This window comes from Pseudomonas sp. 3A(2025), from assembly GCF_054589175.1.
The window spans coordinates 54,711-111,396 of record NZ_BAAILM010000018.1; the positions used below are offsets into that span (position 1 = coordinate 54,711).

Sequence of the window (56,686 nt, forward strand, 5' to 3'; positions counted from 1 at the left end):
TGTACCGACTGAGAATGCCTTTTTGTGGCCATGGTGTAAGCGAGGCGCTTAAAGAGGCCAACATGATTCCCTCTTACCTTCTGAGGCTTATCACCAACGGCAAGAATGAGATCCTTGCAACACGGCAAGAGTTTCGGCGTCACCGCACCACTATAAAAACCTACCAGGACGCAATGAAACTTGCCTTGGTCAAGTGGCATATCAAAAATAAAAATATCGAATCAGCCAGTATCAACGCTTTCAAACTGTACGAATCGACAAAGCGTTTCTCATCGATACAGCTTTTTTGTGAGGTCGCCGAAAAGCTGGGAACCCCGCAGCGTGCTGCGTCCAGGTGGTTTTTCGCCTTAGCGAATTTTGGCAAGGAGATTCCACCCCTTGCCTATGTCCGGGCTGTTATGTACTCACGCATGAGTGGACACCACGCCATCGCGCATGAAACATGCTTAGCCGCCCTGAGCAAGCATCCAAATGATTTCGGACTCATGAGGGAATACATAGACATCCTCATCCACGAATCAAAATTCGAGGAAGCTAAAGCGATAGCCGGAGCGATGAAAAAAGTTCACGGCGCTAAAGCAGATGGCGTAATAAGAAATCGACAGTCTGTCTTTCGACTTGATGTATAAGCACGCCTCCAGTGGCGCACAGCACCTCTGTGGCGATCCGATCTGACTGGGGTGGAGTCTGGCAGTGCTGCGCACTGCCAGAAAACTGATGGGTACCCTCACCACTCAGTGGTTATAAGCCCGCTCATTATGCTCCGCCAGATCCAGCCCCATCTCCTCCACTGAATCATGCGCACGCAAGCCCACCAGCGCATTGACCAGCTTGAGAATCACCCAGCTCACCACAAAGCAATACACGATGGTCAGCGCCACGCCTTTGAACTGCGCGATCACTTGATCGAGCATGTTCACATCCGGCACCAGACCGCCCAGTGACGGCACGCAGAACACGCCGGTCAGCAGCGCGCCAACGATACCGCCCACGCCGTGCAGGCCGAACACGTCGAGGCTGTCGTCGTAACCCAAGCGTTGTTTGAGTACGGTGACGCTCAGGTAACAGCACACGCCGCACAGCAGACCGATGACCAGTGCACCGCCGACACCGACATAGGCGCACGCCGGGGTGATGCCGACCAGGCCCGCCAATGCGCCGCAGGCCAGACCTTGAGCGCTGGGTTTGCCGACCTTGAACCATTCGACGAACATCCAGCCCAGAATGCCGGCGCAGGCACCGACCTGGGTGTTGATCATGACCATACCGCTCAAGCCGCTGAGGCCCCCGCCGGAGCCGATATTGAAGCCGAACCAGCCAACCCAGAGCATCGCAGCACCCGCCATGGTCAGGCTGAGGTTATGCGCCGGCATCGGTGTGTTCTGATAACCCTTGCGCTTGCCCAGCACCATGCACGCCGCCAGTGCAGCTACGCCTGCGTTGATGTGCACGGCGGTGCCGCCAGCAAAGTCCAGCACGCCCCAGTTATGCATCAAGGCCCCTGCCCCGCCCCAGACCATGTGCGCCACCGGCGCATAGACCAGGGTGAACCAGATGGCCATGAACAGCAGCGCCGCCGAGAACTTCATGCGCTCGGCAAATGCGCCGGCAATCAACGCCGGGGTGATGATGGCGAAGGTCATCTGGAAGGTGACGAACACCCCTTCCGGAATCTCGCCGACCAGGCTGTCGGGGGTCATGCCGGCGAGAAAGGCCCGGCTCAGGCCGCCGACGAAGCTGTTGAAGGTGACTTCGCCTTCGACCATGTTGCTGCTGTCGAGCACCAGGCTATAGCCGTACACCACCCACAAGATCCCCACCACACCGGCGATGCCGAAGCATTGGGTAAACAGCGACAGCATGTTCTTGGCGCGCACCAGGCCGCCATAAAACAGCGCCAGCCCCGGCAGGCACATGAACAGCACCAGCACAGCGGCGGTGACCATCCAGGCAGTGCTGCCGGTGTTGAGTGTCGGGGTTTCGGCCGCGTGGGCCAGAGGAATGAAGGCGCTGAGCGCCAGTAAAGCCAGAAGGGATTTGCCAGGTAGACGGTTAACCATATTCGAAGCTCCTGCTGTGAATGGTAAATGTCTGGCAGAGAAGCAATGTTGTTGTAAAGACGGGCCATGCCTGGCCTCTCGGAAATAAAAAACAGGGCGCGGTGTCAACGACACCGCGCCAGATATTACCCAGTCAAATCAGTACTGCGAACCCGGAATCCAGTTGGTACCCGCCAGCGGCACACGTGCCATCGCGGCCGATTCCACGGTCAGTGCCACCAGGTCCTCGGGGTCGAGGTTGTGCAGGTGCGACTTGCCGCAGGCGCGGGCCATGGTCTGGGCTTCCAGCACCAGTACACGCAAATAGTTTGCCAAGCGGCGGCCGCCTTCGACCGGGTCGAGACGTTTCGACAGTTCCGGGTCCTGGGTGGTGATGCCCGCAGGGTCCCGGCCATTCTGCCAATCGTCATAGAAACCGGCCGCGGAGCCGATCTTTTTCAGCTCTTCGTCCAGGCGCGGGTGGTTGTCGCCCAGCGCGATCAGGGCCGCTGTACCGATGGCCACCGCGTCGGCGCCCAGGGCCATGGCCTTGGCCACGTCTGCACCATTACGGATCCCGCCGGAGACGATCAACTGCACTTTGCGGTGCATGCCCATCTCTTGCAGCGCCTGAACCGCTTGTGGAATAGCTGGCAGAATCGGGATGCCGACGTGTTCGATGAACACTTCCTGAGTGGCGGCGGTGCCGCCCTGCATACCGTCGAGCACGATCACATCGGCACCGGCTTTGACCGCCAGTTTCACATCGTAGTAAGGACGGCTGGCGCCGATCTTCACGTAGATGGGTTTTTCCCAGTCGGTGATCTCACGGATCTCGGCAATCTTGATCGCCAGGTCGTCGGGACCGGTCCAGTCCGGGTGACGGCAAGCCGAACGCTGGTCGACGCCGATCGGCAAGGTGCGCATGCCAGCCACACGCTCGGTGACTTTCATACCCAGCAGCATGCCGCCGCCGCCCGGCTTGGCGCCCTGGCCCAGAACGATTTCGATGGCATCGGCCTTGCGCAGGTCGTCCGGGTTCATGCCGTAGCGCGACGGCAGGTATTGATAAACCAGGTGCTGCGACTGGCCGCGCTCTTCAGGGGTCATGCCGCCGTCGCCGGTGGTGGTGCTGGTGCCGGCGATGCTGGCACCACGGCCAAGGGCCTCTTTGGCATTGGCCGACAGCGCGCCGAAGCTCATGCCGGCAATGGTGACCGGAATTTTCAGGTACAGCGGTTTTTTCGCGAAGCGGTTGCCGAGCACCACGTCGGTGCCGCATTTCTCGCGATAGCCTTCAAGTGGATAACGCGACACGCTGGCGCCCAGCAGCAGCAAGTCGTCGAAGTGCGGCAGCTTGCGCTTGGTGCCGCCACCACGGATGTCATAGATACCGGTTTCGGCAGCGCGCTGGATTTCCTGGATGGTCAGGCGATCGAAGGTGGCCGATTCGCGCAGCACGGGAGGTTGCTTGTCTGTCATGGTCTTGCTCCTGAATCAGTACGCGCTGGCGTTATCGACTTTGAAGTTGTACAGCTGACGGGCCGAGCCGTAGCGTTTGAAATCGGCGGCGTTCTCTTTGAAGCCGGCGCGATTGAGCAACTCCTGCAACTCTTCAAGGTGTTCGGCGCGCATCTCTTTTTCGATGCAGTCCGACCCCAGCGACTCGACGCTGCCTTTGACGAAGATTTTGGTTTCGTACAGCGAGTCGCCCAACGCATCGCCGGCATCGCCACACACCACCAGGCGCCCGGCCTGGCCCATGAAGCAGCTCATGTGGCCGATGCTGCCACCGACGACGATGTCGATGCCTTTCATCGAGATGCCGCAGCGGGCGCCGGCATCGCCTTCGATGACCAGCAGGCCACCGTGAGCGGTCGCGCCGGCCGCCTGAGAGGCGCTGCCCTTGACGCGTACATAGCCGCTCATCATGTTTTCGGCGCAGCCCACGCCGACGTTGCCGTGTACGGTGATCGAGGCTTTCTGGTTCATGCCGGCGCAGTAGTAGCCCGCATGCCCCTGAATGTCGATGGACACCGCTTCGTTGACGCCGACAGCCAGGTTATGCGCGCCATTGGCATGGGTGACCACCCACTCGCGGTCCTGCACATTGTTGACCTGGTCGTGCAGCGCCTGGTTGAGGTCACGCACGGTTGCTACGGATAGATCGATGGTTTTCATGCTGCGTGCTCCTTAGGCCGACTCGCGTTCCCAGATGTACATGGTGGCGGGAACGGGTTCCCAGACTTTGGCCTTCTCGATGCCCGGCAGGCTCGACAGCGCTTGATACTCCGAAGCCATGGCGACGTAGTCGTCGGTTTCGGCGAGGATCGCAGGCTTGCAGGCAATCGGGTCGCGGATCACCGCAAAGCCGTTGCGGGTGCCGATGGCGAAGGTAAAGAAGCCGTCCAGTGCTTCCAGCGAGTTATCCAGGGCCTGCTTGAGGGAATCGCCCTGCTGCAGGCGCCAGGCCAGGTAACCGGCGGCGACTTCAGTATCGTTTTCGGTCTCGAAGTTGATGCCTTCGCGGCGCAGTTCCTGACGCAGGCGGAAGTGGTTCGACAGCGAGCCGTTGTGCACCAGGCACAGGTCGGCGCCGGTGGAGAACGGGTGGCTGCCTTCCATGGTCACCGCGCTTTCAGTGGCCATGCGGGTGTGGCCAATGATGTGACTGCCCTTCATCGAGGCCAGGCCGAAACGTTCAGAGATTTCCTTGGGCAAGCCCATGCCCTTGAGGATTTCGATGCTCTGGCCGGCACTCATGATGCGCACGGTCGGTGCCAGTTCAGTGAGAGCGGCACGTACCGGGGCTTCTTCGGCCTTGATTTTCAGCACGATGGCACTGGCGTTCTGGAACCAGTCCAGCTCGGCATCGAGCTTGCCTTGCAGTGCGCCGATCAGCGCCTTGAAGTCATAGCCTTCAGTGGTGGCTTGCAGGGTCAGCTTGACCCAGCCATCGGCCACTTCATCACCATAAATGGCAAAGCCTGCGCTGTCCGGACCACGGTCGGTCATGGCTTCGAGCATCGGCTCGAACAGCTTGCCCAGCTGAGACTCCAGCGCCGGGTTCTTAAGGTACAAACCAACAATCCCACACATAACGGCAGTCCTCACTTTGTTCGGGAGCGGCAAGCTGCAAGTTGCAAGCTGACCGAGTTGATACGAAGATTTTTGCAACGCCACGAACCGCATTTACTTGCCGCTTGTGGCTTGAAACTTGAAGCTGCCGCCCAGCAGCCTCAGAAGAATTCGGTGTAGCGCTTCACTTCCCAGTCACTCACATGGCGGCTGTATTCCACCCATTCCATGCGCTTGAGCTTGATGAATTCGCCGACGATTTCCTGGCCCAGCACTTCGCTGAACAGCGGGTCGGCTTCCAGTGCGTCGCAGGCTTCCTTGAGCGATTGCGGCAGGGTCTTGATGCCGCGTGCGGCGATTTCTTCCAGGCTCAGCTTGTAGAGGTTCTCGTTGCAGACCTGGTCGATTTCCAGCTTGCGGTCGATGCCGTCAAGGCCGGCAGCGATGATCGCGGCGCTGACCAGGTACGGGTTGCAACCGGCGTCCGGCAGGCGGAATTCCAGGCGGCCGTACGGCACGCGGACCATCGCCGAGCGGTTATTGGCGCCGAAGGCAATAAAGGCCGGGGCCCAAGTAGCGCCGGACAACGAGTTGCCGACCACCAGGCGCTTGTAAGAGTTGACGGTCGGTGCGGCGAAGGCGCACAGCGCAGGACCATGGGCCAGGAGGCCTGCGGCGAAGTGGTAGGCCATTTTCGACAAGCCCATGCCGCTCGGGTCGCTGGCGTCATGGAACAGGTTCTTGTTGGTCGCGCTGGCGATCGACAAGTGAAAGTGCATGCCGTTGCCGGCGCGCTTGGGATCGGGCTTGGGCATGAACGAGCAGATCATGCCCATGTCGTTGGCGATCTCGCCGGCGGCCATGCGGAAGAAAGTGAAGCGGTCGGCCGATTCCATGGCGTCGCTGTAGGTGTAGTTGATCTCGAACTGGCCGTTGGCGTCTTCGTGGTCGATCTGGTAAATGTCGAAACCGACCGGTTGCAGGGCTTCGGTCAGACGCTCGAGAAATTCACGAGACCGCGACAAGCCTTTGTAGTCGTAGCACGGCTTGTCCAGATCATCGCTGGCGTCGACCAGTTGCAGCTTGCCGGCGCTGTCGCGCTTGAACAGGCTGAACTCCGGCTCCAGGCCGGTATTGAGGGTCCAGCCACGATCGCTCAGGCGTTCGACCTGCTTTTGCAACACATAACGGCTGTCGTATGGCCAGGGCTTGCCATCGACATGACCGATGCACACCACCCGGCCATACCCTGGCTGCCACGGCACCGGTGTCAGCGACGACAGGTCGCCCTTGGCCATGAAGTCCGGGCCATGCGGCTCCATGCCCATGCCGCAGATGGCGAAACCGGCAAAACCGGCGCCCGCTTCGGCAACCATTTCCAGGCCGTTGACCGGCACCGATTTGGTCTTGGACGAGCCGTGGATATCCACGAACTGAGCCAGCACATACTTGATGCCGTGCTCCTGGATCAGACGCTGCGTTTCGGGTGGCAACATGAGGCGGGACTCCTGGGTCGAAAGCAAAAGTGGAGAGTGGAAAACTGTCGTTTCACTGCCTGGACCCCATCTTATTCCATTCAGGAAACTTACTTTCACTACAGGAATGCAAGGCGCTTGCCAGTTTTGCCAGAGCGGCGCGAAATTCGCTTGAACGAGGTTTTTCGTCTGTATATATGGGAAACTCTTTTTCCCACTGCGAATAATCCATTCGGTGCTGACCAAAACGAATGAATAAATGCACTTTCCCAGTGCGAAATAAAAATTATTGAACGGAAACCGTGCAAACCTTATGAGCCATGAAGACCCTCCCAAGCTCAAGCTTGAGCAATACCTGGGCATCCAGATCAAGCGCCAGCGCCAGGCGCAGGAACTCAAGCTCGCCGACGTGGCGCGCATTGCCGGTATCAGCCAGGGGATGTTGAGCAAGATCGAAAACGCCCAGGTGTCGACCAGCCTGGACAACCTCAGCCGTCTTTGCGACGTGCTGGGCATGCCGATGTCCAAGCTGTTCAGCCAGTACGACCAGCAAGGCAGCAGCGCGCTGCTGGTCAAGGCCGATGAAGGGCTGGAGGTGGTACGCCGCGGTACCGAGAAGGGCCACACCTATCACCTGCTCAACCACACCCGTGGGCCGAAGAAGAGTTTCGAGGCCTACATGGTGAGCATGGACGACGCCAGCGAGGAGTTTCCGACCTTCTCGCACCCCGGCACCGAGTTCCTGCATTTGCTTGAAGGCGAGCTGATCTACCGCCACGGCAACCAGCTGTACCGCATGCAGGCCGGCGACAGCCTGACCTTCGACGGCGATATCCCGCATGGGCCGGAGCAACTGGTGCAGGTGCCGATTCGCCTGTTGTCGATCATGAACTACGGCGAATCCTGAAACCCCGCGATCAGCCTTTGCGTTGCAGGGTGTGATAACCCAAAGCTTCGCGGGCTTGCTTCAGGGTTTTACCTTCGCTGATCAGCGCACGGATATCAGCTTCGACCGCTTCGATCTGCCGTGCGGTTTCGGCCACTTCACGGGCGCGCCCGCGCGGCACCACGACCACGCCGTTGGCGTCGGCAATCACGATGTCGCGCGGGCACACCCGCGCCTCACCGATCGACACCGGCTGGTTGACCGCCTCCACCTGCACACGGTCCTTGCCGGTGCGCATGAAACGTCCCTTGGTGAACAGCGGGTAGCCATCGCCCAGCGCCTTGTTGACGTCGCGGCAGACGCCGTCGATCACCGTGGCGGCAATGTTCCGGGCCCCTGCGTACTGGGTCATGATGTCGCCCCACACCGTGCAATCGGTGCGGCCGTCATTGTCGATGACCACCACATCGCCTTCGGCGACGTCTTCGATAAAGTCACCGACGGTGCCTGGTGGCGTACTGGCGCTGACGTAACGCACGGTGAACGCAGGGCCGACGATAACCTGCTTGTAGTTGTCCAGCGGCATCACCCCGAAGCAGTGACCCGGCAGGCCGAGTTTATCCATGGCGTCGGAAACCCCCGGCGTATCGAGCCCGGCAAACAGGGCGGTGAGTTCTTGGTCTTCGGGATGCATATCAGGCTCCTGCAACGGCAGTGGTTTTCTGGGGAATGGGTTCGGCAATGGTCAGCAGCAACACGAAGCTGATGAACGAGCCGATGGCCAGGTAGGAGAACACGTAGTTCCAGCCATAGCTGTCCAGCAACAGGCCGGTCAGGAAAGGCGTTGCCGCCGCGCCCAACTGGCCGATCATGTTGACGATGGCATTGGCCACCGGAAAGGTCGCCTTGCTGGCCAGCGCCATCGGGTAAGTCATGTAGGAAGAAAAGCCCAGGCTCAGGACGATGCCGGTGAGCATCAGCAGCAGCCCGTACGACAACGGGTCAGCCGGCGAATTGATCAGCAGGTACATCATCAACGAGGTGCCGAGGGCCGACAGCAGCATGCCCGGCTTGCGCCGCCCGCCCAACAGACGGTCCGAGCAATAGCCGCCGAACAGGTTACCCAGCACGGCGCCGACCCAGGGCGCAGCCGACACCAGGCCCATGTTCATCACCGAGAAGCCCTTGACGGTCATCAGGTAGGTCGGAATCCATGCCAGCAACACGCTCGATACTCCCAGCTGGAAACAGTAGCTGGTGGCGCAGCCCCAGATATTCCACGAACGGAACACCTGACGTTTGCTTTCAAGCGGCGTTTCTTCACGGCGGCGAATGAACACGTCGAGTTTTTTCAACCATGTGCCGGCAGGTTTTGTAGCCGGTGCCACGTCTGCCTGACCGGCGATTTCAGCCGGGGTTTTATCGGCGATATAGTCCAGCTCTGCCTGATTGACGAAGCGGCTCTTGGACGGATGATCAGCGACCAGAAAATACCAGACGATCGACAGCAAAATGCCGGGAATCGCAAAGAAGTAGAACACCTCGCGCCAGCCCCACACCGAGATGATCACCGCACACAACGGCGGCACGATCACCGGCCCGAACTTGACCGCCGACAGAAAAATGCCCGAGGCGATGCCCTTCTCGCGGGTCGGAAACCAGTTGTTGATCGTGGTGGTCATGCTGATCGGCAGTGGCCCTTCCGCCAGGCCCAGGCCAAAGCGGTAAATCTTCAGTGCCAGCAACGAGCCCGCCGTGCCGACCAGCCCGGTCAGCACCGAGGTCATGATCATCGCGGTCGGCAGGATCTTGCTCACGCCCAGGCGGCCGAACGCCAGGCCTGCAGGAATTTGCGCAAGGGCATATGCCAGCAGGAACAGACTCATCAAACCGCCGGCTTCGGCGTTGGTCATCTCGAACTCTTTGCGGATGAAGGGCAGCGCGACACCCAGATTGGCCCGGTCGGCGGCGGCGATGGTGTAAATCGAGAAGATCAGCCCGGCCACGACCCAGCGATAAGAACTTCGCAAAGAGACACTTCGTGGAGAGACACTGCGTGTTCTGGCTACTGCAGAGGCCTTGGCCTGTTCAACGGTTGGCATGTCGATACCCTTATTTTTGTAATTCGCCGGGTAATCTAGGGCCAACAAAGCCTCAAAAAAAGCGACAAATACTCACCCCGTATCATCACTTTTAGTGAACAATCCCGCCTTTAAACTCAACATCGATCAGCCAGCGCGTTGAACGCACGGGGTATGCAGTGATTACGTTGAAGCAACTTGAGGCCATCTACTGGATCGTTGAGCTGGGCAGTTTCGAGGCCGCCTCGGCCAAGCTGAACATGTCGCAGTCGGCCATTTCCAAACGTGTGCAGGAGCTTGAAGAAGCCTTCGGCGTGTCGATTTTCGACCGCTCCAGGCGCAGTGCGCGCCTGACCCACAAAGGCTGCGAACTCTACGAGTGCGCCGTCGAGATGCTGCGTCAGCGTGATGATCTGCTGGAGCGCATCAGTTCGAAAGAAACCTTGGTCAGGCGCTTTCGGCTCGGGGTAACCGAGCTGACGGCCCTGACCTGGCTGCCAGCGCTGGTCGAACAGATTCACCAGACCTACCCCAAAGTCACGCTGGAGCCCTCCATCGAACTGAGCACCGACCTGTTTCGCAAGCTGGAGAACGACCAACTCGACCTGATCATCGTGCCGGATATCTTCCGCGACAGCCGTTTCGTCACCACGCCACTCAAGGACGTCGAGAATGCATGGATGTGCGCGCCGTCACTGCATCAAAGCGATGAGCCCATCGACCTGCAGCGGCTGGCCTCGTTCACCGTACTCACTCAGGGCGGCAGCTCGGGCACCGGGCTGATCTACGAGCGCTGGCTGGCGGAACACGATGTGCGCTTGAACACGACCCTGACCAGCCACTACCTGGTCGCCCAGGTGGGGCTGACCATTGCTGGCGTGGGCATCAGCTATTTGCCCAGGCAATGCCTGAGCCCGGTGATAGATCAGGGCCGGCTAAAGGTGCTGAACACGCAAATGCCGTTGCCACGCATCGGCTATGCCGCCGTGCATCGAGTTGACCGCTTGCAAGGCCTGAGCGTTGAAGTATCGCGCCTGGCGCAACAGTGCTGCGATTTCAGCCGGCTGATTCTGCAATGCTGAGGCACAGCACTGCCAACAGAAAAATTACTTAAATCGATGATTAATCATCCATAAATATCGCTAAAAGTAGCGGCGCTACTTGCCTACCATCGATGCCCATCCCCACGGGGTTCACATCATTCTGGAGGTTGTCATGCCGTTACCCGGGTCTCGTATTTTTCCATCCCCTGCCCTTGCGCCGGCACATTTGATCGAAGCGTTCGCTTCGGTGGTCACGCCGCACATCAGCGACAACCTGGGCCGGCATATCGGCGCACGCGGGCTGACCCGCTATAACCGCAGCGGCAAGCTGGTCGGCACCGCATTGACCGTCAAGACCCGTCCGGGCGACAACCTTTACATCTACAAGGCGCTGACCCTGCTCGAACCCGGCCATGTGCTGGTGATCGATGCCCAGGGCGATACCAACAACGCGGTGATCGGTGAACTGATCAAGCTCTATGCCGAGCAGCGCGGTTGTGTCGGCTTTATCGTCGACGGCGCGATTCGCGATGTCGAAAGCTTCGAGAACAGCCCGTGCTATGCGCGCAGCGTCGTGCATTGCGGCCCGTACAAGACCGGGCCCGGCGAAATCAACGTCCCGGTGTCGATCGGCGGCATGATCGTCAATCCCGGCGATATCGTGGTCGGCGACGAAGACGGTTTCGTCGCGTTTGCCCAGGACATTGCCGAGCAGGTGCTGGCAAAGGCCCGCGAACACGAAGCGCATGAAGAACAGGTAAAGGCCGAGATCGCCACCGGGGCGATCGATCAATCGTGGCTGGAAAAAGTGCTGGAAAAGGCCGGGCTGGCCAACTGAGCGAATTTAAACATTTTTCGCTTGACGCCAACTCGTAGGACTAATACCGATCAGTCAAGCCGGATTTCGTCTGGCACCGAATACGCAGGAGATCACCCGACGCCACAGCGCCGCGCTGTCGCGCAGCAAACATGGGATGTAGGAGGGGCCGGTAGGCGTCCCGATCTGCCGGAATGCCGGACCATCGCGATCGGCTGCGCAGCAGTCGTAGATTCGCAGCGTTTCGACGATTTCTGTGAGCGCTTCGCGCTCAATCGCGAGCAGAGCTCCCTCCTACATCGGTTTTTTAAACTCAATAAAATCAATAACTTATTTTATGTTTGATGAGAGATCGCCCGTCGCCATGGCGCCGCGCTGTCGCGCAGCAAACATGGGACCTTTAGGAGGGAGCTCTGCCGGAATGCCGGACCATCGCGATCGGCTGCGCAGCAGTCGTAGATTTGTAGCGTTTCGACGATTTCTGTGAGCGCTTTGCGCTCAATCGCCAGCAGAGCTGCCTCCTACAAGTGGTGTTTTTAATTCAATAAAATCAATAACTTATTTTATGTTTGATGAGAGTGAGCGTTAGCTCGCGAAAGGGCCAGTAAAATCAACACATTCGTAGTGATTGTGCGGCCGCATTCGCGATGCTGCGCTCACTCCGAGTCCATGTGTCCTTAACTGATCGATCCTACAGATTCTCCCTCCGCCTTAATTTCCCCTCAAGAAAAAAACTTTCCAGATTTGTCTGGACGGCACGCCCTCTTTCACCTATAAAACGACCTCAAGAATATTTAATTCCCATCAGGAATTTTTATTCACCCCTGAAAAACATTTTTACCCCTGAATTTTCGCCCTGCGCTGAGCTGCCGCCACTTTCCGAGGACGTGCCATGCAACACGAAAAGAACCATTTCATCCTGAAAATCAGTTGTCCTGCGACCTCCGGCATCGTCGCGGCGGTGACCTCGTATCTGGCCGGCAACGCTTGCTACATCGGTGAAATGGCCCAGTTCGATGACGAGTTCAGCGGTCGGTTCTTTATGCGTGCCGTATTCCGTTTCAACGACGGTCACCAGGGCGATATCAAGCAGCTCAAGGCCGGTTTCGCCGATGTCGCCGGCAACTTCGCTATGGACTGGGAGCTGCATGACACCCGCGAGCCGATGCGCGTGCTGTTGATGGTGAGCAAATTCGACCACTGCCTGACCGACCTCTTGTACCGCTACCACAAGGGCGAGATGGACATGAACATCACCGCCATCGTCTCCAACCACCTCGACCTGCGGCCCATGGCCGAGCGCGAAGGCATTCGCTTTATCTATCTGCCAGTGAACAAGGACAACAAGGCCGCACAAGAAGCGGCGCTGATGCAGGTGGTCAATGACACCGGCACCGAACTGGTGGTGCTGGCGCGCTACATGCAGATTCTATCCGACGACTTGTGCAAGCAACTTTCAGGCCGCGCGATCAACATCCACCACTCGTTTTTGCCCGGCTTCAAGGGCGCCAAGCCGTATCACCAGGCGTACGAGCGCGGCGTCAAGCTGATCGGCGCCACCGCGCACTACGTCACCAGCGATCTGGACGAAGGCCCGATCATCGAGCAGGAAGTGCAGCGGGTGGACCATGTCTACCTGCCGGATGACCTGGTCGTCACCGGGCGCAATACCGAAACCGTGGCCCTGTCCAAGGCGGTCAAGTACCACCTGGAACACCGCGTCTTCCTTAATACCGACCGTACGGTGATCTTCCGGTGAATACCTCCAGGCTTATCGACGGCAAGGCCGCAGCGGCGCGTGTGCTGCAACAGGTCAAGCAAGATGTACTGGCCCTTGAAGCGCAAGGCATCACGCCAGCGCTGGCGGTGATTCTGGTCGGCGAAGACCCGGCCAGCCAGGTGTATGTGCGCAACAAGATCCTGCGCGCCGAAGAGTGCGGCATTCGTTCTATCGAACATCGCCTGGCGGCTGATTGCGCCGAAGACCGCTTGCTGGCGCTGATCGCCGAGCTGAACGCGGATCCTTTGGTCAACGGCATCCTGCTGCAGTTGCCACTGCCGAAGCACATCGAAGAAACCCGCGCCCTGCAAGCCATTGACCCGCGCAAGGACGTCGATGGCTTCCATAGCGAAAACGTCGGTGGCCTGAGTCAGGGCCGCGAGGTGCTGGCGCCCTGCACGCCCACCGGCTGCCTGTACCTGCTGGAGCAAACCCTGGGCGATCTTGCCGGCAAGCACGCCGTGGTGATCGGTCGCTCGAACATCGTCGGTAAACCCATGGCCGCACTGCTGCTCAAGGCGCACTGCTCGGTCACCGTGGTGCACTCGCGCAGTACCGATGCCCAGGCGTTGTGCAAGCTGGCCGACATCGTTATTGCCGCCGTCGGCAAGCCACGCATGATCGACGCCAGCTGGCTCAAGCCCGGTGCGGTGGTCATCGATGTCGGCATCAACCGTATTCAGGATGGCGAGCGCAGCCGGCTGGTCGGCGATGTCGATTTCGACAGCGCCCTGCCCCACGTGTCGGCGATCACCCCGGTGCCCGGCGGTGTCGGGCCGATGACCATCGCCTTTCTGATGCACAACACCGTGACCGCTGCCCGTCAGCAGTTGCAATCCCACGCTCAGCCCCTTAACAGCCAGCCGGAGGCCGCATGCCTTTCAGTCTATTGAAATACGGGCTCAGCTCGGAGTACCCGGTCGAGGTCGACCTGCCGGCGCCCAAAGAACTCAAGCCCAGCTATGACGTGGTGATCATCGGCGGCGGCGGCCATGGCCTGGCCACGGCGTATTACCTGTCCAGATACCACGGCATCACCAACATTGCCGTGCTGGAAAAAGGCTACCTGGGCGGCGGCAACACCGCGCGTAACACGGCGGTGATCCGCTCCAACTACTTAACCTCCGAAGGCGTGCGCTTCTACGCCGAATCGGTGCGCATGTTCGAAGGCCTGTCCAACGAGTTCGACTTCAACATCATGTACTCGCATCGCGGCCAGCTGACCCTGGCGCACACCGACGCCACGGTGCGTTCGTTCCGTCAGCGGGCCGAGGTCAACAAGCATTTTGGCGGGCGCACCGAGATGATCGACCGCCAGCAGATTCGCGAACTGGTACCGACCCTCAACCTCGACCCCGGCCATCTGCCGGTGATCGCAGGCTTGTGGCACATCGACGGTGCTACAGCGCGGCACGACGCCGTGGCCTGGGGCTACACCAAGCAGGCGGCCAAGCGTGGGGTCGAGATTCACCAGCTCACCGAAGTGCAGGAACTGGTCATCGACAACGGCACCATCACGGCGGTGAAAACCAATCGCGGCACCATCCAGTGCGGCTGTGCGGTGCAGGCGGTGGCGGGCATGAGCTCGCAGATGATGAAAAAGGCCGGCATCCGTTCGCCGATCCAGACCTTCCCGTTGCAGGCGATGGTCACCCAGCCGTTCAAGCCGTTTCTAGACCCGCTGGTGAGTTCTTCGGCGCTGCACTGCTATGTGCAGCAGACCAGCCGTGGCGAGGTGGTGTTCGGCGGCGGCTCCGATCCGTATCCGCTGTTCAACACCCGCTCGACGCTGGACCTGAAAGAAAGCCTGCTGGCCCATGCCATCGAGATGTTCCCGTTTCTGGCCAACGCCAAGTTGATGCGCCAGTGGGCCGGGATCACCGACATGACCCCGGACTACAGCCCGATCATGGGCCTGTCGCCGGTGAAGAATTACTACCTCGACGCCGGCTGGGGCACCTGGGGCTTCAAGGCCACGCCGATCTGCGGCAAGACCATGGCCGAACTGGTCGCCAGCGGCGGCAAGGTGCCGGACCTGATCAAGCCGTTTGGCCTGGAACGTTTCTCGACCTTCCAGCAAGTCAACGAAATGGGCGCGACAGCGGCCAGCCATTGAGTGAGGAGTAATAGATGAAAGTCATGACATGCCCGCTCAACGGGCCGCGCAATATCAGCGAGTTCACCTACGGTGGCGAGTTCAAGGTCATGCCCGACCCGCAAACCTGCAGCGACGCCGAGTGGGCCGACTACGTGTTCAACAGCGAAGACACCCTGGGGGTGGTTCGCGAATGGTGGATGCATAACCCGTCGAGCTACTGGTTTCTGGCCGAGCGCCACACCGGCAGCGATGAAATCATCCGCACCTTCGACCCGCGCGAGCTGTTCAACAGCCGCGTCGACTTCACCGCCTCCGGCCCCAAATCCACTCAGGAGATCGCAGGATGAGTACCGCCAACCGCCTGCCCGCCCCCATGGGCCTGCTGATCGACCGCGATAAAGCGCTGAGTTTCAGCTTCGACGGCAAGACCTACCAGGGCCTGCAAGGCGACAGCATCGCCAGCGCCCTGCTCGCCAACGGCCGCTACCTGCTGTCGCGCTCGTTCAAGTACCACCGCCCGCGCGGGCCGCTGAGCATGGCCGGCCAGGACGCCAATACGCTGGTGCAACTGCCGCGCGAACCCAACGTGCTGGCCGACACCTTTGCCTTGCAACACAACCTGCAAGTCACCGGGCAGAACTTCAACGGCTCGCTGGACAACGACAAGGACGCCCTGCTCGGCAAGTTCTCCAGATTCATGCCGGTAGGCTTCTATTACCGCTCCTTCTACAAGCCCAAGGGCATGTGGAAAGTCTGGGAGCCGGTGATTCGTAAAAAGGCCGGCCTCGGCGTGCTGGATTTGACCTTCCAGCCCGAGTACTACGACAAGGCTTACCTGTTCACTGATCTGGCCGTGATTGGCGCCGGTCCCGCCGGCCTGCAAGCGGCGCTGACCGCCGCCAATGCCGGCGCCAAGGTGCTGCTGATCGAGCAACAGCCGATTCTTGGCGGCTCGCTGACCTACGCCCGCTTCGACCTGCAAGGCCAGCGTGCCGAACAGTTGCGGCGTGAACTGGTGGCGGCCGTGGAAAGCCACGCCAATATCCAGGTGCTCAAGCAGGCAACCTGCAACGCCTGGTTCACCGACAACTATTTGCCGGTGATTCAGGGCAAGCGCATGTACAAGGTCCGCGCCACCCAGTGTCTGGTGTGCAGCGGCGCCTTCGACCAGCCGGTGATCTTCCGCAACAACGACCTGCCCGGCGTGATGCTGACCAGCGCGGCCCAGCGGCTGATGAAGCTGTATGCGGTCAAGCCCGGCCAGCGCGCCGTGGTGCTGACCGGCAACGACGATGGCTACCTGGCGGCGCTGGACCTGCACGACCAAGGCGTGAACGTTGTGGCGCTGGCCGACATGCGCACCCAGCCCTCGGACCGCGCCTTGCTGGTCGAGCTGGAAAAACGCGGCATCACCTGTCACGCCAGCACCACCGTCTATGAGGCCCTGCACGAAAAAGGCATGCGCCACGTCAGCGGTGCCGACCTGCGCAAGATCACCGGCCAGGGCCAGGTAGCGAGCGCTGGCTTTACCGTCGACTGCGACCTGCTGTGCATGTCCGGCGGCTACATGCCGGCCTATCAACTGCTGTGTCAGGCCGGCGGCAAGCTGGCCTATAACGACCAGACCGCCGGCTTCACCCTCAGCGGCCTGCCGGCCAACCTGCGCATTGCCGGTTCCGTGCACAGCTATTACGCGCTGGACAACGTGCTGGCCGACGCGATTCATGCCAGCGCCGAGATCGTCGCCAGCCTCGGTCTGGAGCTGACCGCCAAGCCGTTGCCGTTGAGCGGTGAGGCGCCGGTCAACTTCCCGTGGCCGATCTTCCCGCACCCCAAGGGCAAGGATTTCGTCGACTTCGACGAAGACCTGCAAGTTCAGGACATCATCAACGCCACGCGCATCGGCTACCGCGACGTGCAACTGGTCAAGCGCTATTCCACCGTTGGCATGGGCCCTTCGCAGGGCCGCCATTCGGCGTTGCCGACGGCGCGCCTGGTCGCCGCTTCTACCCAGCGCAGCGTCAGCGAAACCGGCGTGACCACAGCCCGGCCGCCTTTCGAAGCCGAGAAGCTGGCCCACGTCGCTGGCCGCGCGTTTGACCCGTACCGGCAAACGCCGATGCACAGCCGCCATGTGCAGGCCGGCGCGAAAATGATGCCCGCCGGCATCTGGCAGCGTCCGGCCTACTACGGCAAGCCGTCGCAACGCGACGCCTGCATGCAGGCCGAAGCTCATCACGTGCGCACCAAGGTCGGCCTCATCGATGTCTCGACCCTCGGCGGCCTGGACGTGCGCGGCCCGGACGCCGCCGAACTGCTCAACCGCATGTACACCTTCGCCTTTCTCAAACAGCCGGTGGGCCGCTCACGCTATGCGCTGATGACCAACGAACACGGCGTGGTGATCGACGACGGTGTGTGCGCGCGCTTTGCCGAAAACCACTTTTACGTGACGGCGACCACCAGCGGCGTCGATCGCATCTATCAGCAGATGCTCAAGTGGAACGCGCAGTGGCGCCTGAACGTCGACATCGCCAACGTCACCGCGGCCATTTCGGCGGTCAACCTGGCCGGGCCCGACTCGCGCAAGGTGCTGGAAAAAGTCTGCACCGACCTTGATCTGTCAGCTGAAAGCTTCCCGTACCTGGGCGTGCGCACCGGCACCGTGGCCGGCATCAAGGCGCGTTTGCTGCGGGTCGGTTTCGTCGGTGAGCTGGGTTACGAAATCCACGTGCCGGCGCGTTATGCCGTACAGCTGTGGGATGCGCTGGTCGAGGCCGGCAAGGACTTCGACATCAAGCCGTTTGGCGTCGAGACCCAACGCTTGCTGCGTCTGGAAAAAGGCCATGTGATCATCAGCCAGGACACCGATGGCATGACGCACCCGGTCGAGATCGACATGGGCTGGGCGGTCAGCCGCACCAAGCCGTTCTTCGTCGGCCGCCGCTCGGTGGACATCCTCGAAGCCCAGCCGCAAAAGCGCAAACTGGTCGGCTTCACCCTGCCCAAGGCCAGTCCTCTGCCGCTGGAAGGCCATCTGGTGCTGCAAGGCCCGGATATCAGCGGCAACGTCACCTCGTGCGAATACTCGCAAACGCTGGACAAGATCATCGGCCTGGCTTACGCCGCCTTCGATCAGAGCCAGCCCGGCCAGCAGATTCCGATCCGCGTCGAAGACGGCGTGGTGGTCCAGGCCACGGTGGTGCCCTTGCCTTTCTTCGACCCTGAAAACCTGCGTCAGGAGCTTTGAACATGTCCAGCCTTGCCTTTGAAAAACCTGCTGTACAGCGCCCGATCGAAACCGGCACACAATCGCTGTGCACGCTTGAAGACCTGACCGATCTGGCGCGAGTCGGCTTTCGCGGCACGCAAAGCGCCGAGTATTTGCTCGGACGCGGCTTCGAACTGCCTCAGGCGCCGAACCGCGCGGTCACCCAGGCCGACGGCAGTCACGTTGCACGCCTGTCGCAGACCGAATACTTCATCCTCGGCAGCCGCCAGGATGAAGGCCAGCGCATCGCCGACGAAGAAGCGCGCTGGGAGCTGGACCACCTGGCCAACTACCTGCTGCCGCGCCAGGACAGCCATGCCTGGCTGCAACTGTCGGGCGCAGCCGTCAGCGAGGTCATGGCCAAACTGTGCGGCGTCGACCTGCGGCCCCAGGCCTTCGGGCCGGGCGCCGTGGCGCAGACCTCGGCCGCCAGGATCAACGTGATCGTGGTCAATGCAGGCTCTGCGCTGACACCGTGTTTTCAGATCCTGTTCGATCGCTGCTCACGGGAGTATTTCAAGGCCGCCGTGATCGATGCGATGGCAGAGTTTGCCTGATCCCCCCGGAGCCTTGCCCATGATCGAAACCCCGGACAAAGACACCGACTACAGCGTTCCGGCCCTGGCCCGGGGGTTGAGTGTGCTGGGCCTGTTCAATGCGCAGGTGCGCTCGTTGGGCATGCAGGAAATCGCCGAGCAACTGGGGGTCAGTACCTCGGCGATCTACCGGATTCTGTTCACCCTGACCCAGATGGGCTACCTGAACAAACGCAACACCCAATACGAACTCGGCGCGCGGGTGATCAGTGACGGCTTCAGCTATCTGGCCAGCCGCGACATCGTCGATGTCGCCATGCCGCACCTCAACGAATTGCGCGACAAGACCTCGTTGTCGTGCCACCTGAGCATTCGCGAACACACCGACAGCCTGTACCTGTACCGCGCCTTTGCGGCCCAGCGGCTGTCGGTGAACATCCCGGTCGGCACGCGCATCGCCTGCCATTGCACTGCCATGGGGCGCATGCTGCTCACCGAGCTGGACGATGCCCGTTTGGGGGCGCTGTACCAGCATATTCGCCTGGACGACTACCCGGCGCCGGCACCGCGTACCCTGCCTGAACTGCAAGCAATGATCAGTGAAGACCGCGAACGAGGCTGGGTACTGCATCGCTCGGACTACTCCACGGCGATTGCAACCTCGATCAAGGATCACGCCGGCATCGTCACGGCCGCGATCAACCTCTCCGGGCCCGATGCGGTGATGGATTCACAAGGCGCCCGCGAACGTTTTCAGGATTTGTTACTGGCGTGTCGCGAACAGATAAATCAGGCGCTGGGTTATCGGGTAAAAAATACCCCGGCTTGACCCTTCAAGCCGCCGTTGCCCGTTAAAGAATCCGCCAGCCAAGCCGACGCTCTTACTGTACGCCTGTGAAGTAACGGTCTTGCAAAGATCGGCACGCGGCGTGCATCAGCAATTGTGATTTGCGATGTATAAAAAGAAATCCGGAGCCTTATGAATATCAAGCAGAAGCTGACAGGGGCGTTCGCGGTCATCGCGTGCCTGCCCATCGTCGTTGTAGCCAGTATTGTGATCGTCAATCTGCGCAGCGAGGCCACGGACGATTTTGTCGACAACAGCGGACGTGAAATCCGCCAGGTCGAGAACGCCATGCAGTTGTTTCTCGATGGCATCAGCCAGAACGTCGAATACCTGGCCGCCAACCCGTTGCTGGCCAATGCTGGCAACGACGTAAAAAGTTTCATGAGCGCCGACCCGACGACAATACCGGCATCGGAAACCGATAAGCAGTTGTTCGACATGTTCACTCGTCTGGCGCAGAGCCACCCTTCTTATTCATATGTGTCCTATGGTCTGGCCAACGGCAGCTACGCCATGTGGCCCGAAGACAAGACCCTGAAAAACTACGACCCGCGCGTGCGCCCCTGGTACAAGACCGCGCTGGCCAACCCCGGCAAGACCGTGCGCAGCGAGGCTTATTACTGGGCCAACGACGATGCCGTGCTGGTCAGCACCATCCGCGCCATTCCCAACTCGCTGGGCAACCCCGGTGGCGTGGTCAATATCGACGTGTCGCTCAAACAACTGAGCAACATCGTCAAGCAGATCAAGCTGGGCGAAAGCGGCTATCTGGTGTTGCTGGAAAACAACGGCAATGTGCTGGTCGACCCCAAGCAGCCCGAGCATAACTTCAAGAAACTTGGTGAACTGGGCGGCGGCTTTGCCGAGCTGGCCAAATCACCCAAAGGCCTGATCGAAGTCGAACTCAACGGCGAGCGCTACATGGCCAACGTCTATCCGGCCGACAAACTCGGCTGGAGCTTTATCGGCCTGATCAAGCAGGACGAAGTCATGGCCTCGGCCAACAGACTGACCTTACTGATCGGCATTATCGCCGCCGTACTGGCGCTGGTCTTTGCCCTGGTCGGTGCCAGCTTTGCCAGCCTGATCGTGCGGCCCATCAACGGTGTGTCCAGCGGCCTGGAAGGCATCGCCCAAGGCGAAGGCGACCTGACCGTGACCTTGCCGGTGCGTGGCAACGACGAAACGGCACAACTGGCCGGCTGGTTCAACCAGTTTCTCGGTGCCATTCGCAGCCTGATCCAGCACATCGGCCAGGCCGCCTCGCGCATTCTTGACTCTTCGCAAAGCGCCACCCGCGTCTCCGGCGACATGGCTGAAGCCGCCAACCGTCAGCGCGAAGCGGTCGACATGGTTTCGACCGCCTTCCATGAAATGGTCGCCACCGCCAACGAAGTCGCGCGCTCGTGCAGCCAGGCGGCGGATTCTGCCGACACCAGCCAGCAACAGGCGCGCGCCGGGCAAAAGCAGATCGACGATGCGGTAGAAAGCGTCGACCGGTTGAGTGAAGAAATCTCACGCTCAGCCCAGGACATGTCGCAACTGGAGAAAGACAGCAACGATATCCAGTCGATCCTCAACACCATTCGTTCGATTGCCGAGCAGACCAACCTGCTGGCCCTCAACGCCGCCATCGAGGCGGCACGGGCCGGCGAGCAAGGTCGCGGCTTTGCCGTGGTCGCCGACGAGGTCCGTGCGCTGGCCAAGCGCACCGCCGACTCGACTGCCGAAATCGACAGCCTGCTGGGCAACCTGGCCCGTCGCACCGCGTCGGTGGCGCAACAGATGCACTCCAGCCTCGAAGTGTCGCAACAGTCGGTGAGCAAGATCGGCCAGGCGCGCACCAGCTTCGGCCAGATCCGCGAGTCGGTGGATGTGATCCGCGACATGAACACCCAGATCGCCACTGCCGCCGAAGAGCAGCATCAGGTTGCCGAAGACATCAACCGCCACATCAGCCAGATTCACGGCGATGCGCAACTGGTTGTCGAGCTGGCGCAGTCGGCACGTGTCGATTCGCAAAGCCTTGCATCGTTGTCCAATGAGCTGGACGGCCTGGTGCGCAAGTTTCGCACCTGACCTGCACCCTCCCCCGAAAGGCCCTGAACAGGGCCTTTTGTCTTAAAGAAAACCGTTCGTCGGCCGAGATAACATCGTCACATTTCCGAAGTTCCCGGATTTCCTGGGAGGACCTCGCCTGCGTGCATCAGCAGTGGCGTGATCATGGAAGATAAGAACAATCCGGAGACAACATGAACATCAAGCAAAAGCTGACAGGGGCGTTTGCGGTTATCGCCTGCCTGCCCATCGTCGTGGTTGCCAGCATCGTCATCGTCAATCTGCGCACCGAAGCCACCGATAGCTTCGTCGACAGCAGCGGGCGTGAAATTCGTCAGGTCGAGAACGCCATGCAACTGTTCTTCGATGCCATTACCCAGAACGTCGAATACCTGGCGGCCAATCCGTTGCTGACCAAGGCCGGCAATGACGTCAAAAGCTACATGGGCGCCGACAGCAAAAGCATTCCCGAGTCGGACACCGACAAGAACATTGTTGCCCTGTTCAACCGCCTGGGCGCCAGCCACCCGGCCTACAGCTACATCGCCTACGGCCTGGGCAATGGCAGCTATGTGCCGTGGCCCGAAGGCCAGACCATCAACAACTATGACCCGAGGGTACGGCCTTGGTACAAGACAGCGCTGGCAAACCCTGGCAAAGCCATTCGTACCGAGGCTTATTACTGGGCCGGTGACGATGCCGTGCTGGTCAGCACCGTACGCGCCATCGACAATGCGCTGGGCAGCGCTGGCGGCGTGGTCAATATCGACGTGTCGCTCAAGCAACTGACCGGCATCATCAAGCAGATCAAGCTGGGTGAAAGCGGCTACCTGATGCTGATGGAAAACAACGGCACCATTCTGGTCGACCCCAAACAACCCGAGCACAACTTCAAGAAACTCGCCGAACTGGGCGGTGGCTACAGTGAACTGGCCAAGGCCGGCCAGGGCCTGCGCCAGGTGCAAATCAATGGCGAACGCTACATGGCCAACGTCTATCCGGCCGATAAACTGGGCTGGAGCTTCATTGGCCTGATCAAGCAGGACGAAGTCATGGCCTCGGCCAATAAACTGACCTGGCTGATCGGCATTATTGCCGCTGTGCTGGCGCTGGTCTTCGCACTGGTCGGCGCCAGCTTTGCCAGCCTGATCGTGCGGCCGATCAATGGCGTGTCCAGCGGCCTGGAAGGCATCGCCCAGGGCGAAGGCGACCTGACCGTGACCCTGCCGGTGCGTGGCAACGACGAAACCGCGCAACTGGCCGGCTGGTTCAACCAGTTTCTCGGTGCCATCCGCAGCCTGATCCAGCACATTACCCAGGCCGCCAGCCGCGTGCTGGACGCCTCGCACACGGCCACCCGGGTGTCGGGCGATATGGCCGAAGCCGCCAACCGCCAGCGCGAAGCGGTGGACATGGTCTCGACGGCCTTTCATGAAATGGTCGCCACCGCCAACGAAGTCGCGCGCTCGTGCAGCCAGGCCGCAGACTCGGCCGACACCAGCCAGCAACAGGCGCGGGCCGGGCAAAAGCAGATCGACGATGCGGTCGAAAGCGTTGACCGCCTGAGTGAAGAAATCTCACGTTCAGCCCAGCACATGACCCAACTGGAGAAAGACAGCAACGACATCCAGTCGATCCTCAACACCATTCGCTCGATTGCCGAGCAGACCAACCTGCTGGCGCTTAACGCGGCGATCGAAGCGGCACGCGCCGGTGAACAGGGGCGCGGCTTTGCCGTGGTGGCCGACGAGGTTCGGGCACTGGCCAAGCGCACCGCCGACTCGACTGCCGAGATCGACGGCTTGCTGGGCAACCTCGCCCGTCGTACCGCTTCGGTGGCGCAGCAAATGCATGCCAGCCTTGAGGTGTCGCAACAGTCGGTCAGCAAGATCGGCCATGCACGCACCAGCTTTGGCCAGATCCGCGAATCGGTGGACGTGATCCGCGACATGAACACCCAGATCGCCACCGCTGCCGAAGAACAGCATCAGGTCGCCGAGGACATCAACCGCCACATCAGCCAGATTCATGGCGATGCGCAACTGGTCGTGACGTTGGCGCAATCGGCGCGCACCGATTCACAAAGCCTGGCGTCGTTGTCCAATGAACTGGACGGTCTGGTGCGTAAATTCCGTACATGATTAAAAGGGGCAATCAGCATTGCCCCTCATTCTCTAATGCGTTTATTCATCCCAAAGTCGTAGCAAATAAGTGACCAGGCGGTCACACAGCAATACCCTCACATGAAATAATGGCAATCAGCCATTTGCCTGATCGAAGCGCTCTGTTTCATGCGCCAGGCGAATGAACGGATTGCCTTATTTCAGGATGGCGCGCTCAAAAAATGACTTTGGTAGTTGAAAACCCGGATGTGATGTATCGCCTGCTGGTCCAGAGCGTGGTCGATTACGCCATCTATATGCTGACCCCCGAGGGAATCGTCGCCAACTGGAACAGCGGGGCCCAAAGGGCCAAGCAGTACCGGGCCGCCGAAATCGTCGGTCAGCATTTCTCCGTGTTCTATTGCGCAGAAGAACGCGCACGCAATACGCCGATGATCGGCCTTGAGACCGCACGCGCCACCGGACGCTTCGAGGCAGAGGGCTGGCGGGTGCGCAAGGATGGCAGCGTGTTCTGGGCGCATGTGGTCATCGACGCGATTCATGACGACGACGGCGAGTTGATCGGGTTTGCCAAGATCACCCGCGACTGCACCAGCCAGCGCCAGGCGCAACTGGCCCAGCGCGAGCAGGAGCGACGCTTTCGCCTGCTGGTACAAGGCGTGACCGACTACGCCATCTACATGCTCGACATCGACGGCCATGTCGTGAACTGGAACGCTGGCGCCGAACGCACCAAGGGCTATCAGGCCGGCGAAATCGTCGGCCAGCACTTTTCGGTGTTCTACACCCCTGACGACCGCGTCCGTGGCCTGCCGCAGCAGGGCCTGACTACGGCACGCTGCGAAGGCCGCTTCGAGGCCGAAGGCATTCGGCTGCGCAAGGACGGTACGCACTTCTGGACCCACGTGGTGATCATGCCGATCCATGACGACGACGGTCAGTTGATCGGCTTTTCCAAGGTCACCCGCGACATCACCGAACGCCGCAACGCCGAACTTGAAGTGCTGGCCGCCAAAGAGCTGGCCGAGCGCTACAGCGAAAAGATGGCCGCCCTGTCGCGCTTTCTCGACTCGGTGATCGGCAGCATTCCGGCCAGCGTGATCGTGCAGGACGCGCAAACCCGCCAGATTCTGCTGATCAACGAACAGGCGCAGCGCCTCTTCAGCACCGACGACCAGCCCATGATCGGCCAGCAGGCGGATGCCTGTATGCCCAAGGCTCTGGCCGGCTACATCAAGGAGCAGACCAACGCGTGCCTGAAGCAACCGGCGATGCGCCAGACCGAAAACCGCCTGCGCACCGCCATCGGCCCGCGTGTGTTGCGCACCAAGACCCTGCGACGCGTCGACCATGAAGCGCAAGCAGACTATGTGCTGCTGATCGCCGAAGACGTGACCGACGAAATCGCCGCGCGCGAGCAGATTCACCACATGGCGCACCACGACGCGCTGACGGGCCTTGCCAACCGCACCCTGTTGCACGAACAGCTTGAAACGGCACTTAAAGACTGCGCCTCGCACTCAGGCAGTGTCGCCACACTGTGCCTGGACCTGGACAAGTTCAAGAACATCAACGATGCCTTTGGTCACGCCTTTGGCGACAAACTGCTGCGTGCCGTGGCCGAACGCCTGCGCGGTGTACTGCGTGAAGAAGACACCCTGGCGCGGCTGGGTGGTGACGAGTTCGCCATCGTCCTGCCTCGCCTGGAACACCCCGAGGACGCTTATCGCACAGCGCGCCGGGTTATCGACTGCATTGCGCCGGCGTTCCTGATGGATGGCCATAACTTCCTGATCGGCGTCAGCATCGGCATTGCCGTTACCCGCAATGCGCAGTTGCCCAGCGACCAGTTGCTGGTGCACGCCGACATGGCGCTGTATGAAGCCAAGCGCAACGGCCGCAACCGCTATGAAGTGTTCCACCAGGACATGGCCGAGGCGGCACAACGCCGCCGCAGCATGGAAATCGACTTGCGCAAGGCCCTGCATCTGGGGCAATTGCAGCTCTATTACCAACCGATTGTCGGTATCGACGACACCCGCATCACCGGCTATGAAGCGCTGATGCGCTGGCAGCACCCGAGCAAGGGGCTGATCATGCCGATGGACTTTATCCCGCTGGCCGAAGAAACCGGGCTGATTCACGAAGTCGGCACCCGTGCCCTGAACCTGGCGTGCCAGGAAGCCTGCACCTGGGGGACCGAGCAGAGCGTGGCGGTCAACCTGTCGCCGGCGCAGTTCAAGAACCGCGAGCTGGTCAACATCATCAAGCTGGCACTGGACGACTCTGGCCTGGCTCCGCATCGTCTGGAACTGGAAATCACCGAATCCGTATTGCTGGAAAACAGCGAAGAGAACATCCAGACCCTGCGCGCCCTCAAATCGCTGGGCGTGGGCATCGCACTGGACGATTTTGGCACCGGGTATTCGTCACTGGGGTACTTGCGCTCGTTCCCGTTCGACCGGATCAAGATCGACAAGTCGTTCGTGCATGAGATGGACAACAGCCGCGAAGCCATGTCGATCATCCGCGCCATCACCGGCATCAGCAGCAGCCTGTTGATCAAGACCACCGCAGAAGGCGTCGAAACCCCTGAGCAATTTGCCCTGTTGAAAGCAGAGGGCTGTTCGCATTTGCAAGGTTATCTGTTTGGCCGGCCGGTGCCGATCAGCGAGCGCAAGAAACGCTGAAGCAAAAAAAGGCCGCCCCCTATGCCTTGACGGGACGGCCTGAAGCTCACTGTACTTGAAGGGTGTAACGCGTTTACTTCGCGGTGATCACCGACAATTTGGTAATGCCGGCGCGCTCGATGGAGGCCATGGCACGTGCCACCTCGCCGTAGTTCACGCCGTTATCGGCCTGCAACTGGACCCGCACTTGTGGGTCCTTGTTCTTGGCCGCCTGCAGGTTGGTTTCCAGCAGGTCGGCCTTGATTTCATCCTTGTTGATGAACACCTTGCCTTCGCCATCGATGCTCACCACCAGCGGATCCTTCTGCTCGGCCGGGGCAACGGCCTCGGTCTTGGGCAGGTTGATCGGGATCGAGTTGGTCAGCAAGGGGGCGGTCACGATGAACACCACCAGCAGTACCAGCATCACGTCCACCAGCGGCGTTACGTTGATCTCGCTGAGGACTTCATCACTGTCCTGGGTCGAAAAGGCCATATCAGGACGCCTCCTTCACTTTCTGGCCGCTGGCAGTGGCGCCGGATTTCAGCACCGGGTGCAGCAGGACGCGGAACGAATGCTTCTGGGCCAGGCTGTAGAAGTCATGGGCGAAATCGTCCAGATCGGCAGCGGTCAGCTTCAGGCGGCGCAGGAAATAGTTGTAAACCAGTACCGCAGGGACTGCGACGGCGATACCGACGCCGGTGGCGACCAGAGCGGCACCGATGGGGCCGGCGACGGTTTCAAGGCTGGCAGAGCCGGCGGCACTGATACCTTTGAGGGCCGACATGATGCCCCACACCGTACCGAACAGGCCGATGAACGGCGAGGTGCTGCCGATACTGGCCAGTACGGCCAGGCCGGTTTCCAGCGAGCGGCGCTCACGAACGATCTGCTGACGCAGGGCACGTTCCAGACGGTCTTGATGGTTGATCGACTGGCTCAGATCGGTCTGGGCATGTTCCTGAACCTGAATGGCTGCGTAGCCGGCCTGGGCAACACGGGCAGCGGCGCCTGGCTTGTCGTGAGCCAGCTCGGCGGCCGAGTCCAGGCTTGAGGCAGCCCAGAATTGCTTGTGGAACGCCTTGTCCTGGCCCTTGAGGCGGGAGAACTGCACGCCCTTGAGCAGGGCCAGGCCCCACGTGGCGACAGAGAACAGAATCAACAGCCAGATAACGCTGTGTTCAACGCTTTCGAAGGGGGAATCGGTCAACAGGTTCATGTGCGGTACTCTCGTGCAAATGCATCAGGTCGGGTATGCGATGCTCCTTTTGTCAGGTCGCCCGCTGAAATTTGGAAAATTCGGGTGAAGCGTTATTTGGGTGCCTCTAAAAACGTTGGCGAGGCAGTCAGCGCAAGGCAAAAACAGGCGAGGAAGCGGAGTTTACGGGTTGTAAATGAGCATTCTGAGCCTGTTTTTAACGCAGCGATGACAACGCAGGTAGTTTTTAGAGGTGCCCTATTTGAGTTTGAAGTCGATCGGCACGCTTACCCAGCCATCGACCGGCTGGTCGCCTTGCTTGCCAGGTACAAAGCTCCAGCGCTTGACGGCCGTGACAGCGGCTTCGTCGAGCTGGTCGCGACCGCTGGTCTTCTGAATCTGGATATCGCCCGGACGCCCACTGGCCAGTACATGGACCCGCAGCAGCACGGTGCCTTCCCAGCCGCGGCGCATGGCCAGCGACGGGTATTCCGGTGCCGGGTTACGCAGGTAACCGGCGTTGGCCGAAGGCGGGGTTACCGGCTTGGGCGCAGGCGGTGCTGGCGGCGCCGGTGGCGCAACCGGTGCGGGCGCAGGCGGCGTCGGCGCCGGTGGCTGCTCGACAGGCTTGGGTACCGGCTTTGGCACAGGTTTTGGCGCAGGCTTAGGCTTGGGTTTTGGCGGTGGCGGCGGTTTGACAGCCAGTTCGTCCTCGACCGGTGGCGGCGGCTCGACCACCGGAGGTGGTGGCTCGACAACCGGTGGCGGTGGTGGCGGCTCGACCGCAGGTGGCGTCGGCGATGAAAACTCGATGGTCATCGGCGGAATTTCCGGCGGCACGACCGGCAAGGCAGGCGTCGGATTCTGGGCGACCCAGTAGATCACGGCACTGTGCAAGACCACGGCGAACACGCCCAACAGAATCCCTTCCCGGCGGCCCAGAACCCGCTTGGGCGTGCTGTGCAATCGCGACAGCGCCAAGGGGCCACGGTAAGGACGGCCCAGGTCGACCAACTCACCGCTTGGCGCCTGGCGCCGAGGCACCTCAAGTGCACTGGCAGCGGTCTGGACATTGCCCATTGATTCACTCCTGCATTTTTTCAGTAAAAATCCAGGTTCTGTTGGTATCAGTCACCTTTCTTCAAGTGTTTTGCGTTGAGGGCAATCATCTCTGAAACCCTATGCTCCCGAAAGGAATATTTAGTTCTCCAATTATTCAAAAAAGACATATAGGAATTATTTTGGCACAACAAAAAGCCCCTGACCGTCCACGACAGTCAGGGGCTTTTCAGCAGGCGCTTTGTAAGGCGCGCTTAGTGCTGGGTGGCGAGCTTTTCCGCTCGCCTGGGCAGGCAGACCGCATAGGCCATTGCCTCGTCACGGGTGTTGAAGGTCGCCAGCCGGTCATGATCGGTGCAGACCCGCCACGGGCCGTGATTGACACTGATCACCTGATAACCGTTGACTTGCTGTTTATGAAGCATTGAAGCACTCATATTCACCTCCACGGATGCGGGTGTGTTGCAACGCCTACCTTACACCTGTAACGCCAGGCTGTGAGCACCGTTGGGCACAGGCGTGTCAAGGCAGGTCTACAAGCCCTGCCTCTATCTGCAATAACAACAGCAACTCCGAGTCGTCCGGATAAAAAAGCACATCACCGGAAGGACGCAGCCTGAACTCGGGAAGCTCGGTCACCTCATATAAAAAATTGTCGGCATAAAACTTTTTCAGCCGCTCAAGCTCGGGAATTTGCATCTGGATATCCTGAAACCTCAGAGATGCCAGTTCCTCTCCATACTTTTCAGCACTGGATGGGTCTGCCGACTTCAGTTTTTCCAGCAACTGTCTTTTACGCTCTCGTTTCTCAGGGGTATTGGCGCGTGCCTGCTTGAGCTGTTGCAGGTTCTCGATGCAGTCTTCACATCCCTCATTGATACCTTTTACCCACAGACGATAAGCATCCAGTCGACGCCCTTCCCTGTGCGCCAGGGTCCCCAGCCCTTCATACGCTTGCGCATGCCCTTGGCTGGCAGCACATTCGAGCATGGACCTGGCGAGAGGAAACAACGCTTTGGCGCGCACAAGAATCGTGTTGCTTACATAGGTCATTGCCTGAGGACTGCCGCGGTCAATCGCCGCATCCTCCAAGTAGTACATGTCGCTGTTCTGGTAAGGCCAGAGAAACCTGCCGTAGCGGTACATCGCCATCGGTACGGTGGTTGCCAGCGTTTGCAGTCGTACAGACAGTTCGTTCACCACGTCAGGCTTTCTTTCCCCACGCAATTGCCAAAGAACGTCTACATAGTCGGCCCTCCAGCCGCCCGCCTTGACCGCAGCATCACGCAACGCATCCCGGCGCTGACGATGAGCACTGTCTGACCAGAAGCTCTCGTCCCGCTCGCCGATCAGGGAATACACCCTGAACTCATCAAAGGCCCGGGCCGCCGTTTCGCTTTCTTGCGGCGTATGGTCTTCGACCTTGGTGCACATGAACTGCTTGCCGGTGAAGCGCCGGGTCAAGTCAGCATCCGTGCTGACGATCGACGGCTCCGAAGGCGGCATGTGATTGAAGTCTTCCAGCGGGCTCGACAAATCCAGCGCTGAGAGATGGCCCGAAAAAGCCATAGCCATCAATACCGCCACCCTCCTCATGCAACATCCTCTCGCACGCCTGAACACTGCCTTGGCCTAATACCCTCAATGCCCCGCATGCGCGCCATGCGCATCGCTGTTCAAGGCCCGCGCCGGCGCCAGCACTTCCAGGGTCTGCCGCGCGCCCTTGTCATCCTGCACGGTCAGGGTCAGCGGCACCTGGTCGCCCTCCTTCACCTGCGCCACCAGGCCGATCAGCATCACGTGATAGCCATTGGCGTCGAACACCACGGTCTTGCCGGCGGGCAGGTCGACGCTGCTGACCGGTTTCATGCTCATCACATCGTCTTTCATCGTGGTCTGGTGAACCTCGACGGTCTTGGCCGCCGGCGACGACACGCCGACCAGCTTGCTGTCGGTGCTGGCGGTCAGGTGCATGAAGGCGCCGGTGGCCGGCTGGCCGGTGACGGTGGCGCGCACCCAGGCGTCGTGCACTTGCGTGTCGGCGTGTGCCGGCAGGCTCAGGCCGATCAGGGTCAGGGCCGCCACGGCCATCTTCAAAGAGGTACGGGTCAGGGTATTCATCAGCAGACTTCCATAAGAGTGAGCAAATCTTCGGTGCATTGTTGTGCGGTGAGGCGATGCGACAGGCTCAGGCGCAGCACGCCGCGCGAGTCGTAGACGTAACTGGTCGAGGTGTGCGAGATCGTATAGGTATCGCCCAGCGGCACCTTTTCATAGAACACGCCGAACTCCTTGGCCACCGCAGCGGTTTCTTCGAGGGTGCCGGACAGCGCGACAAAGCTGGGGTCGAAAGCCTTGACGTACTTGTCGATGATCTGCGGCGTGTCGCGCTCGGGGTCCAGGGTAATGAAGACCACCTGAAAGATCGGCGCATCGGCGCCCATCAGTTTCTTGATCTGCGCCGCACGCGCCAGGGCCGTGGGGCACACGGCCGGGCATTGGGTGAAGCCGAAGAACACCAACGGCATGTAGCCGCGAAAGCTCGACAGGCTTTTGTAGTTGCCGTCGACATCGCGCAACTTGAAGTTGCGCCCGACAATCTCGTTGCTCATGTCCTTGCCGTGCTTGAACGGCAAGACATTGGAGTTTCCGCAGCCGGCCAGCAGGCCGCCCATGCTCAGCATGGACAGTCCGGCGACGACCTGGCGGCGGGATAAATGATGGCTCATGCACTACGGTCCTTTTCCAGGATCGGGAATCAGGCAGGCCTGCGACGCCAGAAACGGCGCAGGCCCTCGGCAGGGATGGCGGCGCGCTCAAGGCGCTTGCGCGACCCTGCCGGGAGAGGTATGCCGGCTCGGTGGCCAGTCGCGACGCTCAGGCACAACCAGGCGGCCAGACCCCACCCGCAACAGCCAGCCAACGGCGATGAAGGTGATCAGGGCATTGCTCAGTTTGCTGGCAAAGGCACAGTCGAACAGCGCCAGTTGCATGAGCAACCCATGCGCATCGTGCCGCAAATGATGCCCGGCACTGGCCGCTGTCTGCGTTGAAGCCGCGAGGACGGCGCCATCGCCGCAGATTTCGGTAGCCGGCACAGGCTGCAACATCGCCAGCATGCGGCCATGACCGAGGCTGCACACCATTGCGCCGAGCAAGACCAGAGCGGCCAGCAGGCAAGCGACAACGGGGCGATGAGTGCGGACGAATTTCATGGCGGCGAATTTACCATTGCGCGGCCGGGGCGAACACCGCCATTACGCCGTGCCTGACGCGTATGCCGCTGTACGCCCTGACCCAGCCCGGTCGCAAGGCCGGTGCGGCAAAATGGCGCACAGTTCTCATCCTTGATGCCAGCAAAAGCACCTGGCCAGCCAGACGGCTAACCTCTGCCAGGCTTTTTCGAAATAACAGGAGCTACCGCCATGCCCGAGAATCTGCCCAACGATCCGCTGGTCACGCTGCTGGACCGGTTGATCGAGAACAATGCGGCGCTGGTCGGCGCCGTCGAAGAAATCGCGCTGTGGATCGACCGCCAGGGCGAGCCGCAGGTTCTGGCGCGCATTCATGAACATTTGGGCACTATCCGCGCCAACACCGGCGTCGTTCAGGAAGCGCTTGGCGAGCTGGCCGACCGCGCAGCGCTCAGGCACGAAGAAGATACCGAAGACTGACGGGGTTCAACGACGGCTGGCCCCGTCCAGAAAAAACTGCCGCAACAACCCCGGCATCGCCGCCCGCGCCACACGGCCGCGGCGCTGCGATTCGGTCAGGCCGAAGATCAGCGAGGCGAAGACCTCGGTGAGCATGGCCGCGCTGAGATCAATGCGAAACACCCCCTCATGCTGGCCCCGCAGAAAAAACGCATCCATAGCGTCTGAATAAGGCTGCCAACGACGGACCTCGGCGTCTTCGAGCATGCTATCGGGCTGCCACTCGGCCATCATGAACAGCAACATTTCGCGGTTCGTCAGGTGCCCGTCGATCAGGTTCTGCAAGGCATCCAGCGGCGGTGCGTGCTGCAGATCAGCGTCCGCGATGATCTGGTTCATCACCGCTGTGCTGTGGTCATGAAGCATTTCGATCAGCCTGGCGCGGGTGCCGCAAAAGCGATTGAGGGTGGCCTTGCTGACGCCGGCCGCCTCGGCGATGTCCTTGAACGTGCCGCTTTGGTGATCGACCACGGCAATGGCCAGGGCCTTGAGAAACTTTGCATCGGCAGCGGGTAAATCCATGGGGCGTTTATTCACTCGGCAAGGACAGCGTGGGCGACATTTTGCAGAAAAAGTCTACAGACTCAATGACCATGACAAAATTGCACACAATTGTTTCATATGAGCCAATATTGACTCATATAGCACAAAGCCAGATGATTGCCAGTTTCCAGGTACGGACGGGCCTTGCCCCGGGGATGTAAATGAACAACATGCGCAAAACCCAGATCGCTTCAGTGATCGCGCTGGTGGCCTTTTTGGGTCTGACCGGCTGTGACAAGCAACAGCCCGCAGGTCAACACGGCGCAGGCGCTCCCCGGGAAGTCGAAGCCATGACCGTCAAGGCCGAAGCCTTCACTGTGGTCAGCGAACTGCCCGGTCGGGTCGAGCCGGTAAGGGTCGCGCAAGTGCGGGCACGGGTAGCCGGCATTGTGTTGAGCCGCAACTTCACCGAAGGCAGCGACGTCAAGGCCGGCCAGGTGCTGTTCCAGATCGATCCGGCGCCGTTCAAGGCTGCGCTGTCCAAAGCCCAGGGCGACCTGGCGCGTACCGAAGCAACGCTTGCAGAGGCTGCAGCCACGCTCAAGCGCTATGAACCGCTAGTGAAGATCGAAGCGGTCAGCCAACAGGCCTATGACACCGCCAAGGCCGCGCAAATGAACGCCCTCGCCGCCCGCCGCGCCGCACAAGCCGATGTCGAAACCGCCCAGTTGAATCTGGGCTATGCCACGGTCAAGGCGCCGATTTCCGGGCGTATCGGCCGCGCCGATGTCACCGAAGGCGCGCTGGTCGGCCAGAACGAAACCACGCTGCTGGCAACCATTCAGCAACTGGACCCGGTGCATGTCGACTTCACCCAACCGGTGGCCGAAGCCTTGCGCATGCGTGCCGCCATGCAGGACGGTCGTTTGCCCAAGGGCGGCGAAGACGCACTCACCCTGAGTGTCGAAGGCACCGACTATCAGCGTCGCGGCACCTTGCTGTTCACCGATGTCGACGTCGAGCGCAGCACCGGCCAGGTGGCGCTGCGTGCCCGCTTCGGCAACCCCGATGGTCTACTGCTGCCGGGCATGTACGTGCGTGTACGCACCCCACAAAGCGTCAGCAACGACGCGATTCTGGTGCCGCAGCGCGCGGTACAGCGCGGCAGCGACGGCACCGCCAAGGTGCTGGTGATCGGCAACGACGGTGCCGTTCAGGCTCGCGAAGTGAAAACCGGTGCGATGCAGGACGCGCGCTGGCAGATCCTTGAAGGCCTGAACGCCGGCGAGCAGGTCATTCATGGCGCCATGACCGGTCTTAATCCTGGCGACAAGGTCACGGTCAAGGCCGCCCAGCCCCAGGGCGATGCCAACAGCCAGCCGTCCAGCGCCCGTTAAGGCCGACTTCGAGGAACGTCCATGTCTGACTTTTTCATCAAGCGGCCCAACTTTGCCTGGGTCGTCGCGCTGTTCATTCTGCTCGCCGGGCTGATCGCCCTGCCGCAACTGCCCGTGGCGCAATACCCGGTCGTGGCCCCGCCACAGATCACCATTACCGCCACCTACCCCGGAGCCTCGGCCAAGGTGCTGGTCGACTCGGTGACCAGCGTCGTCGAAGAGGAGCTCAACGGCGCCAAGGCGATGCTGTATTACGAGTCGACCAGCAACGCCAACGGCATTGCCGAGATCAACGTGAGTTTTCAGCCCGGCACCGACCCGGACATGGCCCAGGTCGAGGTGCAGAACCGCATCAAGAAAGCCGAAGCACGGCTGCCGCAGGCGGTCCTGACCCAGGGTTTGCAGGTCGAGCAGGCCAGCTCCGGCTTTCTGCTGATCTACGCCCTGAGCTACAAGGGCGACAGCGCAGCCCGCAGCACCGTGGCGCTGGCCGACTATGCGGCGCGTAACGTCAATAACGAACTGCGCCGGGTACCCGGCGTCGGCAAGCTGCAGTTCTTTGCCTCGGAAGCGGCGATGCGGGTCTGGATCGACCCGCAGAAGCTGGTCGGTTATGGCCTGTCGATCACCGATGTGACCACCGCCATCAGCGCGCAAAACATTCAGGTGCCGGCTGGCAGTTTCGGCAGCAGCCCCGGTGCCAAGGGCCAGGAGCTGACCGGCGTGCTGGCGGTCAAGGGCACGCTGGATAACCCCGATGAGTTCGCCCGCATCGTGCTGCGCGCCAATCAGGACGGCTCCAACGTCACGCTGGGCGATGTCGCACGACTGGAAGTCGGCAGCCAGGATTACAACTTCGATGCACGCCTGAACGGCAAGCTGGCCGTGGCCGGTGCCGTACAGTTGTCGCCGGGGGCCAACGCCATTGCTACCGCCGAAGCGGTCAAGCAACGCCTGCAAGAGCTGTCGGTGAACTTCCCGGACGACGTGGAATTTTCCGTTCCCTACGACACCTCACGGTTCGTCGATGTCGCTATTGACAAGGTCATCTACACCCTGATCGAAGCGATGGCGCTGGTGTTCGTGGTGATGTTCCTGTTCTTGCAGAACATCCGCTACACGTTGATCCCCAGCATCGTGGTGCCGGTGTGCCTGGCCGGTACGCTGGCGATCATGTACCTGCTGGGTTTCTCGGTGAACATGATGACCATGTTCGGCATGGTGCTGGCCATCGGCATTCTGGTCGACGACGCCATCGTGGTGGTCGAGAACGTCGAGCGAATCATGGCCGAAGAAGGCCTGTCGCCGCCCAAAGCCACGGTCAAGGCGATGGGCCAGGTGTCGGGCGCGATCTTCGGCATCACCATGGTGCTGTCGGCGGTGTTTCTGCCGCTGGCGTTCATGGGCGGCTCGGTGGGCGTCATTTATCAGCAGTTCTCGTTGTCGCTGGCGGTGTCGATCCTGTTCTCGGGCTTTTTGGCCCTGACCTTTACCCCGGCCTTGTGCGCCACGCTGCTCAAGCCGATCCCGCAAGGGCATCACGAGAAAACCGGCTTTTTCGGCGGCTTCAACCGTCTGTTCGGCCGCCTGACCCAGCGCTACGAACGGCTCAATTCGAGCCTGCTCAAGCGCACCGGCCGCTATATGCTGATTTACGTCGGCATCGTCGCGCTGCTGGGCTTCTTCTATCTGCGCCTGCCGGAATCCTTCGTGCCGATCGAAGACCAGGGCTACACCATCGTCGACGTGCAACTGCCACCCGGCGCCACGCGGGCACGTACCGATGCCACCGCCAAAGAGCTGGAAAAGTGGCTGGTCGAGCGTGAAGCCACCGATGCGGTGACCATGATTCTGGGCTTCAGCTTCTCGGGCATGGGCGAAAACGCCGCCCTCGCCTTCCCGACCCTCAAAGACTGGTCGGTGCGCGGTGACGGTCAATCGGCCGGCGATGAAGCAGCAGCCTTCAACCAGGCGTTCGCCAGCATCAGCGACGGTACAGTGATGGCCGTGACGCCGCCACCGATTGACGGGCTGGGCACCTCGGGCGGCTTCTCGCTGCGCCTGCAAGACCGTGGCGGCCTGGGCCGCGAAGCGCTGCTCAATGCGCGCAACCAGTTGCTCGGGCAAGCCAACGGCAACCCGCTGTTCCTTTACGCAATGATGGAAGGCCTGGCTGAAGCGCCGCAACTGCGCCTGGACATCGACCGCGACAAGGCGCGCACGCTGGGGGTGAGTTTCGAGTCGATCAACAATGCGCTGTCGACCGCCTTCGGTTCGGCGGTGATCAGCGACTTCGCCAATGCCGGGCGCCAGCAACGGGTGGTGGTACAGGCTGAATCGGCCTCGCGGATGACGCCCGAAAGCGTGCTCAAGCTGTTCGTGCCCAACAGTGACGGCACCCCGGTGCCGCTGGGCGCGTTCATCACCACGCACTGGGAAGAAGGCCCGGTACAGATCGCCCGCTACAACGGCTACCCGTCGATCAAGATTGCCGGCGACTCGGCACCGGGCGTCAGCAGCAGTCAGGTCATGGCGGAACTGGAGCGGATTATCGGTGAGATGCCGGCCGGCATCGGCTATGAATGGACCGGCCTGTCGTATCAGGAGCGGATCGCCAGCGGCCAGGCGACGACGCTGTTTGCGCTGGCGTTGCTGGTGGTGTTCCTGCTGATGGTCGCGCTGTATGAAAGCTGGGCGATCCCGCTGGTGGTGATCCTCATCGTGCCGGTCGGGGCGCTGGGCGCGGTGCTGGCGGTCACGGCGGTGGGCCTGCCCAACGACGTGTACTTCAAGGTCGGCCTGATCACCATCATTGGTCTGGCGGCGAAAAACGCGATCCTGATCGTCGAATTCGCCAAGGAACAGTGGGATCAGGGCATGCCATTGCGTGAAGCGGCACTGGAAGCGGCACGCCTGCGCTTCCGGCCGATCGTGATGACTTCGCTGGCGTTCATCCTCGGCGTGGTGCCACTGACCCTGGCCACCGGCGCCGGCGCCGCCAGCCAGCGCGCGCTGGGCACCGGCGTGATCGGCGGCATGCTCAGCGCAACGTTGCTGGGGGTGGTGCTGGTGCCGATCTTCTTTGTCTGGGTACTGACGGTGCTGCGGCGCAAGCCGCATGGCCATGAGCAGCCCAAAGAAGAGCAGGATGATCGAGCGGGGGTTTAGCGCATCTGCGCATTCACCGGCGGCACCCTCCCCTGCCAAGGCCGTGCACGTTCCAGTTGCGCGGCCAGCGACATCAGCAGGGCATCCTCGCCAAAGCGCCCGATGAAGTGCGCGCCCAGCGGCAGCCCTTCGGGGCTCCAGTACAGCGGCACGGACATGGCCGGCTGGCCGCTGGCGTTGCACAGGGCGGTGTAGGGCGAATAGCTGTGAAAATGCTCGATCAGCCGCTCCAGCGACCAACTGTCATCCTGCGCACTCAGCTCACCAATGGCGGGCGGCAACTGCGTCAGGGTCGGGGTGAGGATGATGTCGTAGTCCTGCATGAACAGCGCCATGCGCCGGCCAAAGGCATGAATCCATTCCACCGCAGCGGCGTATTGCGCGCCGCTGACCTGGCCTTTTTCGCGCAGGATAATCCGCGTGCGCGCCTCGACTTCTGATTCGAACACCGGCGCGCCACGCATCTGCCCCAGCACATTCAGGTAGTTGCGGGTGCTGGCGCCGATGATGGTGAAGACCTGATCGAGAAACTCCGGCAGCACCACCGGCAAGCGTTCAGGCACCACGTGATGCCCCAGCGATTCGCACAGTTGCGCCGCCTCCTTGAGCGCGGCCCGGCTGTGCGCTGACACCGGCCAAGGGCCGACCTGCTCGACCAGCGCAATGCGCAGCGGCGCCGGGTTGTCTTGTACAGCCAGACGATACGGCCGCGTTGCCAAGGGCGCCGCATACGGTGCGCCGAGGTCGATGCCGGCGGTGGCGTCGAGCAAGGCCGCACTATCGCGCACGCTCAGGGTAATCGCGTGGCCGGTGCCCATGCCCGCCCAGCCTTCGCCAACGATTGGGCCGGACGGCAACAAGCCACGACTGGGCTTGAAGCCGAACACCCCGCAACACGAGGCTGGTACGCGCAACGAGCCGCCACCGTCGTTGCCGTGGGCAAACGGCACCACGCGCGCCGCCACCAGTGCCGCAGCGCCACCGCTGGAGCCGCCGCTGCTGTGCGCAAGATTCCAGGGATTGCGGGTGGCGCCAAAACGCGCCGACTCAGTCGAGTACGAGGTGCCGAATTCCGGCGACGTGCTGGTGCCCATCAACAGGCAGCCACTGCGGCGCAAGCGGGCGACCAGTTCGCCGTCGAAGTCCGGACGCGCCTGGCCCAGCGCCTGCGAGCCGTTGCTCATCAGGGCACCGGCCAGCGGCGAGAACAGGTCCTTGATCAGCGTTGGCACGCCGGCGAACGGGCCATGGCGGGCAGCCGGCTGCCCGGCAGCCTGTCGGGCCTGTTCATAAAGCCGTTCGACGACGGCGTTGAGTTGCGGCTCAACCCGCTCAAGCCGGACGATAGCCGCCTCCAGCAGTTCGCCGGGGTGTACCTCACCGTTGCGGACACGGGCCGCCAGCGCGGTGGCGTCTTCCTGATCGAACAGCGCCTGGATGTCTTGCATGATGGTTATTCCTGATTATTCAAAGAAGAAGCCACGAGTGGCGCGGCATTCCGGCGTTGCACGGCCACCAGAGCGCACAGCAGCGCCAGGCTGAAACCGGCCATGGCCAGGTAAAAGATCGATTGCGGCACGCCGCCGGCGTTGGCTGCTAGGGCGAGCACCACCACCGGGCTGATGAACTGGCCCAGATACAGGCAAGCGGTAAACCCGCCAAGCCCGCGACCACGGGTGCTGGCGGTCAGGGCGTTCATCACCGGGGCCATGACGTTGGGCACCAGCAAGCCTGCGCCCACGCCGTGGATGAACACCGCCAGCAGCACCGCGTTGTAGCTGTGCGCTTGCATCAGCAGGCACAGGCCGATGCTCATCAGCGTCAACAGTGCGGCATTGCAGCCCGGCACACCCAGGCGGCGACGCAGCAACGGCCAGAGCAGCGAACCGACCAGTGTCGACAGCAGGCCAAGCCCTGCCGACAAGCCGATCAGGGTGCTGGAGGTCACGCCTTGCGCCACCAGCAGGCCGGGCGTCTGTATCGGTACCACGAAGGCCAGCAGCATGCCGCTGAACACCAGCGCGTAACCGATCAGCACGCGGCTGATCGAGACCCGGCCATCCGCCTCGCCACCGGGTTGCGGCGTCTGGCGGTCAGGCTCCCAGAGCCAGCGCATCATCAACGGCACCAGCAGCAATGGCAGTAGGTACAGGGCAAACGGCAGGCGCCAGGAATGCTCGCCCAACGCGCCGCCGGCGACGAAGAACAGCGCGCCCACGACGCTGATGGTCACCACCTGACGATTGACATAGCGCAAACGTTGCTCGCCATGCCAGTAGTCGGCGATCAACGCCGCGCAGCAGGTCATTACCGCCGCCTCCGCGCAACCAAACAACAGCCGCATGCCGACGATGGTGCGCAAGTCGTCGAGCAGCAGCGGCAAGAAGCCCAGCAGCGCATACAACAGCGTGCCGATGATCAGCAGGTTCTTGCGCCCGATACGGTCGGCCAGCCAGCCGGCCAATGGCGCAAACAGTGCAATCGCCAGCGCCGGGCCGGTGACCGCCAACGGCACCAGCACCTCGGCATGTGCCGTCGTGGGACCGAATTCAGCGCCGATCTGCGGCAGCACCGGGGCGATCATCACCGCGCCCATGATCGTCAGGCTGCTGCCCAGCATCAGCACCACGCCTTCGCGGCGCCCACGGGCCAGCCGCACGCCGCCCTCGTTCAATGTGCTCATTGGAAATTCCTCAGAAACTGTGGGCGATGCGCAGCGCGACCGTATAGCCCTCGGCACGGTTGCGGGCGTCGAACTCTTTGTAGGCGTGCAGCCAGATGGGCGGCAGGCCCGGCTTGAAGTAACTGAGCGCCGGCCCCACGGCCATGACATGGGCGCGGTTGCCGCTGGTCAGGTTCGGCGCATCGTCGTCGCTGAACTGGCGGTAGTAGTAGCCGCCAATGCCTGCCGTCCAGGGTCCGAAATGCTGACCCACGGCAAATTCGTGGCGATATTCGACGCCGTTCTTGTAGTCGGTGGCCTTGTTGCGCGTATTGATATCGACCTCGAAGCTGGAAGAGACCTCAAAGCCGGTGTCGCTGATCCAGGTGGCGTTGAGGATCGGCGAGAAAGTCCAGTGGTTCAGACCCGGCGACACCAGGCGGTCCTCGTCATAATCGCCGGTGGGTATCTGGATCTGGAACTGGGTGTTGATGAACAGATTTCGCGACAGGTTCCATTGCAGGATCAGCGGCACGATCTGCACATCGGCGAGGCGAAACGGATCGGCCTCGAAATCCAGACGACCGACCGGTGTGTCGACCCCCAGTTTTGCATCCATCTTGAAGAATGGCGCCACCACGCCAAGCCCATAATTGGCACCGAACACCTGGTGATCGGTCATGCGCAAATACGCCAGGCTCAACGACAACACACTCAGCGAAAAATCATTGTCGACGTCTTTACCGTTGCGGTCCTTCTGCACCTTGGTCGAGTACCAGGCACTGCGATGGCCGAAGGTGCCGTTGGGCGTGACCGGCGGCGACATGCCGGCGCCAAAATCGTAGACGCCCACCGCCGTGGTCGGCGAGCCGTTTTCGGTGCCCTGAGCCGTTATGCAAAAGCCTGCCAGGCCCAGCAACAGGGTGGAACAGACTGCCCGCTTATAGTTGTTGTAGTGCCTCATCGGATGCCCCCTTGCATCGTGTTGGTGGGGTCATCCTGAAACGGGAGGGACCTGCGCCGTTATCCGTTTTCAGCACAGCTTGCGCGGCGCAGGGTCTGTGAGGGCAACTCGCCAAACAGTTGCCGGTATTCACCGGAAAAGCGGCTCAGGTGCCAGAAGCCCCAGCGCGCCGCAACGTCTTGCACCGAGGCCGATGAACCGCCGCCAAGCAGCTCGCGGCGCACCGCATTGAGGCGCACCGCACGCAGATAGGCCACGGGATTGGTGCCCAGCGCTTCCTGAAAGCAATACTGCAGTTTGCGCCGGCTGGCACCGATGCTGTTGCACAAATCGAGCATCGAGAACGGCTGGTCCAGATGGTTGAGGGCGTAGTCGCGGGCACGGTCGACCATGCGCTTGCGCGCCGTGGCATTCAGGGGCTCGGGGTCATGGGCAACCTGCTCGAGCAACTGCAGCATGATCGCATCGCGCAGGCCATGACGAATCGACTCATAGTTCAAGGGCGAATGCTCAGCGTCGATGCTCAGCAAGTCATCGAGCAACTGGCGCAGTTCAATGTGTAACCCCGCTTGATCCAGCCGGTAACAGGTGGGAAGCCCGGTAATCCTGAATTCGCTGTTCTGGCGCTGCAACATGCTCTCCAGCGCCTGGCGTTCGACCGCCACGCACAGCAAATCCAGTGCGCCGGGGGTGCGAATATGAGGCAGGTCAAACGCGGGCGCGACCATCAGGCTTGGCGTGCGGATCGTATGGCCTGCGCAGTACACCTCGCCATGTGGCGCCAGCGGCAGGCTGAAGGTGATCGAGCCTTGCCAGGCCTCGCCGCTCTTGATCATCGCCTGATTGGAGCGGTCGCGGACCAGTTGCATCCAGCCGCAACGCAGCTCGGTGAGTTCGCCATCGAAGCGACCGGGGGTCATCTGGTCATAGCGCAACTGCCAGCTCGACAGATTGTGCGCATGTTCATCGACATCGCTGGCGCGGCTGTGGCGGATGCCCGTGTAGATCGATGCTGGTGGGTTGCTTGCCATGCTGGGGTTGTTCATCGCCCGTGACTCCCGACGTAATCGAAAGGCATGAGGCAAATTTCATTCCGCGTGGCACAGGGCCTGACGATTTGTGCCGGAAATGGATAGTGGGGGTTTGTCCATCACGCAGATTTTTTATGAGGCACAGTAGAAAGCACTTGCACGTCCAATCTTATGGTATACCATCAGACGAAATACAACAGTCACTCTCCGGGAGTCCTCCATGAGCTTTGAAATTCGCAAGATCGTCACCTACTCCGAAGAAACCCTGATCGAAGGCGGCAAAGCCACCGACAAGCCGGTGACCATGGTCGGCCTGGCTGCTGTGATCAAGAACCCATGGGCTGGCCGCGGTTTCGTTGACGATCTGAGCCCGGAAATCCGCGCCTGGTGTTCCGACCTGGGGGCCCTGATGGTCGAGCGCCTGACCGCCGCCATCGGTGGTGCAGACAAGATCGAAGCGTACGGCAAGGCTGCTGTAGTGGGCGCCGACGGCGAAATCGAACACGCCTCTGCCGTGATCCACACCCTGCGTTTCGGTAACCACTACCGTGAAGCGGTCAAGGCCAAGAGCTACCTGAGCTTCACCAACAAGCGCGGCGGCCCTGGCACCTCGATCCAGATCCCGATGATGAACAAGGACGACGAAGGCCTGCGTTCGCACTACATCACCCTGGAAATGCAGATCGAAGACGCGCCACGCGCCGACGAGATCGTCGTGGTACTCGGTGCTGCCAACGGCGGCCGCCTGCACCCGCGTATCGGCAACCGTTACATCGACCTGGAAGAACTGGCTGCTGAAAAAGCGGCCAAGTAATTCACCCGACACCTATAAAAAGACGCCTGTGCAGGAGCAATCCATGATTCAGCTCACCGCTGAGCGCACCCCGGCCGGCACCAGCTACCTGGAAACCGGCCATGGCCATCCTGTGGTGTTGATTCACGGGGTGGGACTGAACAAAGAAATGTGGGGCGGTCAGATCGTCGGTCTTGCGCCGACCTACCGGGTCATTGCCTATGACATGCTCGGCCATGGCGCCAGCCCGCGCCCGGACCCCGAGACTGGCCTGCCAGGCTATGCCGCACAATTGCTGGAACTGCTCGACCACCTGGGCGTGCCACACGCCACGGTGATCGGCTTTTCCATGGGCGGCCTTGTGGCCCGTGCCTTCGCCCTGCACTACCCGCAGCGCCTGGCCGGGCTGGTGATTCTCAATAGCGTGTTCAATCGCACTGCCGAACAGCGTGCCGGGGTGATTGCCCGCACCAGCCAGGCCGCCGAACACGGCCCGGATGCCAACGCAGGCGCCGCCTTGTCGCGCTGGTTCAGCCGGGAATACCAGGCCGCCAACCCGGCCCAGATCGAAGCGCTGCGCCAACACTTGGCCAGTAACGATCCACAAGGGTATCTGACGACCTATAAGCTGTTTGCTACCCAGGACATGTACCGCGCCGAGGACCTGGGCACCATCGATGCCCCGACCCTGGTCGCCACCGGCGAACTGGACCCGGGTTCGACCCCGGACATGGCCCGGCAACTGGCAATGCGCATCAAGGGCGCTGAAGTGGCGATCCTGCCCGAACAACGTCATATGATGCCGGTCGAGTCGCCGCGCCTGGTCAATCAGGTGCTGCTGGACTTCCTCGACAAGTCCGCCGTTTTACACAACCCGATCAAAGGGGATGTTGCATGAGCCTCACTCGCTTTCAGATGTGCATCGACGGCCAATGGGTCGATGCCCTCTCCGGCAAGACCTTCGACAGCCTCAACCCGGCGCTGGCCGAGCCTTGGGCGCAATTGCCCGATGCCGATGAAGCCGACGTCGAACGTGCCGTGCAATCGGCCCAGAAAGCCTTTGAAAGCCCGGCCTGGCGTGGCCTGACCGCTACCGCACGGGGCAAGCTGCTGCGGCGCCTGGGCGACCTGATCAGCGACAACAAAGAGCGTCTGGCGCAGCTTGAAAGCCGCGACAACGGCAAGCTGATCCGCGAAACCCGTGGTCAGGTCGGCTATCTGCCGGAGTTCTTCCACTACACCGCGGGTCTTGCCGACAAGATCGAAGGCGGCACCCTGCCGCTGGACAAGCCGGACCTGTTTGCCTACACCGTGCACGAGCCGATGGGCGTGGTGGCCGGGATCATTCCGTGGAACAGCCCGCTGTACCTGACCGCGATCAAGCTGGCCCCGGCCCTCGCTGCCGGCAACACCATCGTGCTCAAGCCGTCCGAACACGCCTCGGCAACCATTCTGGAGCTGGCACGCCTGGCCCTTGAAGCCGGCTTTCCGCCCGGTGTGGTCAACGTGGTCACCGGCTACGGCCCGACTACTGGCGCTGCCCTGACCCGCCACCCGCTGATCCGCAAGATCGCCTTCACCGGCGGCGCCGCCACCGCACGCCATGTGGTGCGCAGCAGCGCCGAGAACTTTGCCAGGCTGTCGCTGGAGCTGGGCGGCAAATCGCCGAACATCATCTTTGCCGACGCTGACCTCGACAGCGCTGTCAACGGTGTGGTCGCCGGTATTTATGCCGCTTCCGGGCAAAGCTGCGTGGCAGGTTCCCGCCTGCTGGTGCAGGACGAGATTTTCGATGAATTCGTCGAGCGTCTGGTCGAGCGTGCCAAGCGCATTCGTATCGGCAACCCGCAAGCCGAAGACACCGAGATGGGTCCGATGGCCACCGCCCAGCAACTGGCGGTCGTCGAAGGCCTGGTCGCCGATGCCCTGGCCGAAGGCGCGCGCCTGCGCCTGGGCGGCAAACGCCCGGAAAACGCCGAAGCCGGCTGGTTCTACGAGCCGACCCTGTTCGAGTGCGACAGCAACTCGATGAAGATCATGCAGGAAGAAGTCTTTGGTCCGGTGGCCTCGGTCATCCGCTTCAAGGACGAGGCCCAAGCGCTGGCGATTGCCAACGACTCGCAGTTCGGCCTGGCGGCCGGGATCTGGACCCGTGACCTTGGCCGTGCACACCGGCTGGCTCGCGACGTGCGTTCCGGTATCATCTGGGTCAACACCTACCGCGCGGTGTCGGCCATGGCGCCGATCGGCGGTTTCAAGAACAGTGGCTACGGCCGCGAGAGCGGCATCGATTCGGTGCTGGCCTATACCGAGCTGAAAACGGTATGGATCAACCTCTCGCAGGCACCGATGCCCGACCCCTTCGTGATGCGTTAACCGAGACTGCAGCAATGATCGAACCCGGTATCTACAAAGAAGTCATGGGCTCCTTCCCCTCGGGGGTGACCATCGTCACCACCCTGGACCCGGAAGGCAATCTGGTCGGTATCACCGCCAGCGCCTTCAGTGCCCTGTCGATCGATCCGGCGCTGGTGCTGTTCTGCCCCAACTACGCATCGGACACCTACCCGATCCTGCGCGACAGCAAGCGTTTCGCGATTCATCTGCTGTCGGCCGAGCAAACCGCTGAAGCCTATGCCTTTGCCGGCAAGGGCAAAGACAAGGCCAAGGGTATCGAGTACACCCTGAGCGAGCTGGGCAACCCGCTGCTGGCCAAGGCCACGGCAATCATCGAGTGCGAGCTGTGGCGCGAATACGATGGCGGCGACCACGCCATCATCGTCGGCGCAGTGAAGAACCTGATCCTGCCGCCAACGCCGGCGACCCCGATGATCTACCATCGCGGCAAGCTCGGCGCCCTGCCGGCGCTGGTGTAAGGAAAGTGCATTGTGGCCGGCCTTGTTGGTTCGAGGTCTGCGCGTGATAAACTCGGCCACGGCCCGGGCAGCCTCAGGCGGCCCGGGCCTTTGTTCAAGTCCAGTCAACTTCTGGTTATGTCGAGGTACGAGCGTTCGATACACGAACCGACCCTCGCCAGCAGCCGGGCACATTTCGAGCCGAACCGATGAAACGCCTGCCCCTCGACGACACTTTCAAGGTCAACCGTAACCCCGTTACCCTGCGGGAAATCGTGTTGGACAAACTGCGCAGCGCGATCATGAATTTCCAGCTGTTACCCGGCGACCGCCTGGTCGAGCGCGATCTGTGCGACCGTCTCGGGGTCAGCCGCACCTCGGTGCGCGAGGCGCTGCGCCACCTGGAGTCCGAAGGACTGGTGGAATTTGCCGATGCCAAGGGCCCGCGCGTGGCGATCATCACCCTGGCCGATGCCTGCGATATCTACGAGCTGCGCTGCGTGCTCGAAGGCATGATCGTGCAGTTGTTCACCCTGCGCGCCAAGCCCAAAGACATTCGTGCCCTGGAAAGCGCGCTGGAAGAAAACCGCCAGGCGCTCAAGGAAGGCGAGCTGCAACAGGTGATCGACTCGGTGCAAGGCTTCTACGATGTGCTGCTCGAAGGCTCGGGCAACCATGTCGCCGCGACCCAGTTGCGCCAGCTGCAGGCGCGCATCAGCTACCTGCGCGCCACCTCGGTGTCGCAGGAAAACCGCCGTGGCGCCAGCAATCAGGAAATGGAGCGCATGGTCGAGGCCATCAAGAGCGGTGACCCGCAGGCGGCGCATCAGGCCTCGGTCGACCACGTGCGCAATGCCGCCCGCGTTGCACTGGAATACCTGCAATCGAAACAGGACGACGGCGCCAGGGCCCGCGATATCGTGGCCCCCGTCGCACTCAAAGACCCACGCATAGGTCACTGACATGCCGCTGCCGCGTTACTGCCCGCAATGCGGCAGCCAGGACCTCGCCCACCGCACCCCGGACGGCGATACCCATGAACGTCTGATGTGCGGCGCCTGCCAGTACATCCACTACATCAACCCGAAGATCATTGCCGGCTGCATCATCGAGCAGGACGGCAAGTACCTGTTGTGCCAACGTGCGATTCCCCCGCGCCCCGGCACCTGGACCTTGCCGGCAGGCTTCATGGAAGGCGGCGAAACCACCGAGCAGGCAGCCCTGCGCGAGGTGTGGGAAGAGACCGGCGTGCGCGCCGAGATCGTTTCGCCCTACTCGATTTTCAGCGTGCCGAAGATAAGCGAGGTGTACATCATCTTTCGTGCCCTGGCCCTGGAAATCACCGGGCAGTATGGGCCGGAGACCATGGACTACCGCTTCTTCGCCCCCGAAGACATCCCGTGGGACAGCATCTACTACCCCGCCATCCGCCAGATTCTGGAGCGCTACATCTGTGAGCGCCAGGCCGGGGTGTATGGCATCTACATCGGCAACGACGACAGCGGCAAGGTGCATTTCATCAGGTAGCAACCAAGGACCCGGACATGCTCAACCCAGCCAACACCCGCCCCTTCTTCTGGCGCGATGCACAGTTGCCGTTCATCGAGGCGCGTTCGGTCGAAGATGGTCGCAAGGTGTGTTACGCCCGCCATTCGCACACGGTGTTTTCCATCGGCGCCATCACCTCGGGTGTCAGCACCTACCTGCTGGAAAAATCCACCCTGCGCATCAATACCGGTACCGTGGTGCTGATGAACCCAGGCCAGGTGCATGCCTGCAATCCCATCGATGACCAGCCGTGGTCGTACATCATGCTGTACGTCGATCCGCAGTGGCTGGCGGGTATTCAGCATGAAGACGCCGCTGCCCAGCCGTTCCAGCCGCTGGCGCCGTCGCACAGTCACGACCGGCAGTTATTCGACGGTTTGCTCGATCTGTACGCCACGCTGATCGACGCCGATGCCACGCTGCTGCACAAGCAATGCAAGGCGGTGGCGTTTTTCAGCCTGATGCAACGTTTGCTGGACGGTGCGCAGTCAGTGGGCGACAAGCCGGCGCCGCGCATCGAGCGCGCGGCCGACTACATCAACGCGCATTTCAGCCAGAGCATTCGCCTGGACGATATCTGCCAGGCCGTGCACCTCTCGCCCTCTTACCTGATTCGCGCCTTCGAGCAGCGCTACCATATGACGCCGCATGCCTACCTGCTTAACCTGCGGATCCAGCAAGCGCATCGGCAACTCAAGGAAGGCCGGCTGATTGCCGACGTCGCGGGCGATACCGGCTTTGCCGATCAAGCCCACTTGCAGCGCGAATTCAAGAAACACCTGGCTGCCACACCCGGGCAATACCGGCTTTAGCCCGTGCCCTTTAACCCCCGCCCTTCAACCAAAAACCAGATACAACGCACACCCCACCAGCAACAGCGCCATGACCCGGTTAAACAGCCGCACCCGCGCCGCGCTGCGCAGGTACTGGCTCAGGTGCGCGCCGGCCACCGACCAGCACGCCAGCGACAGGTAGCAGACCACCAGGTAAATCGCCGCGAATTGCCAGATCAGCGCTGGCTGGCCGTCGGCGACGAACACCCCCATGCCGGCAATCGACGCCAGCCAGGCCTTGGGATTGAGCCACTGCATCAGCGCGCCTTGCCACATCGTTGGCCGCGCCTGGGCCTGCTCGACGCTCAACTGGCCGTCATCGCAGGCCAGCTTGAAGGCCATGTACAACAGAAAGGCCACGCCCGCCCACTGGATGATACGGGTCAGAAACGGCCACTGCTGCAACGTTTCGTTCAGGCCAAAGCCAATCAATAACAGCAACAGGGTAAAGCCCAGGGTCGCACCCAGCACATGGCGCAGGCTGGCGCGCAGGCCGAAGCGCACCCCGGCACTCAAGGCGACGATGTTGACCGGGCCCGGGGTAATCGACGATGCCAGGGCGAAGGTCGCCATGGAAATCAACACGCTCATGCTCACAACCTCTTGAGGATCACAATGACCCACGCAAGGTAGTGCCCGACAGTTGGCGGTGTATTGAAGGAAATTACCCTTACAGAACTGGCCGGCACCGTCAGAAAAAGCGGCCAGCACTTGCTTTTTTATCGATTAACTCTACAAATGCGAGCTGTGAGGCAGCCCATCGCCATCGTTGTCATTTATCGAGTTCATTCCATGTACAAAGCCTTTGTTTTTGCCGTCGCCTTCAGTCTGTCGGGGACGGCACTGGCCGCGTGTCCGGCCAGCACGCCGGCCGACACCGCACGCTGGATCTACACCCAGCACGCCGATTTTTATGTCAAGGGCAAGGGTGGGCCGCAGTACCTGTCGGCAACGCTGCTTGAATGGTTGAAAAAAGATTGGGCCTGCCAGGCCTCGGGCGACCAGTGCGCCGTGAGCGCCGACCCCTGGACTGATGCGCAGGACGGCCAGATTCAAGAGCCTGTCACTTGGAAACAGGTGTCCAGCGTCGACAAGCAAGTGGTGGTCGAGATGAACTACCTGCTGGGCTACAAGAATGTGCCAGCGCAACCGGGTGTGGAACAAACCACCCGCTTGCTGCTGACCAAAAGCCCCACCACCCAGTGCTGGGTGCTGGATAACCTGCAAGGTCCCGGCGATCTACCGTTGCTTGAAGCCTTGCAGGAATTTCCTTACGACGGTGATTGATCGGATCAGGCCTGGCTCCACTCCACATTGGTGATACCGAAGTGTTCGGCGTACGGCTTGGAAACCTGTGGCACGCGCTCCAGCCGGTACTTGGGAATACGCGCAAGACCGGCATCCACACTTGCGTAGTGCCAGGCGTTCGCATTGTCCATGTTGGCAGCACGAATGTAGAAACTCTTGAAAGCACCGTTCAACAGGTAATCGATCCGGTAGTGTTTTTCCTGAGCCATTAACGGCATTGCCTCCCTTATTGATAATCCCCGTGCCCTGTTGCAATGATGTCTTGGTAAACAAAGGGCACTGAGTAATAAGGGACCTAAAGGCCGCCGGAAAAATTCCGTGTTTTTTACCGGCGGTCGCCCGGCGGTGTGTCTAGCTAGCGAATCGCCAGTCGCTTGGCCAGTCGGCTCAGGTTTGCACGGTCGACACCCAGCTCACGCGCCACCTCGGCCCACTTGCCTTGATGGCGGGCCAGGGTCTGCTCGATCAAGCGCCGCTGGAAGGCATCTACCGACGCCTTCAGGCCGTCGCCACTGTCGAGAAGCGGATCGTCGTGCCGCGTTTCGGCACGCGGCGCCGGTGTAACTTCGTGATCGAGCCCGAGCATCGACGCCTCCACAGTCAGGATTCTCGGCCGCTCGGCATGCGCCGAAAGCGCCTTGAGCACTGCCCGGCTGATCAAATGCTCCAGTTCACGGACATTACCCGGCCATGTGTAAGCCAGCAGTCGCTGTTGCGCCTCACTGTTGAGTCGCAGGCTGCGCAAGCCCATGCGCAGGCGGTTTTCTTCAAGGAAAAAGCCGGCCAGTAACAGCACATCACGGCCCCGCTCGCGCAGCGGCGGCACCAGCAGCGGGTAAACGCTCAAGCGGTGATAGAGGTCGGCACGAAAGCGGCCCTGACGCACTTCTTCGGCAAGATCGCGGTTGGTGGCGGCGATGATGCGCACATCGACGTGATGCTCCTGGTCCGAGCCTACACGCTGCAACTGGCCGCTTTGCAGCACACGCAGCAATTTGGACTGCACTGGCAGCGGCAACTCGCCGACCTCATCGAGAAACAGCGTGCCGCCATCGGCCAGTTCGAACTTGCCACTGCGACCGCTCACTGCACCGGAGAACGCACCGCGTACGTGACCAAACAGTTCGCTCTCGACCAGCGTCTCGGGCAAGGCGGCGCAATTGATGCTGATCAACGCTTTGTGCGCACGCGGTGAATGCAGGTGGATGGACTCGGCGACCAGTTCCTTGCCCACCCCGGTTTCACCGGTAATCAGCACGGTCAGCGGGCTGTTGCCGACCAGCAGGATTTCCTGCTGCAGACGCTTGTGCGCCGCGCTCTGGCCGATCAGCTCGCGGGGCGAATAGCCACCGGCAACGCGCTTGTAGACCTCGACCAGTTGCCGCTGATCTTCAAAGCCACGCAGCAGTTGTTGAATGCGCTCGCTGGCCATCACCGTGGCGGCCGCCAGGCTGGCAAAGGCTTGCAGGGTTTCCAGGTCGACACTGCCGAAACTGGCGGCGTCCAGCGAATCGAGGGTGATCAGGCCCCAGGGTTTACCCTGGATAATCAGCGGGCAGCCCAGGCAATCATGCACTTCAAGCGTGCCATGGCCATCGAGCAGACCGTCGTAGGGATCAGGAAGCTCACAATCGGCGGCAAAGCGTACCGGTGTGTCGCTGTACAGCAGAATCTCAAGCCGTGGATGCTCACCGACCCGAAAGCGCCGGCCCAGCGTGTCGGCGCTTAAACCATCGACCGCCAGCGGCGCCAGCACATCGTCTTCAAGCTTGAGCAACGCCACCGCATCGCACGGCAATAACTGGCGCAGAGAATGCAATAGCCGCCGGTAGCGCTCCTCGTCGGGTAACTCACGAGACAAGTCGGCCACCAGCGGCAATAGCGAACGCAGCATGGGATGAGGCATCGAGGCTCCGGGCAGGCGGGAATTGGCGGTCATTATGACCTCAACCCGCCTGCCGGCAACCCTTGCCCCGGTATTGCCCGGTTACGGCGCCGGGTTCGGCTGGCGGGTATGAATCGCTTCAATCCCGGCAATCACGTCATCGGACAGCACCAGATCGATGCTCGCCAGGTTGCTGGCCAACTGGTCCAGATTGGTCGCGCCAATGATGTTGCTGGTCACGAACGGCCGGCTGGTGACATAGGCCAGCGCCAGTTGTCCCGGGTCCAGGCCGTGCTCGCGCGCCAGCGCGACATACTGCTCGGTGGCGCTTTGTGCCTGCGGGTTGTTATAGCGCTGGAAACGCTCGTACAGGGTCAGGCGGCCATCGGCAGGACGGGCCCCATTGAGGTATTTGCCGGTCAGCACGCCAAACGCCAGCGGCGAATAGGCCAGCAGGCCGATCTGCTCGCGAATGGCGATTTCTGCCAGGCCCACTTCGAAGGTACGGTTGAGCAGGCTGTAGGGGTTCTGGATCGATACTGCGCGTGGCAGGTTCAGGGTTTCGGCCAGGTGCAGAAAACGCTGGGTGCCCCACGGCGTTTCGTTGGACAGGCCGATCTGACGGATTTTGCCTTCCTTGACCAGGTCGCCCAGCACCGACAGGGTTTCCTGAATATCCACCGAGTCGTCGTTGGCATCGTGCTGATAACCCAGCACGCCGAAGAAGTTGGTCTTGCGGTCCGGCCAGTGCAGTTGATACAGGTCGAGGTAATCGGTGTTCAGGCGCTTGAGGCTGCCTTCGAGCGCAGCGGTGATGTTGCGCCGGTCAAGACGCGGGTTGCCGTCGCGGATGTGTTCCATGCGGCCGGGGCCGGCGACTTTGCTGGCCAGCACCCAGTCATTGCGGTCGGCGTACTTCTTGAAGTACTCGCCGATGATGCTTTCGGTGCGGGTGTAGGTTTCGCCGCGTGGCGGCACCGGGTACATCTCAGCGGTGTCGATGAAGTTGACACCGGCCTGCTTGGCCAGGCGAATCTGTTCGAACGCCTGTTCCTGCGTGTTCTGTTCGCCCCAGGTCATGGTGCCCAGGCTGATGGCGCTGACAGAAATGTCCGTCTTGCCGAGTGAACGAAATTGCATCGATGACTCCCTTTTATCGAAGAAATACGAAGGCCTCTGCCGCCGTTGTTCAAGTGCGCCGCATACAGCGCTGGTAACGCTCATTGACCCGCTGGGCGAACCAGGCGGTGGTCAGTTTACGGGTGATCTTCGGGCTTTGCAGGGTGATGCCCGGCAGTATCGCGCGCGGTAGCTGAAAGCCTGCTGTCTGCTCGGCCAGTTCGAAGACCCGCGCGTATACGCGGGTGTTTTCAAAGTCCTGGCCGTCGCCCTTTTTCAATTGGTTATAGATCGCGGCGTTGCTCAGGTCCAGACGGGGTCCCAGGCTGCGCACCGCTTGTTCGGTGGCACCGGTATCCAGCGAGTCGCGAAGGATCAGATCGCCGTCCAGCGCCAGCGCCTTGCCGGTCAGGCGGCTGACGGCACTCTGAAAGGCGGCGTTACGGCTGGCGTACCAGCCGGCATTGAAGTCGGCGAAGCGGTACAACGGCTCAGGGTAATCGACCGGGTAACCGAGCAAGTGGGCAATGCCGAAATACATGCCGCCACGGCGGCTGAACACTTCACGGCGAATCGAGCCATCGACGGTGTATGGGTAGCCTTTGGCGTGCTGCTCGGCAAAGGCGATGCTGACCTGCATCGGCCCACCGGTATGCACCGGATTGAAACGCCCGAACAGGGTCTGGCCCAGCGGCACGATATCGATGAAGTCATCGAAGATTGCGCTCAGTTGTTTTTCCGTACGTGCAGCGGCCAGGCGCGCGGCATAGGTCTTGCCGTCCGGCGAGCGCAGGCTCAGTGCGGTGTCGATCAGGGCAGAGGGAATATGCAGGCGTGCTGCACGGCGGTCGATTTCTTCGCGGGCAATGCGCCCAAGCCCCGGCACCGCAGGGTCGGCCTGAAAAGTCGACTCCTGTTCGGTCACGGCCAGCGCAGCGCAGATGTTTTCAGGCGTCAGGGCAATGTCTTGCGTGCTGAACGCGGTCTGGATATCACCGGCCCAGCCCTGACGATCATTCACACTGGCCGGCAGCAGCGCCACGATGCGCGCCCGCGCCTGCTCGGGGCTCAGCGGTGGCGGCTCTGGTGGCCGCGTGACGCAACCGCTCAGCAGCAGCGTGGTGACGACCGTCAGGCTCAACAACAGGTTTGAACTCACCTCGATCTCCTGCAGCTAAAGGAAAAACCGAGGCAGCGGTGCCTAGAACACCGACCACTCGATTCGCGCGCTCAAACGTTCCAGCGCTGCCATACCGACCAGCGAGTTACCCGCAGCGTTCAACTCCGGGGACCACACGCACACCGAGAAACGCCCCGGCACCACCGCAACAATCCCGCCCCCTACCCCGCTCTTGCCCGGCAGGCCGACGCGGTAGGCAAAGTTGCCGGCCTCATCGTACAGCCCGCTGGTGGCCATGATCGAGTTCAGTTGCGTGGTCTGCCGTGCGCTCAGAATCTGCTCGCCGCTGTGGGTACAGAAACCCTCGTTGGCAAGAAAGCCGAACGCCCGCGCCAGATCGACACAGTTCATGCTCAGCGCGCAATGGTGAAAGTAACTGCGCAGCACGTTTTCGACTTCACCATGAAAATTGCCGAACGACTTCATCAGCCAGGCTGCCGCCGCATTTCGCGAACGGTGCTGGTACTCGGACTCGGCCACCTTGGCATCGGAGATCACCTTGGGGTTGCCGCACAAGCGCCGCACAAAATCGCGCATCGACAAGGCCGGCGCGGCATAACGCGACTGGTTGATGTCGCAGATGATCAGTGCACCGGCATTGATGAACGGATTGCGCGGCTTGCCACGCTCGAACTCCAGCTGCACCAGCGAATTGAACGGCTGGCCGGACGGCTCGTGGCCGACCCGCTCCCAGATTTCTTCGCCAGAATGCTGAATCGCCTGAACCAGGCTGAAGACCTTGGAAATACTCTGGATCGAAAACGGCGTGAGTGCATCTCCGGCGTGGAAGACCTCGCCACTGTTGCTGTACACCGCGATACCGAGCTGATCGGGACGCACCTCGCCCAGCGCCGGAATGTAATTGGCGACTTTGCCCTGGCCGAGCAACGGCCTGACTTCATCGAGGATTTCGTTCAGCAAGTCTTGCATGTGGGCGTCCCGTGTTTTTGGGTGCGCACACTACACCAAGTGCTGAAAAATTACCTGTGAAACGGGCGCCTGAACGCCCGTTGCCGCTATCAATTCTTGTAATCGGTGCCGTGGCGATCCAGTTCGCGGATCAGCGCGTTCCAGTGACGGGCCACACCCGGACCATTACCGTCCTTGAAGACCTTGGCCTGCTCTTCGACCTTGGCCACCACTTCCGGCGGCGGCAGGAGCAGTTCGTCGTTGCCGGCCGACTGCGCGGCGATCTGGATATTGCACGCATATTCCAGCCCCTGCAGTTGCTGGAAGGCATGCGCCACGCTGACACCGCCGGTCAACAAACCATGGTTGCGCAGGATCAACACGCTCTTGTCACCCAAATCGGCGACCAGGCGCTCGCGCTCGTCCAGCTCCAGCGCAACGCCTTCGTAGTCGTGATAGGCGACGCGGCCCGAGAAGCCCAGCGCATGCTGTGAAATCGGCAGCAGGCCACGTTTCTGCGCCGACACCGCGATGCCGTCACGGGTGTGGGTATGCAACACCGCCTTGAGGTCATGGCGGGCGCCGTGAATGGCGCTGTGGATCACATAACCTGCGTAATTGATGCCCAGACCGGTCGGGTCGTCGACGATGGTGCCGTCCAGCGCGACCTTGACCAGGTTCGACGCGGTGATCTCATCAAACAGCAGGCCGAAGGCGTTGATCAGAAAATGCTCTTCCGGGCCCGGTACGCGTGCCGAGAAGTGAGTGTAAATGTGATCGGTCCAGCGCTTGAGCGAGGCCAGGCGATAGGCGGCGGCGAGCTGAACGCGCACTTCCCATTCTTCGGCCGAAACGCGATCACGCACATTGCCCGAGGGCTGGTGGACATCCTGCTGGACGGGCAAGGCACTGACGTTGCTCATGTGTAGCTCCTGAATGACATGTGAAGCAAGTCACCCAAGACTATGCGCATAACAACATCTTGAAAAAGCACATTTTCTTCTAAGCTAATTATTAAAAAATAGAATATTAAAATTCATCTTTATGCTTTGATTGCGCGTCTGCACGCTGTTACCGACCCCTTTGCCAGGCGGAGGTCTTCTATTTGACCCGACTGGAGCCTGTTCATGACCGCGCCACTGAGCCGCACCCTGACCCTTGAGCTGCAAGCCGACGTATTGATTATCGGCGGCGGGCTGGCCGGTACCTGGGCGGCAGTCGCCGCCGCCCGTGAAGGCGCGCGGGTGGTGCTGGTCGACAAAGGCTACTGCGGCACCAGCGGCGTGACCGCCACCGCAGGGCCGGGCCACTGGTGGGTGCCACCAGCGCCTGGCATGCGCGAAGCCGCCATCGACAAACGCCTGAGCACCGCCTATGGCCTGGCCGATGCACGCTGGATGGCCCGCGCCATCGACACCACCTGGACCAGCCTGCCGAGTATCAGTGGCTATTACGACTTTCCGGTCGATGACCAGGGCGTCGTGCAATACCGTGGCCTGCGCGGCCAGGAATACCTGCGCGGCATGCGCCGCCTGGCGCTGGACCACGGCGTGACCATTCTCGACCACAGCCCGGCGCTGGAGCTACTGCGTGATGCACACGGCACGCTGGCCGGTGCCCGTGGCTGGCGCCGGCAAGCCGGTGGCGACTGGCAGGTACGCGCCGCCGCTGTGGTGCTGGCCAGCGGCGGCTGCGCGTTTTTGTCCCACCTGCTGGGCAGCCACACCAACACCGGCGACGGTTACCTGATGGCGGTCGAAGCCGGGGCCGAGCTGTCGG

Annotated in this window: 53 protein-coding genes and 2 pseudogenes (2 of these 55 only partly in view); 28 read left to right on the forward strand and 27 right to left on the reverse strand. The window is 61.4% G+C overall.

The features are described 5' to 3' along the window. Positions 1-629: the 3' portion of an alpha/beta hydrolase gene (locus ACYP2A_RS07000; RefSeq protein WP_459743945.1), read on the forward strand. Its footprint begins 586 nt before the window's first position; 629 of the gene's 1,215 nt are visible here — the last part of the coding sequence; the start codon falls outside the window, past its left edge; it ends in the stop codon at positions 627-629. Between the two features lie 105 nt (positions 630-734). Here the strand turns inward: ACYP2A_RS07000 and ACYP2A_RS07005 are convergent, their stop codons facing one another. From ACYP2A_RS07005 to glnT, 5 genes are all read right to left on the reverse strand, one after another. After that, positions 735-2,060, reverse strand: coding sequence for an ammonium transporter (locus ACYP2A_RS07005; RefSeq protein ID WP_459743946.1), 1,326 nt, complete (start codon positions 2,058-2,060; stop codon positions 735-737). 138 nt (positions 2,061-2,198) lie between these two features. Next, positions 2,199-3,521: an FMN-binding glutamate synthase family protein gene (locus ACYP2A_RS07010; RefSeq protein WP_459743948.1), complete on the reverse strand. Its 1,323-nt coding sequence runs from the start codon at positions 3,519-3,521 to the stop codon at positions 2,199-2,201. A gap of 15 nt (positions 3,522-3,536) precedes the next feature. Further along, the gene (locus ACYP2A_RS07015; RefSeq protein ID WP_459743949.1) at positions 3,537-4,220 is read right to left on the reverse strand and encodes a GltB/FmdC/FwdC-like GXGXG domain-containing protein; all 684 of its coding nucleotides are present in this window, start codon (positions 4,218-4,220) and stop codon (positions 3,537-3,539) included. A gap of 12 nt (positions 4,221-4,232) precedes the next feature. Then, positions 4,233-5,138: a class II glutamine amidotransferase gene (locus ACYP2A_RS07020; RefSeq protein WP_459743951.1), complete on the reverse strand. Its 906-nt coding sequence runs from the start codon at positions 5,136-5,138 to the stop codon at positions 4,233-4,235. A gap of 140 nt (positions 5,139-5,278) precedes the next feature. Next, positions 5,279-6,613 carry a type III glutamate--ammonia ligase gene (glnT, locus tag ACYP2A_RS07025; protein WP_459743952.1) on the reverse strand — a complete coding sequence of 445 codons (1,335 nt, stop codon included), beginning with the start codon at positions 6,611-6,613 and terminating at the stop codon, positions 5,279-5,281. Positions 6,614-6,905: 292 nt separating this feature from the next. Between glnT and ACYP2A_RS07030 the strand changes: the two genes are divergently transcribed. Then, complete coding sequence (locus ACYP2A_RS07030) at positions 6,906-7,499, forward strand: helix-turn-helix domain-containing protein (RefSeq protein ID WP_459743954.1); 594 nt, start codon at positions 6,906-6,908, stop codon at positions 7,497-7,499. Positions 7,500-7,509: 10 nt separating this feature from the next. On the opposite strand, the gene ACYP2A_RS07035 is transcribed toward ACYP2A_RS07030, so the two are convergent. Next, on the reverse strand, positions 7,510-8,172 hold the full coding sequence (locus ACYP2A_RS07035; protein ID WP_459743955.1) for an RraA family protein: 663 nt from the start codon (positions 8,170-8,172) through the stop codon (positions 7,510-7,512). A 1-nt stretch (position 8,173) separates the two neighbouring features. Continuing rightward, positions 8,174-9,508 (reverse strand): MFS transporter, encoded by a 1,335-nt coding sequence (locus ACYP2A_RS07040; RefSeq protein WP_459743956.1) that lies wholly within the window; start codon positions 9,506-9,508, stop codon positions 8,174-8,176. Positions 9,509-9,738: 230 nt separating this feature from the next. Here ACYP2A_RS07040 and ACYP2A_RS07045 point away from each other — a divergent pair, with 230 nt between their 5' ends. The 14 genes and pseudogenes from ACYP2A_RS07045 (at position 9,739) to ACYP2A_RS07110 (ending at position 26,822) form a co-directional block, all read left to right on the forward strand. After that, on the forward strand, positions 9,739-10,641 hold the full coding sequence (locus ACYP2A_RS07045) for a LysR family transcriptional regulator (RefSeq protein WP_459743958.1): 903 nt from the start codon (positions 9,739-9,741) through the stop codon (positions 10,639-10,641). Positions 10,642-10,774: 133 nt separating this feature from the next. Next, positions 10,775-11,440, forward strand: a complete 666-nt coding sequence (locus ACYP2A_RS07050) for an RraA family protein (protein WP_459743959.1) — start codon at positions 10,775-10,777, stop codon at positions 11,438-11,440. A gap of 871 nt (positions 11,441-12,311) precedes the next feature. Continuing rightward, complete coding sequence (purU, locus tag ACYP2A_RS07055) at positions 12,312-13,178, forward strand: formyltetrahydrofolate deformylase (RefSeq protein WP_459743961.1); 867 nt, start codon at positions 12,312-12,314, stop codon at positions 13,176-13,178. Further along, positions 13,175-14,092, forward strand: a complete 918-nt coding sequence (gene folD / locus ACYP2A_RS07060; RefSeq protein WP_459743962.1) for a bifunctional methylenetetrahydrofolate dehydrogenase/methenyltetrahydrofolate cyclohydrolase FolD — start codon at positions 13,175-13,177, stop codon at positions 14,090-14,092. Before purU ends, folD begins: the two co-directional genes overlap by 4 nt. After that, positions 14,074-15,315 (forward strand): FAD-dependent oxidoreductase, encoded by a 1,242-nt coding sequence (locus ACYP2A_RS07065; RefSeq protein WP_459743963.1) that lies wholly within the window; start codon positions 14,074-14,076, stop codon positions 15,313-15,315. Before folD ends, ACYP2A_RS07065 begins: the two co-directional genes overlap by 19 nt. Before the next feature lie 14 nt (positions 15,316-15,329). Beyond that, positions 15,330-15,644, forward strand: a complete 315-nt coding sequence (locus ACYP2A_RS07070) for a sarcosine oxidase subunit delta (RefSeq protein ID WP_459743965.1) — start codon at positions 15,330-15,332, stop codon at positions 15,642-15,644. Beyond that, a complete protein-coding gene (locus ACYP2A_RS07075; RefSeq protein WP_459743966.1) occupies positions 15,641-18,547 on the forward strand; it encodes a 2Fe-2S iron-sulfur cluster-binding protein in 2,907 nt (968 codons plus the stop codon). The genes ACYP2A_RS07070 and ACYP2A_RS07075 overlap by 4 nt, the downstream gene beginning before the upstream one ends. 2 nt (positions 18,548-18,549) lie before the next feature. After that, complete coding sequence (locus ACYP2A_RS07080) at positions 18,550-19,125, forward strand: sarcosine oxidase subunit gamma (RefSeq protein WP_459743968.1); 576 nt, start codon at positions 18,550-18,552, stop codon at positions 19,123-19,125. Positions 19,126-19,144: 19 nt separating this feature from the next. After that, positions 19,145-19,933, forward strand: a complete 789-nt coding sequence (locus ACYP2A_RS07085) for an IclR family transcriptional regulator (protein ID WP_459743970.1) — start codon at positions 19,145-19,147, stop codon at positions 19,931-19,933. Positions 19,934-20,083: 150 nt separating this feature from the next. Next, positions 20,084-21,172: pseudogene (locus tag ACYP2A_RS07090) on the forward strand (cache domain-containing protein); the annotation flags it as partial. Positions 21,173-21,301: 129 nt separating this feature from the next. Next, positions 21,302-22,030 (forward strand): methyl-accepting chemotaxis protein, encoded by a 729-nt coding sequence (locus ACYP2A_RS07095; protein WP_459744162.1) that lies wholly within the window; start codon positions 21,302-21,304, stop codon positions 22,028-22,030. Between the two features lie 329 nt (positions 22,031-22,359). Further along, a pseudogene (locus ACYP2A_RS07100) lies at positions 22,360-23,292 on the forward strand (cache domain-containing sensor histidine kinase); the annotation flags it as partial. A gap of 129 nt (positions 23,293-23,421) precedes the next feature. Then, a complete protein-coding gene (locus tag ACYP2A_RS07105; protein WP_459744163.1) occupies positions 23,422-24,150 on the forward strand; it encodes a methyl-accepting chemotaxis protein in 729 nt (242 codons plus the stop codon). Positions 24,151-24,353: 203 nt separating this feature from the next. Further along, positions 24,354-26,822: a sensor domain-containing protein gene (locus ACYP2A_RS07110; RefSeq protein ID WP_459743971.1), complete on the forward strand. Its 2,469-nt coding sequence runs from the start codon at positions 24,354-24,356 to the stop codon at positions 26,820-26,822. 73 nt (positions 26,823-26,895) lie between these two features. On the opposite strand, the gene ACYP2A_RS07115 is transcribed toward ACYP2A_RS07110, so the two are convergent. From ACYP2A_RS07115 to ACYP2A_RS07150, 8 genes are all read right to left on the reverse strand, one after another. Then, a complete protein-coding gene (locus ACYP2A_RS07115; RefSeq protein ID WP_459743972.1) occupies positions 26,896-27,297 on the reverse strand; it encodes an ExbD/TolR family protein in 402 nt (133 codons plus the stop codon). Between the two features lies 1 nt (position 27,298). Beyond that, a complete protein-coding gene (locus ACYP2A_RS07120; RefSeq protein WP_459743974.1) occupies positions 27,299-28,021 on the reverse strand; it encodes a MotA/TolQ/ExbB proton channel family protein in 723 nt (240 codons plus the stop codon). Between the two features lie 237 nt (positions 28,022-28,258). After that, positions 28,259-29,080, reverse strand: a complete 822-nt coding sequence (locus ACYP2A_RS07125) for an energy transducer TonB (RefSeq protein WP_459743976.1) — start codon at positions 29,078-29,080, stop codon at positions 28,259-28,261. Between the two features lie 233 nt (positions 29,081-29,313). Beyond that, complete coding sequence (locus tag ACYP2A_RS07130) at positions 29,314-29,496, reverse strand: DUF2188 domain-containing protein (protein WP_459743978.1); 183 nt, start codon at positions 29,494-29,496, stop codon at positions 29,314-29,316. An 85-nt stretch (positions 29,497-29,581) separates the two neighbouring features. Continuing rightward, entirely contained in the window at positions 29,582-30,634 is a 1,053-nt protein-coding gene (locus ACYP2A_RS07135) for an SEL1-like repeat protein (RefSeq protein ID WP_459743979.1), read from the reverse strand. A 66-nt stretch (positions 30,635-30,700) separates the two neighbouring features. Next, positions 30,701-31,180, reverse strand: coding sequence for a copper chaperone PCu(A)C (locus ACYP2A_RS07140; protein ID WP_459743980.1), 480 nt, complete (start codon positions 31,178-31,180; stop codon positions 30,701-30,703). Further along, entirely contained in the window at positions 31,180-31,788 is a 609-nt protein-coding gene (locus ACYP2A_RS07145) for an SCO family protein (RefSeq protein WP_459743982.1), read from the reverse strand. Before ACYP2A_RS07145 ends, ACYP2A_RS07140 begins: the two co-directional genes overlap by 1 nt. A gap of 87 nt (positions 31,789-31,875) precedes the next feature. After that, positions 31,876-32,274 carry a hypothetical protein gene (locus tag ACYP2A_RS07150; protein ID WP_459743984.1) on the reverse strand — a complete coding sequence of 133 codons (399 nt, stop codon included), beginning with the start codon at positions 32,272-32,274 and terminating at the stop codon, positions 31,876-31,878. Between the two features lie 210 nt (positions 32,275-32,484). Between ACYP2A_RS07150 and ACYP2A_RS07155 the strand changes: the two genes are divergently transcribed. After that, entirely contained in the window at positions 32,485-32,733 is a 249-nt protein-coding gene (locus tag ACYP2A_RS07155) for a hypothetical protein (RefSeq protein ID WP_459743986.1), read from the forward strand. A gap of 6 nt (positions 32,734-32,739) precedes the next feature. Here the strand turns inward: ACYP2A_RS07155 and ACYP2A_RS07160 are convergent, their stop codons facing one another. Beyond that, positions 32,740-33,294, reverse strand: a complete 555-nt coding sequence (locus ACYP2A_RS07160) for a TetR/AcrR family transcriptional regulator (RefSeq protein ID WP_459743987.1) — start codon at positions 33,292-33,294, stop codon at positions 32,740-32,742. Between the two features lie 182 nt (positions 33,295-33,476). Between ACYP2A_RS07160 and ACYP2A_RS07165 the strand changes: the two genes are divergently transcribed. Together ACYP2A_RS07165 and ACYP2A_RS07170 are read left to right on the forward strand one after the other, a co-directional pair. After that, positions 33,477-34,652: an efflux RND transporter periplasmic adaptor subunit gene (locus ACYP2A_RS07165; RefSeq protein ID WP_459743989.1), complete on the forward strand. Its 1,176-nt coding sequence runs from the start codon at positions 33,477-33,479 to the stop codon at positions 34,650-34,652. A gap of 21 nt (positions 34,653-34,673) precedes the next feature. Beyond that, positions 34,674-37,820 (forward strand): multidrug efflux RND transporter permease subunit, encoded by a 3,147-nt coding sequence (locus tag ACYP2A_RS07170; protein ID WP_459743990.1) that lies wholly within the window; start codon positions 34,674-34,676, stop codon positions 37,818-37,820. On the opposite strand, the gene ACYP2A_RS07175 is transcribed toward ACYP2A_RS07170, so the two are convergent. Genes ACYP2A_RS07175 through ACYP2A_RS07190 form a run of 4 tightly spaced genes read right to left on the reverse strand, consistent with a single transcriptional unit; the run spans position 37,817 to position 42,492 of the window. After that, positions 37,817-39,268 (reverse strand): amidase, encoded by a 1,452-nt coding sequence (locus ACYP2A_RS07175; RefSeq protein ID WP_459743991.1) that lies wholly within the window; start codon positions 39,266-39,268, stop codon positions 37,817-37,819. The two genes, ACYP2A_RS07170 and ACYP2A_RS07175, sit on opposite strands and share 4 nt — an antisense overlap. A 5-nt stretch (positions 39,269-39,273) precedes the next feature. Continuing rightward, entirely contained in the window at positions 39,274-40,503 is a 1,230-nt protein-coding gene (locus ACYP2A_RS07180; protein ID WP_459743992.1) for an MFS transporter, read from the reverse strand. A gap of 10 nt (positions 40,504-40,513) precedes the next feature. Then, the gene (locus tag ACYP2A_RS07185; RefSeq protein WP_459743994.1) at positions 40,514-41,446 is read right to left on the reverse strand and encodes a SphA family protein; all 933 of its coding nucleotides are present in this window, start codon (positions 41,444-41,446) and stop codon (positions 40,514-40,516) included. 59 nt (positions 41,447-41,505) lie between these two features. Further along, positions 41,506-42,492, reverse strand: coding sequence for a helix-turn-helix domain-containing protein (locus ACYP2A_RS07190; RefSeq protein WP_459743995.1), 987 nt, complete (start codon positions 42,490-42,492; stop codon positions 41,506-41,508). A gap of 205 nt (positions 42,493-42,697) precedes the next feature. On the opposite strand from ACYP2A_RS07190, the gene ACYP2A_RS07195 reads away from it, so the two are divergent. The 7 genes from ACYP2A_RS07195 to ACYP2A_RS07225 all read left to right on the forward strand — a co-directional run bounded on the left by ACYP2A_RS07195 (position 42,698) and on the right by ACYP2A_RS07225 (position 48,485). Further along, positions 42,698-43,291: an amino acid synthesis family protein gene (locus tag ACYP2A_RS07195; RefSeq protein WP_459743996.1), complete on the forward strand. Its 594-nt coding sequence runs from the start codon at positions 42,698-42,700 to the stop codon at positions 43,289-43,291. Between the two features lie 43 nt (positions 43,292-43,334). After that, positions 43,335-44,168 (forward strand): alpha/beta fold hydrolase, encoded by an 834-nt coding sequence (locus tag ACYP2A_RS07200; RefSeq protein ID WP_459743998.1) that lies wholly within the window; start codon positions 43,335-43,337, stop codon positions 44,166-44,168. Beyond that, the gene (locus ACYP2A_RS07205; RefSeq protein WP_459744000.1) at positions 44,165-45,646 is read left to right on the forward strand and encodes an aldehyde dehydrogenase; all 1,482 of its coding nucleotides are present in this window, start codon (positions 44,165-44,167) and stop codon (positions 45,644-45,646) included. The genes ACYP2A_RS07200 and ACYP2A_RS07205 overlap by 4 nt, the downstream gene beginning before the upstream one ends. Before the next feature lie 14 nt (positions 45,647-45,660). Beyond that, on the forward strand, positions 45,661-46,146 hold the full coding sequence (locus tag ACYP2A_RS07210) for a flavin reductase family protein (RefSeq protein WP_459744002.1): 486 nt from the start codon (positions 45,661-45,663) through the stop codon (positions 46,144-46,146). Positions 46,147-46,334: 188 nt separating this feature from the next. Then, positions 46,335-47,087, forward strand: a complete 753-nt coding sequence (locus tag ACYP2A_RS07215; protein ID WP_459744004.1) for a GntR family transcriptional regulator — start codon at positions 46,335-46,337, stop codon at positions 47,085-47,087. 1 nt (position 47,088) lies between these two features. After that, complete coding sequence (locus ACYP2A_RS07220) at positions 47,089-47,652, forward strand: NUDIX hydrolase (protein ID WP_459744006.1); 564 nt, start codon at positions 47,089-47,091, stop codon at positions 47,650-47,652. Between the two features lie 17 nt (positions 47,653-47,669). Next, positions 47,670-48,485, forward strand: a complete 816-nt coding sequence (locus tag ACYP2A_RS07225) for an AraC family transcriptional regulator (RefSeq protein ID WP_459744008.1) — start codon at positions 47,670-47,672, stop codon at positions 48,483-48,485. A 24-nt stretch (positions 48,486-48,509) separates the two neighbouring features. Here ACYP2A_RS07225 and ACYP2A_RS07230 read toward each other — a convergent pair whose 3' ends face one another. After that, the gene (locus tag ACYP2A_RS07230; protein WP_459744010.1) at positions 48,510-49,097 is read right to left on the reverse strand and encodes a LysE family translocator; all 588 of its coding nucleotides are present in this window, start codon (positions 49,095-49,097) and stop codon (positions 48,510-48,512) included. Positions 49,098-49,298: 201 nt separating this feature from the next. Here ACYP2A_RS07230 and ACYP2A_RS07235 point away from each other — a divergent pair, with 201 nt between their 5' ends. Next, a complete protein-coding gene (locus tag ACYP2A_RS07235; RefSeq protein ID WP_459744012.1) occupies positions 49,299-49,793 on the forward strand; it encodes a DUF3828 domain-containing protein in 495 nt (164 codons plus the stop codon). Positions 49,794-49,798: 5 nt separating this feature from the next. Here ACYP2A_RS07235 and ACYP2A_RS07240 read toward each other — a convergent pair whose 3' ends face one another. The 6 genes from ACYP2A_RS07240 to ACYP2A_RS07265 all read right to left on the reverse strand — a co-directional run bounded on the left by ACYP2A_RS07240 (position 49,799) and on the right by ACYP2A_RS07265 (position 55,830). After that, positions 49,799-50,023 carry a DUF6555 family protein gene (locus tag ACYP2A_RS07240; protein WP_459744014.1) on the reverse strand — a complete coding sequence of 75 codons (225 nt, stop codon included), beginning with the start codon at positions 50,021-50,023 and terminating at the stop codon, positions 49,799-49,801. Between the two features lie 146 nt (positions 50,024-50,169). Continuing rightward, the gene (gene norR / locus ACYP2A_RS07245) at positions 50,170-51,720 is read right to left on the reverse strand and encodes a nitric oxide reductase transcriptional regulator NorR (protein ID WP_459744164.1); all 1,551 of its coding nucleotides are present in this window, start codon (positions 51,718-51,720) and stop codon (positions 50,170-50,172) included. Positions 51,721-51,801: 81 nt separating this feature from the next. Next, on the reverse strand, positions 51,802-52,839 hold the full coding sequence (locus ACYP2A_RS07250) for an NADP(H)-dependent aldo-keto reductase (RefSeq protein ID WP_459744016.1): 1,038 nt from the start codon (positions 52,837-52,839) through the stop codon (positions 51,802-51,804). A gap of 49 nt (positions 52,840-52,888) precedes the next feature. Further along, positions 52,889-53,977: a DUF1615 domain-containing protein gene (locus ACYP2A_RS07255; RefSeq protein ID WP_459744017.1), complete on the reverse strand. Its 1,089-nt coding sequence runs from the start codon at positions 53,975-53,977 to the stop codon at positions 52,889-52,891. A gap of 42 nt (positions 53,978-54,019) precedes the next feature. Then, positions 54,020-54,928 (reverse strand): glutaminase B, encoded by a 909-nt coding sequence (glsB, locus tag ACYP2A_RS07260; protein WP_459744019.1) that lies wholly within the window; start codon positions 54,926-54,928, stop codon positions 54,020-54,022. An 89-nt stretch (positions 54,929-55,017) separates the two neighbouring features. Next, positions 55,018-55,830 carry a class II aldolase/adducin family protein gene (locus ACYP2A_RS07265; RefSeq protein ID WP_459744020.1) on the reverse strand — a complete coding sequence of 271 codons (813 nt, stop codon included), beginning with the start codon at positions 55,828-55,830 and terminating at the stop codon, positions 55,018-55,020. A gap of 204 nt (positions 55,831-56,034) precedes the next feature. Between ACYP2A_RS07265 and ACYP2A_RS07270 the strand changes: the two genes are divergently transcribed. Further along, positions 56,035-56,686 carry the start of an FAD-dependent oxidoreductase gene (locus tag ACYP2A_RS07270; RefSeq protein WP_459744022.1) on the forward strand. Its footprint extends 944 nt past the window's final position, so 652 of the gene's 1,596 nt are visible here — the first part of the coding sequence; the start codon lies at positions 56,035-56,037; its stop codon lies beyond the right edge, outside the window.

Coding starts and splice junctions, on each gene's coding strand:
- ACYP2A_RS07250 (WP_459744016.1), bottom strand. CDS start 52,839: ATGCAATTTCGTTCACTCGGCAAGACGGACATTTCTGTCAGCGCCATC.
- purU (WP_459743961.1), top strand. CDS start 12,312: ATGCAACACGAAAAGAACCATTTCATCCTGAAAATCAGTTGTCCTGCG.
- ACYP2A_RS07140 (WP_459743980.1), bottom strand. CDS start 31,180: ATGAATACCCTGACCCGTACCTCTTTGAAGATGGCCGTGGCGGCCCTG.
- ACYP2A_RS07030 (WP_459743954.1), top strand. CDS start 6,906: ATGAGCCATGAAGACCCTCCCAAGCTCAAGCTTGAGCAATACCTGGGC.
- ACYP2A_RS07230 (WP_459744010.1), bottom strand. CDS start 49,097: ATGAGCGTGTTGATTTCCATGGCGACCTTCGCCCTGGCATCGTCGATT.
- ACYP2A_RS07205 (WP_459744000.1), top strand. CDS start 44,165: ATGAGCCTCACTCGCTTTCAGATGTGCATCGACGGCCAATGGGTCGAT.
- ACYP2A_RS07160 (WP_459743987.1), bottom strand. CDS start 33,294: ATGGATTTACCCGCTGCCGATGCAAAGTTTCTCAAGGCCCTGGCCATT.
- ACYP2A_RS07235 (WP_459744012.1), top strand. CDS start 49,299: ATGTACAAAGCCTTTGTTTTTGCCGTCGCCTTCAGTCTGTCGGGGACG.
- ACYP2A_RS07210 (WP_459744002.1), top strand. CDS start 45,661: ATGATCGAACCCGGTATCTACAAAGAAGTCATGGGCTCCTTCCCCTCG.
- ACYP2A_RS07110 (WP_459743971.1), top strand. CDS start 24,354: ATGACTTTGGTAGTTGAAAACCCGGATGTGATGTATCGCCTGCTGGTC.
- ACYP2A_RS07220 (WP_459744006.1), top strand. CDS start 47,089: ATGCCGCTGCCGCGTTACTGCCCGCAATGCGGCAGCCAGGACCTCGCC.
- ACYP2A_RS07200 (WP_459743998.1), top strand. CDS start 43,335: ATGATTCAGCTCACCGCTGAGCGCACCCCGGCCGGCACCAGCTACCTG.
- ACYP2A_RS07095 (WP_459744162.1), top strand. CDS start 21,302: ATGGTTTCGACCGCCTTCCATGAAATGGTCGCCACCGCCAACGAAGTC.
- ACYP2A_RS07115 (WP_459743972.1), bottom strand. CDS start 27,297: ATGGCCTTTTCGACCCAGGACAGTGATGAAGTCCTCAGCGAGATCAAC.
- ACYP2A_RS07020 (WP_459743951.1), bottom strand. CDS start 5,138: ATGTGTGGGATTGTTGGTTTGTACCTTAAGAACCCGGCGCTGGAGTCT.
- ACYP2A_RS07265 (WP_459744020.1), bottom strand. CDS start 55,830: ATGAGCAACGTCAGTGCCTTGCCCGTCCAGCAGGATGTCCACCAGCCC.
- ACYP2A_RS07165 (WP_459743989.1), top strand. CDS start 33,477: ATGAACAACATGCGCAAAACCCAGATCGCTTCAGTGATCGCGCTGGTG.
- ACYP2A_RS07005 (WP_459743946.1), bottom strand. CDS start 2,060: ATGGTTAACCGTCTACCTGGCAAATCCCTTCTGGCTTTACTGGCGCTC.
- ACYP2A_RS07120 (WP_459743974.1), bottom strand. CDS start 28,021: ATGAACCTGTTGACCGATTCCCCCTTCGAAAGCGTTGAACACAGCGTT.
- glnT (WP_459743952.1), bottom strand. CDS start 6,613: ATGTTGCCACCCGAAACGCAGCGTCTGATCCAGGAGCACGGCATCAAG.
- ACYP2A_RS07010 (WP_459743948.1), bottom strand. CDS start 3,521: ATGACAGACAAGCAACCTCCCGTGCTGCGCGAATCGGCCACCTTCGAT.
- norR (WP_459744164.1), bottom strand. CDS start 51,720: ATGCCTCATCCCATGCTGCGTTCGCTATTGCCGCTGGTGGCCGACTTG.
- ACYP2A_RS07170 (WP_459743990.1), top strand. CDS start 34,674: ATGTCTGACTTTTTCATCAAGCGGCCCAACTTTGCCTGGGTCGTCGCG.
- ACYP2A_RS07070 (WP_459743965.1), top strand. CDS start 15,330: ATGAAAGTCATGACATGCCCGCTCAACGGGCCGCGCAATATCAGCGAG.
- glsB (WP_459744019.1), bottom strand. CDS start 54,928: ATGCAAGACTTGCTGAACGAAATCCTCGATGAAGTCAGGCCGTTGCTC.
- ACYP2A_RS07195 (WP_459743996.1), top strand. CDS start 42,698: ATGAGCTTTGAAATTCGCAAGATCGTCACCTACTCCGAAGAAACCCTG.
- ACYP2A_RS07155 (WP_459743986.1), top strand. CDS start 32,485: ATGCCCGAGAATCTGCCCAACGATCCGCTGGTCACGCTGCTGGACCGG.
- ACYP2A_RS07175 (WP_459743991.1), bottom strand. CDS start 39,268: ATGCAAGACATCCAGGCGCTGTTCGATCAGGAAGACGCCACCGCGCTG.
- ACYP2A_RS07075 (WP_459743966.1), top strand. CDS start 15,641: ATGAGTACCGCCAACCGCCTGCCCGCCCCCATGGGCCTGCTGATCGAC.
- ACYP2A_RS07080 (WP_459743968.1), top strand. CDS start 18,550: ATGTCCAGCCTTGCCTTTGAAAAACCTGCTGTACAGCGCCCGATCGAA.
- ACYP2A_RS07215 (WP_459744004.1), top strand. CDS start 46,335: ATGAAACGCCTGCCCCTCGACGACACTTTCAAGGTCAACCGTAACCCC.
- ACYP2A_RS07185 (WP_459743994.1), bottom strand. CDS start 41,446: ATGAGGCACTACAACAACTATAAGCGGGCAGTCTGTTCCACCCTGTTG.
- ACYP2A_RS07015 (WP_459743949.1), bottom strand. CDS start 4,220: ATGAAAACCATCGATCTATCCGTAGCAACCGTGCGTGACCTCAACCAG.
- ACYP2A_RS07065 (WP_459743963.1), top strand. CDS start 14,074: ATGCCTTTCAGTCTATTGAAATACGGGCTCAGCTCGGAGTACCCGGTC.
- ACYP2A_RS07035 (WP_459743955.1), bottom strand. CDS start 8,172: ATGCATCCCGAAGACCAAGAACTCACCGCCCTGTTTGCCGGGCTCGAT.
- ACYP2A_RS07190 (WP_459743995.1), bottom strand. CDS start 42,492: ATGAACAACCCCAGCATGGCAAGCAACCCACCAGCATCGATCTACACG.
- ACYP2A_RS07180 (WP_459743992.1), bottom strand. CDS start 40,503: ATGAGCACATTGAACGAGGGCGGCGTGCGGCTGGCCCGTGGGCGCCGC.
- ACYP2A_RS07145 (WP_459743982.1), bottom strand. CDS start 31,788: ATGAGCCATCATTTATCCCGCCGCCAGGTCGTCGCCGGACTGTCCATG.
- ACYP2A_RS07085 (WP_459743970.1), top strand. CDS start 19,145: ATGATCGAAACCCCGGACAAAGACACCGACTACAGCGTTCCGGCCCTG.
- ACYP2A_RS07150 (WP_459743984.1), bottom strand. CDS start 32,274: ATGAAATTCGTCCGCACTCATCGCCCCGTTGTCGCTTGCCTGCTGGCC.
- ACYP2A_RS07135 (WP_459743979.1), bottom strand. CDS start 30,634: ATGGCTATGGCTTTTTCGGGCCATCTCTCAGCGCTGGATTTGTCGAGC.
- ACYP2A_RS07225 (WP_459744008.1), top strand. CDS start 47,670: ATGCTCAACCCAGCCAACACCCGCCCCTTCTTCTGGCGCGATGCACAG.
- ACYP2A_RS07240 (WP_459744014.1), bottom strand. CDS start 50,023: ATGGCTCAGGAAAAACACTACCGGATCGATTACCTGTTGAACGGTGCT.
- ACYP2A_RS07130 (WP_459743978.1), bottom strand. CDS start 29,496: ATGAGTGCTTCAATGCTTCATAAACAGCAAGTCAACGGTTATCAGGTG.
- ACYP2A_RS07125 (WP_459743976.1), bottom strand. CDS start 29,080: ATGGGCAATGTCCAGACCGCTGCCAGTGCACTTGAGGTGCCTCGGCGC.
- ACYP2A_RS07105 (WP_459744163.1), top strand. CDS start 23,422: ATGGTCTCGACGGCCTTTCATGAAATGGTCGCCACCGCCAACGAAGTC.
- ACYP2A_RS07050 (WP_459743959.1), top strand. CDS start 10,775: ATGCCGTTACCCGGGTCTCGTATTTTTCCATCCCCTGCCCTTGCGCCG.